General features: G+C 66.0%; 62 protein-coding genes, 4 tRNA genes and 1 pseudogene (1 of these 67 only partly in view). 42 read left to right on the forward strand and 25 right to left on the reverse strand.

Annotated elements, in window-relative coordinates; genetic code table 11:
* A partial coding sequence (locus AOM45_RS44880; protein ID WP_174517968.1) for a transposase occupies nt 1–665 on the reverse strand: 665 nt, incomplete at its 3' end.
* An 841-nt stretch (nt 666–1,506) separates the two neighbouring features.
* The gene (locus tag AOM45_RS50275; protein ID WP_162185772.1) at nt 1,507–2,112 is read right to left on the reverse strand and encodes a pentapeptide repeat-containing protein; all 606 of its coding nucleotides are present in this window, start codon (nt 2,110–2,112) and stop codon (nt 1,507–1,509) included.
* Nucleotides 2,113–2,324: 212 nt separating this feature from the next.
* Here AOM45_RS50275 and AOM45_RS50280 point away from each other — a divergent pair, with 212 nt between their 5' ends.
* Nucleotides 2,325–3,827, forward strand: coding sequence for a P-loop ATPase, Sll1717 family (locus AOM45_RS50280; protein WP_081902784.1), 1,503 nt, complete (start codon nt 2,325–2,327; stop codon nt 3,825–3,827).
* An 837-nt stretch (nt 3,828–4,664) separates the two neighbouring features.
* Here the strand turns inward: AOM45_RS50280 and AOM45_RS44885 are convergent.
* Complete coding sequence (locus tag AOM45_RS44885) at nt 4,665–5,042, reverse strand: MerR family transcriptional regulator (RefSeq protein WP_030473534.1); 378 nt, start codon at nt 5,040–5,042, stop codon at nt 4,665–4,667.
* A 529-nt stretch (nt 5,043–5,571) separates the two neighbouring features.
* Nucleotides 5,572–6,036, reverse strand: coding sequence for a GNAT family N-acetyltransferase (locus AOM45_RS44890; protein WP_051784742.1), 465 nt, complete (start codon nt 6,034–6,036; stop codon nt 5,572–5,574).
* Between AOM45_RS44890 and AOM45_RS44895 the strand changes: the two genes are divergently transcribed.
* The 4 genes and pseudogenes from AOM45_RS44895 (at nt 6,026) to AOM45_RS51550 (ending at nt 8,358) form a co-directional block, all read left to right on the forward strand.
* Nucleotides 6,026–6,406, forward strand: coding sequence for a beta/alpha barrel domain-containing protein (locus tag AOM45_RS44895; RefSeq protein WP_030473532.1), 381 nt, complete (start codon nt 6,026–6,028; stop codon nt 6,404–6,406). The genes AOM45_RS44890 and AOM45_RS44895 overlap by 11 nt on opposite strands.
* Before the next feature lie 11 nt (nt 6,407–6,417).
* Entirely contained in the window at nt 6,418–6,792 is a 375-nt protein-coding gene (locus AOM45_RS44900) for a hypothetical protein (RefSeq protein WP_030473531.1), read from the forward strand.
* 918 nt (nt 6,793–7,710) lie between these two features.
* Nucleotides 7,711–8,061, forward strand: a pseudogene (locus tag AOM45_RS54075) (transglycosylase SLT domain-containing protein); the annotation flags it as partial.
* 147 nt (nt 8,062–8,208) lie between these two features.
* Nucleotides 8,209–8,358 carry a hypothetical protein gene (locus AOM45_RS51550; protein WP_156094437.1) on the forward strand — a complete coding sequence of 50 codons (150 nt, stop codon included), beginning with the start codon at nt 8,209–8,211 and terminating at the stop codon, nt 8,356–8,358.
* 24 nt (nt 8,359–8,382) lie between these two features.
* Here AOM45_RS51550 and AOM45_RS44910 read toward each other — a convergent pair whose 3' ends face one another.
* A complete protein-coding gene (locus AOM45_RS44910) occupies nt 8,383–9,354 on the reverse strand; it encodes a LysR family transcriptional regulator (RefSeq protein WP_236704065.1) in 972 nt (323 codons plus the stop codon).
* 285 nt (nt 9,355–9,639) lie between these two features.
* Here AOM45_RS44910 and AOM45_RS44915 point away from each other — a divergent pair, with 285 nt between their 5' ends.
* Genes AOM45_RS44915 through htpX form a run of 4 tightly spaced genes read left to right on the forward strand, consistent with a single transcriptional unit; the run spans nt 9,640 to nt 11,925 of the window.
* The gene (locus tag AOM45_RS44915) at nt 9,640–10,065 is read left to right on the forward strand and encodes an NADH-quinone oxidoreductase subunit B (protein WP_030473528.1); all 426 of its coding nucleotides are present in this window, start codon (nt 9,640–9,642) and stop codon (nt 10,063–10,065) included.
* On the forward strand, nt 10,062–10,589 hold the full coding sequence (locus AOM45_RS44920) for an NADH-quinone oxidoreductase subunit C (protein ID WP_051784741.1): 528 nt from the start codon (nt 10,062–10,064) through the stop codon (nt 10,587–10,589). Before AOM45_RS44915 ends, AOM45_RS44920 begins: the two co-directional genes overlap by 4 nt.
* Nucleotides 10,586–11,038, forward strand: coding sequence for a 4Fe-4S binding protein (locus AOM45_RS44925; RefSeq protein WP_030473526.1), 453 nt, complete (start codon nt 10,586–10,588; stop codon nt 11,036–11,038). The genes AOM45_RS44920 and AOM45_RS44925 overlap by 4 nt, the downstream gene beginning before the upstream one ends.
* 17 nt (nt 11,039–11,055) lie before the next feature.
* Nucleotides 11,056–11,925: a zinc metalloprotease HtpX gene (gene htpX / locus AOM45_RS44930; protein ID WP_030473525.1), complete on the forward strand. Its 870-nt coding sequence runs from the start codon at nt 11,056–11,058 to the stop codon at nt 11,923–11,925.
* Here htpX and rfbA read toward each other — a convergent pair.
* Nucleotides 11,922–12,794 carry a glucose-1-phosphate thymidylyltransferase RfbA gene (gene rfbA / locus AOM45_RS44935; RefSeq protein WP_030473524.1) on the reverse strand — a complete coding sequence of 291 codons (873 nt, stop codon included), beginning with the start codon at nt 12,792–12,794 and terminating at the stop codon, nt 11,922–11,924. The two genes, htpX and rfbA, sit on opposite strands and share 4 nt — an antisense overlap.
* The gene (locus AOM45_RS44940; protein WP_030473523.1) at nt 12,791–13,282 is read right to left on the reverse strand and encodes a YajQ family cyclic di-GMP-binding protein; all 492 of its coding nucleotides are present in this window, start codon (nt 13,280–13,282) and stop codon (nt 12,791–12,793) included. The genes rfbA and AOM45_RS44940 overlap by 4 nt, the downstream gene beginning before the upstream one ends.
* A 119-nt stretch (nt 13,283–13,401) precedes the next feature.
* Here AOM45_RS44940 and AOM45_RS44945 point away from each other — a divergent pair.
* A tRNA-Tyr gene (locus AOM45_RS44945) sits at nt 13,402–13,482 on the forward strand.
* Between the two features lie 122 nt (nt 13,483–13,604).
* Here AOM45_RS44945 and AOM45_RS44950 read toward each other — a convergent pair.
* The 12 genes from AOM45_RS44950 to AOM45_RS45000 all read right to left on the reverse strand — a co-directional run bounded on the left by AOM45_RS44950 (nt 13,605) and on the right by AOM45_RS45000 (nt 23,202).
* Complete coding sequence (locus AOM45_RS44950) at nt 13,605–15,017, reverse strand: tyrosine-type recombinase/integrase (RefSeq protein ID WP_030473522.1); 1,413 nt, start codon at nt 15,015–15,017, stop codon at nt 13,605–13,607.
* Nucleotides 15,014–15,199, reverse strand: a complete 186-nt coding sequence (locus tag AOM45_RS44955; protein ID WP_030473521.1) for a helix-turn-helix transcriptional regulator — start codon at nt 15,197–15,199, stop codon at nt 15,014–15,016. The genes AOM45_RS44950 and AOM45_RS44955 overlap by 4 nt, the downstream gene beginning before the upstream one ends.
* Complete coding sequence (locus AOM45_RS44960) at nt 15,196–16,320, reverse strand: DUF3631 domain-containing protein (RefSeq protein WP_051784740.1); 1,125 nt, start codon at nt 16,318–16,320, stop codon at nt 15,196–15,198. Before AOM45_RS44960 ends, AOM45_RS44955 begins: the two co-directional genes overlap by 4 nt.
* A gap of 37 nt (nt 16,321–16,357) precedes the next feature.
* A complete protein-coding gene (locus AOM45_RS54080; protein WP_081902780.1) occupies nt 16,358–17,089 on the reverse strand; it encodes a DNA cytosine methyltransferase in 732 nt (243 codons plus the stop codon).
* Nucleotides 17,086–18,090, reverse strand: coding sequence for a bifunctional DNA primase/polymerase (locus AOM45_RS44965; protein ID WP_051784739.1), 1,005 nt, complete (start codon nt 18,088–18,090; stop codon nt 17,086–17,088). The genes AOM45_RS54080 and AOM45_RS44965 overlap by 4 nt, the downstream gene beginning before the upstream one ends.
* 297 nt (nt 18,091–18,387) lie before the next feature.
* Complete coding sequence (locus AOM45_RS44970) at nt 18,388–20,604, reverse strand: FtsK/SpoIIIE domain-containing protein (RefSeq protein WP_063757203.1); 2,217 nt, start codon at nt 20,602–20,604, stop codon at nt 18,388–18,390.
* Nucleotides 20,601–21,434, reverse strand: coding sequence for a hypothetical protein (locus AOM45_RS44975; protein ID WP_030473518.1), 834 nt, complete (start codon nt 21,432–21,434; stop codon nt 20,601–20,603). The genes AOM45_RS44970 and AOM45_RS44975 overlap by 4 nt, the downstream gene beginning before the upstream one ends.
* Nucleotides 21,431–21,754, reverse strand: coding sequence for a hypothetical protein (locus AOM45_RS44980; protein WP_035913814.1), 324 nt, complete (start codon nt 21,752–21,754; stop codon nt 21,431–21,433). The genes AOM45_RS44975 and AOM45_RS44980 overlap by 4 nt, the downstream gene beginning before the upstream one ends.
* Complete coding sequence (locus tag AOM45_RS44985) at nt 21,754–22,215, reverse strand: RapZ C-terminal domain-containing protein (protein ID WP_051784738.1); 462 nt, start codon at nt 22,213–22,215, stop codon at nt 21,754–21,756. Before AOM45_RS44985 ends, AOM45_RS44980 begins: the two co-directional genes overlap by 1 nt.
* 68 nt (nt 22,216–22,283) lie before the next feature.
* On the reverse strand, nt 22,284–22,712 hold the full coding sequence (locus tag AOM45_RS44990) for an RRQRL motif-containing zinc-binding protein (protein ID WP_211263008.1): 429 nt from the start codon (nt 22,710–22,712) through the stop codon (nt 22,284–22,286).
* Nucleotides 22,712–22,957, reverse strand: coding sequence for a hypothetical protein (locus AOM45_RS44995; RefSeq protein ID WP_030473515.1), 246 nt, complete (start codon nt 22,955–22,957; stop codon nt 22,712–22,714). The genes AOM45_RS44990 and AOM45_RS44995 overlap by 1 nt, the downstream gene beginning before the upstream one ends.
* Nucleotides 22,957–23,202 carry a hypothetical protein gene (locus AOM45_RS45000; RefSeq protein WP_030473514.1) on the reverse strand — a complete coding sequence of 82 codons (246 nt, stop codon included), beginning with the start codon at nt 23,200–23,202 and terminating at the stop codon, nt 22,957–22,959. The genes AOM45_RS44995 and AOM45_RS45000 overlap by 1 nt, the downstream gene beginning before the upstream one ends.
* Before the next feature lie 243 nt (nt 23,203–23,445).
* Between AOM45_RS45000 and AOM45_RS45005 the strand changes: the two genes are divergently transcribed.
* Together AOM45_RS45005 and AOM45_RS50295 are read left to right on the forward strand one after the other, a co-directional pair.
* Nucleotides 23,446–24,240 carry a GntR family transcriptional regulator gene (locus AOM45_RS45005; protein WP_236704067.1) on the forward strand — a complete coding sequence of 265 codons (795 nt, stop codon included), beginning with the start codon at nt 23,446–23,448 and terminating at the stop codon, nt 24,238–24,240.
* A gap of 24 nt (nt 24,241–24,264) precedes the next feature.
* Nucleotides 24,265–25,176, forward strand: coding sequence for an NAD(P)-dependent oxidoreductase (locus tag AOM45_RS50295; protein WP_236704068.1), 912 nt, complete (start codon nt 24,265–24,267; stop codon nt 25,174–25,176).
* Between the two features lie 401 nt (nt 25,177–25,577).
* Here the strand turns inward: AOM45_RS50295 and AOM45_RS51555 are convergent, their stop codons facing one another.
* Nucleotides 25,578–26,396, reverse strand: coding sequence for a hypothetical protein (locus tag AOM45_RS51555; RefSeq protein WP_156094436.1), 819 nt, complete (start codon nt 26,394–26,396; stop codon nt 25,578–25,580).
* A gap of 576 nt (nt 26,397–26,972) precedes the next feature.
* Between AOM45_RS51555 and AOM45_RS45010 the strand changes: the two genes are divergently transcribed.
* The 4 genes from AOM45_RS45010 (at nt 26,973) to AOM45_RS45025 (ending at nt 29,817) form a co-directional block, all read left to right on the forward strand.
* Nucleotides 26,973–27,761 (forward strand): toll/interleukin-1 receptor domain-containing protein, encoded by a 789-nt coding sequence (locus AOM45_RS45010; RefSeq protein ID WP_030473512.1) that lies wholly within the window; start codon nt 26,973–26,975, stop codon nt 27,759–27,761.
* A 51-nt stretch (nt 27,762–27,812) separates the two neighbouring features.
* Nucleotides 27,813–28,490, forward strand: coding sequence for a protein phosphatase 2C domain-containing protein (locus AOM45_RS45015; RefSeq protein WP_156094435.1), 678 nt, complete (start codon nt 27,813–27,815; stop codon nt 28,488–28,490).
* Complete coding sequence (locus AOM45_RS45020; protein ID WP_030473510.1) at nt 28,487–29,308, forward strand: hypothetical protein; 822 nt, start codon at nt 28,487–28,489, stop codon at nt 29,306–29,308. Before AOM45_RS45015 ends, AOM45_RS45020 begins: the two co-directional genes overlap by 4 nt.
* 83 nt (nt 29,309–29,391) lie before the next feature.
* Nucleotides 29,392–29,817 (forward strand): carboxymuconolactone decarboxylase family protein, encoded by a 426-nt coding sequence (locus AOM45_RS45025; RefSeq protein ID WP_030473509.1) that lies wholly within the window; start codon nt 29,392–29,394, stop codon nt 29,815–29,817.
* Between the two features lie 116 nt (nt 29,818–29,933).
* On the opposite strand, the gene AOM45_RS45030 is transcribed toward AOM45_RS45025, so the two are convergent.
* Nucleotides 29,934–30,143, reverse strand: a complete 210-nt coding sequence (locus AOM45_RS45030; protein WP_236704069.1) for a hypothetical protein — start codon at nt 30,141–30,143, stop codon at nt 29,934–29,936.
* Between the two features lie 165 nt (nt 30,144–30,308).
* Nucleotides 30,309–31,103, reverse strand: coding sequence for a GNAT family N-acetyltransferase (locus AOM45_RS45035; RefSeq protein ID WP_051784737.1), 795 nt, complete (start codon nt 31,101–31,103; stop codon nt 30,309–30,311).
* A gap of 31 nt (nt 31,104–31,134) precedes the next feature.
* Here AOM45_RS45035 and AOM45_RS45040 point away from each other — a divergent pair, with 31 nt between their 5' ends.
* From AOM45_RS45040 to rplA, 12 genes are all read left to right on the forward strand, one after another.
* Entirely contained in the window at nt 31,135–31,887 is a 753-nt protein-coding gene (locus AOM45_RS45040) for a PhzF family phenazine biosynthesis protein (protein ID WP_030473506.1), read from the forward strand.
* A 159-nt stretch (nt 31,888–32,046) separates the two neighbouring features.
* On the forward strand, nt 32,047–34,653 hold the full coding sequence (locus AOM45_RS45045) for a putative bifunctional diguanylate cyclase/phosphodiesterase (RefSeq protein WP_030473505.1): 2,607 nt from the start codon (nt 32,047–32,049) through the stop codon (nt 34,651–34,653).
* 74 nt (nt 34,654–34,727) lie between these two features.
* Nucleotides 34,728–34,803: transfer RNA gene (locus AOM45_RS45050), tRNA-Thr, on the forward strand.
* Between the two features lie 42 nt (nt 34,804–34,845).
* A tRNA-Met gene (locus AOM45_RS45055) sits at nt 34,846–34,918 on the forward strand.
* Between the two features lie 196 nt (nt 34,919–35,114).
* Entirely contained in the window at nt 35,115–35,279 is a 165-nt protein-coding gene (rpmG, locus tag AOM45_RS45060) for a 50S ribosomal protein L33 (RefSeq protein ID WP_015105301.1), read from the forward strand.
* Between the two features lie 91 nt (nt 35,280–35,370).
* A complete protein-coding gene (locus tag AOM45_RS45065) occupies nt 35,371–35,820 on the forward strand; it encodes a MaoC family dehydratase N-terminal domain-containing protein (RefSeq protein ID WP_030473504.1) in 450 nt (149 codons plus the stop codon).
* A complete protein-coding gene (locus AOM45_RS45070; RefSeq protein ID WP_030473503.1) occupies nt 35,817–36,224 on the forward strand; it encodes a MaoC/PaaZ C-terminal domain-containing protein in 408 nt (135 codons plus the stop codon). The genes AOM45_RS45065 and AOM45_RS45070 overlap by 4 nt, the downstream gene beginning before the upstream one ends.
* Before the next feature lie 236 nt (nt 36,225–36,460).
* Nucleotides 36,461–36,533: transfer RNA gene (locus AOM45_RS45075), tRNA-Trp, on the forward strand.
* 34 nt (nt 36,534–36,567) lie between these two features.
* Entirely contained in the window at nt 36,568–36,981 is a 414-nt protein-coding gene (gene secE, locus AOM45_RS45080) for a preprotein translocase subunit SecE (RefSeq protein ID WP_030473502.1), read from the forward strand.
* A gap of 40 nt (nt 36,982–37,021) precedes the next feature.
* On the forward strand, nt 37,022–37,807 hold the full coding sequence (gene nusG, locus AOM45_RS45085) for a transcription termination/antitermination protein NusG (protein WP_030473501.1): 786 nt from the start codon (nt 37,022–37,024) through the stop codon (nt 37,805–37,807).
* An 87-nt stretch (nt 37,808–37,894) separates the two neighbouring features.
* Nucleotides 37,895–38,329 carry a 50S ribosomal protein L11 gene (rplK, locus tag AOM45_RS45090; RefSeq protein ID WP_030473500.1) on the forward strand — a complete coding sequence of 145 codons (435 nt, stop codon included), beginning with the start codon at nt 37,895–37,897 and terminating at the stop codon, nt 38,327–38,329.
* Between the two features lie 79 nt (nt 38,330–38,408).
* On the forward strand, nt 38,409–39,119 hold the full coding sequence (gene rplA, locus AOM45_RS45095; protein WP_030473499.1) for a 50S ribosomal protein L1: 711 nt from the start codon (nt 38,409–38,411) through the stop codon (nt 39,117–39,119).
* A gap of 62 nt (nt 39,120–39,181) precedes the next feature.
* On the opposite strand, the gene AOM45_RS53615 is transcribed toward rplA, so the two are convergent.
* Genes AOM45_RS53615 through AOM45_RS45100 form a run of 3 tightly spaced genes read right to left on the reverse strand, consistent with a single transcriptional unit; the run spans nt 39,182 to nt 40,215 of the window.
* Complete coding sequence (locus AOM45_RS53615; RefSeq protein WP_269083679.1) at nt 39,182–39,307, reverse strand: hypothetical protein; 126 nt, start codon at nt 39,305–39,307, stop codon at nt 39,182–39,184.
* Nucleotides 39,308–39,336: 29 nt separating this feature from the next.
* Nucleotides 39,337–39,504: a hypothetical protein gene (locus AOM45_RS51565; protein ID WP_156094434.1), complete on the reverse strand. Its 168-nt coding sequence runs from the start codon at nt 39,502–39,504 to the stop codon at nt 39,337–39,339.
* A gap of 9 nt (nt 39,505–39,513) precedes the next feature.
* Nucleotides 39,514–40,215, reverse strand: a complete 702-nt coding sequence (locus tag AOM45_RS45100) for a hypothetical protein (protein WP_030473498.1) — start codon at nt 40,213–40,215, stop codon at nt 39,514–39,516.
* A gap of 245 nt (nt 40,216–40,460) precedes the next feature.
* Between AOM45_RS45100 and rplJ the strand changes: the two genes are divergently transcribed.
* From rplJ to rpoB, 14 genes are all read left to right on the forward strand, one after another.
* The gene (gene rplJ / locus AOM45_RS45105) at nt 40,461–41,015 is read left to right on the forward strand and encodes a 50S ribosomal protein L10 (RefSeq protein WP_030473497.1); all 555 of its coding nucleotides are present in this window, start codon (nt 40,461–40,463) and stop codon (nt 41,013–41,015) included.
* A gap of 56 nt (nt 41,016–41,071) precedes the next feature.
* Nucleotides 41,072–41,458, forward strand: coding sequence for a 50S ribosomal protein L7/L12 (gene rplL / locus AOM45_RS45110; RefSeq protein WP_030473496.1), 387 nt, complete (start codon nt 41,072–41,074; stop codon nt 41,456–41,458).
* A 351-nt stretch (nt 41,459–41,809) separates the two neighbouring features.
* Complete coding sequence (locus AOM45_RS45115; protein ID WP_030473495.1) at nt 41,810–42,877, forward strand: ABC transporter ATP-binding protein; 1,068 nt, start codon at nt 41,810–41,812, stop codon at nt 42,875–42,877.
* Nucleotides 42,874–43,659 (forward strand): MlaE family ABC transporter permease, encoded by a 786-nt coding sequence (locus AOM45_RS45120; protein ID WP_030473494.1) that lies wholly within the window; start codon nt 42,874–42,876, stop codon nt 43,657–43,659. The genes AOM45_RS45115 and AOM45_RS45120 overlap by 4 nt, the downstream gene beginning before the upstream one ends.
* Entirely contained in the window at nt 43,659–44,468 is an 810-nt protein-coding gene (locus tag AOM45_RS45125) for an MlaE family ABC transporter permease (protein ID WP_030473493.1), read from the forward strand. The genes AOM45_RS45120 and AOM45_RS45125 overlap by 1 nt, the downstream gene beginning before the upstream one ends.
* Complete coding sequence (locus AOM45_RS45130; RefSeq protein WP_030473492.1) at nt 44,465–45,781, forward strand: MCE family protein; 1,317 nt, start codon at nt 44,465–44,467, stop codon at nt 45,779–45,781. Before AOM45_RS45125 ends, AOM45_RS45130 begins: the two co-directional genes overlap by 4 nt.
* On the forward strand, nt 45,778–46,809 hold the full coding sequence (locus tag AOM45_RS45135; RefSeq protein ID WP_030473491.1) for an MCE family protein: 1,032 nt from the start codon (nt 45,778–45,780) through the stop codon (nt 46,807–46,809). The genes AOM45_RS45130 and AOM45_RS45135 overlap by 4 nt, the downstream gene beginning before the upstream one ends.
* Nucleotides 46,797–47,807 carry an MCE family protein gene (locus AOM45_RS45140; RefSeq protein WP_372497482.1) on the forward strand — a complete coding sequence of 337 codons (1,011 nt, stop codon included), beginning with the start codon at nt 46,797–46,799 and terminating at the stop codon, nt 47,805–47,807. Before AOM45_RS45135 ends, AOM45_RS45140 begins: the two co-directional genes overlap by 13 nt.
* The gene (locus AOM45_RS45145; RefSeq protein ID WP_030473489.1) at nt 47,804–48,970 is read left to right on the forward strand and encodes an MCE family protein; all 1,167 of its coding nucleotides are present in this window, start codon (nt 47,804–47,806) and stop codon (nt 48,968–48,970) included. The genes AOM45_RS45140 and AOM45_RS45145 overlap by 4 nt, the downstream gene beginning before the upstream one ends.
* Entirely contained in the window at nt 48,967–50,103 is a 1,137-nt protein-coding gene (locus tag AOM45_RS45150) for an MCE family protein (RefSeq protein WP_030473488.1), read from the forward strand. The genes AOM45_RS45145 and AOM45_RS45150 overlap by 4 nt, the downstream gene beginning before the upstream one ends.
* Nucleotides 50,100–51,329 (forward strand): MCE family protein, encoded by a 1,230-nt coding sequence (locus AOM45_RS45155; RefSeq protein ID WP_030473487.1) that lies wholly within the window; start codon nt 50,100–50,102, stop codon nt 51,327–51,329. Before AOM45_RS45150 ends, AOM45_RS45155 begins: the two co-directional genes overlap by 4 nt.
* Nucleotides 51,329–51,829, forward strand: a complete 501-nt coding sequence (locus tag AOM45_RS45160; RefSeq protein ID WP_030473486.1) for an Rv1363c family protein — start codon at nt 51,329–51,331, stop codon at nt 51,827–51,829. Before AOM45_RS45155 ends, AOM45_RS45160 begins: the two co-directional genes overlap by 1 nt.
* A gap of 29 nt (nt 51,830–51,858) precedes the next feature.
* Nucleotides 51,859–52,653 (forward strand): hypothetical protein, encoded by a 795-nt coding sequence (locus AOM45_RS48995; RefSeq protein WP_063757202.1) that lies wholly within the window; start codon nt 51,859–51,861, stop codon nt 52,651–52,653.
* Nucleotides 52,654–53,304: 651 nt separating this feature from the next.
* Nucleotides 53,305–55,413, forward strand: the 5' portion of a protein-coding gene (gene rpoB / locus AOM45_RS45170) for a DNA-directed RNA polymerase subunit beta (protein WP_030473484.1). The gene runs 1,377 nt beyond the window's last position; the window shows 2,109 of its 3,486 coding nt (coding positions 1–2,109); its start codon is at nt 53,305–53,307; its stop codon lies beyond the right edge, outside the window.

Here is a 55,413-nt window from a genome sequence, read left to right on the forward strand (position 1 = left end):
AACGGCAACTGCCGCAACGCATCCCGGGTCACCGCGATGTGGTCGGCGGCGGTGTTCGACCCGGCGTTGCCTGGCCGGAGCATGACCGCCAGTGGTTCGCCGGTGCCCTGCGCGCCGTGGTCGGCGAACGAGCACAGCGGGTGGAAACCGAAGCCACGCTTGAATGTCGGTGCCGCGTTCTGCTTGTCCGAGTGCGCGGTGACCAGTGTGGCGTCCAGATCGATGATCAGCGGATGGTCGGGGCTGATGTCGTGGTCCGGGGCGTGGGTGCCGGCCAGTGTCCACGCTCTGGCTCGTGCGGCGGCGCGGGCGGAGTCGATGACCGCGAGTGCCGCGTCCGCGTCCGCGGCAAGGGTGGTGATCAGCCGGGAGACCGTGGGGTCGGAGGCGACCAGGCCGAACACACCCGGTTCGGCCCGTAGCGTGGCGAGGTCGGCCAGGCAGTCTCCGCCCAGGGCCAGCGTGATCGCCAGATCGCACAGGATCTTGCCGGGATCATGGATCGCGTTCGGGTGTCTCCAAGGGGCTAGCGCCGCCGATAATGCCTGGTCCAAGCCGGTCTTGGTCGCCGTGTCGACCAGCAGTGTCGCGCCCGCGCAGGACACGATCCCGTTCGCAGTGGAGTCGACCATCAACGATGGGTAGGACCCGGTAGCCTTGCTCACCAGAAAGGTGCTCCTGAACTGGCACGGAAATGACCCTCGACAAGTCACATCCTTGCAGTTCAGAGCACCTTTCTCCGTGAGCGACACCGTCACGACGAATCGGCACGAAAGCAGCGGGCTAGTCATGCCCTCGGCAAGTTGGACCAAGGATGGTAGACGTCAGCCTGGACAGCAACGTTGTAAGCCGCGAGCTCGTCTGATCGACGCGTGAGTACGCATGCCTGGTCGGTTGGGCTGGCTACGGTGTACGAAGTTTCTTTTCTTCATCAAGGCGGCCCCCTCCGGGGGCCACTGGCCGTTGGCGCCCATCCGACGACGACAGGCCGGCACGCCTCTTCTATCCGCCGCGCCCAAGGCCGCCTCCGGCGTCCGAGCGCGGCGGGCGAGGCATGCGAGCCGGTCGCCGTCGTCGGAGAGGCACGGCCAGTGTCCCCCAGAGTGAACCGCGGTGAGCTCAGGACATGTCCTCGTCGAACGGGCAGGTCTCCGAAATTGTGCAGGAACATGCCAGCACATCGCGTTTGAGCGTGATCGGGGCACGAATCATCACCGCATGACCTTCCTCGGAAAACTCCATGTGTCATGGGCCGACCCTGCGCATGATCTTGCTAGGCGGTAGGTCCCCTTGACACGCGGTTGGGATGGACGACCTCAAAGTTCCGAGTTCAAGACAACCAACGGCAAGCATCCAGGTTAGACAGAGGGGAGCGCAAACCCGGTTCAAGGACCGATTCCCGGCCACGGAGAATTCTAGGTCGCAGGCCTGGTTGCGTTTTGACGTAATCTGCACACTTTGGGGTATGAAAAGTCCCCATCGAACTTGAGGTCGCAGGCATTCGAGTCAATATTGGCTGACCGGTAGACCGCGACAGCCTTGAGTATTCGCTTTCTTAAAGGAGCATTTCTCGATCACTGCCCCCCGGAAATCGGCGCCACTTAGGTCGGCGCCAGCAAATGACACCCTATTCAGCTTTGCTCCAGTAAAATCGACAAGTTGTAGATTTGCTGATTGAAAAGAAACTCTAGTCAGGTCTGCCATGCTGAAGTCGCCTTCGCGGATGCTTGCCTTGGCGAATGAGTTGCCTCTTAGTTGGATTTTTGCGAACCTTACACCTGTCATGTCAGCTGGGATTCGAGCGAGAAGACCTCTGGTCAGAACGTTGACGGCAGCGTGAATATCGGATGCGGAGTCTCCGGAATCCCGAATGCTTCCAGCGCGTACAAAAGCTGCCAGCACCTCTGCTACTGGCGAAATATCGCCTCGTAGGACCTTCGCTACCGATTCAAGCGCGTATACTCCGCCCACCCTGACTTCCAGCTTTTCGCTAGCCAACTGTTCAACGGCTTTTGCGTAGCGGTCTGCATGTGCTGACACTTTGTTTAGCGAGTACGTACGGGCCGCAAAGATGGCTCCAACCCCCGCGCCGATCCCAGCGATTGCAGCCACGATCGGCACTCTTGCATCGTTTAGAGCTTTTAGTTGTTCAACGTCCGACAGTCGACTCAGCCGAGACCCTGTCAAAAGCTCAGGAACTTTCCAAATTAGAATCAGAAGCGTCGCCAGTGAACCCAGAAAGAGCGCTCCTATTGCAATAGCTCTTAGTGTCGCCCGTAGATAATACATCGCAACCCCTTGCTGTCGGTCCAGTGGATGCTAAGATGTCCGAACCCAAACGATACACACCCGAGGAGCCGCAGGTGACACTTGGCTTTGGCGAGGAAGAGATCCAGAAACTCTTCGGGCATGAAGCAGCAGAAGATGAAGCCCCACAGCGGCTACGCGAATACTACTTCAAGTCAGCAACGTACGACCAGGTAGCAACTACTCTGCCGCTTCGCATCCTGGTGGGACATAAAGGAATCGGCAAGTCAGCCCTGTTTAGGGTAGCGGTCGCGGAAAACCGTGAGAAGGCAAAGCTGACAGTTGAGATCAAACCGGATGACGTCACTGACATAGCCAAGGGGGCAATCGACTTCCTTAGTGCGATTCGCGTTTGGAAGACCGGTCTACGTGAAGTGGTAGCCAAGCGCGCAGCGCAGGAACTAGGAATCCCTACTTCACGTGCTGTAACGGAAGTAAAAGCCGCTGAATCGATAGTGTCAGGTTTGCAGGCCGCGATCCGGATGAGTCCAGAACCTTCTGCTTCAAGTCAACGAGAGTTCTCGGCCGAGTTCTTGAAGTCTAGTCAACTGTCAGTTTTTATTGATGATCTAGACAGGGGCTGGGAGGGGAAGAAGGCGGACGTACATAGGATTTCTGCGTTGCTAAATGCGGTTCGGGATTTGGTGAATGAGGAACGTGACAAACTTCGATTTCGGATAAGTCTTCGCTCGGACGTCTACTTCCTTGTTCGCACGTCGGATGAGTCCACCGACAAGATCGAGGGGTCAGTAATTTGGCAGTCTTGGACTAACCACGAGATTTTTGCTCTGCTTGTCAAGCGTATCGAGACATTCTTTGGCAGGAATCCTGACTACGATAAGCTGCGGCAATCGAGTCAGCGTGAGCTTGCGCTTTCACTCCATCATGTAATGGATGAGATCTTTCGCGGAAAAGGTCATTGGCGAAACGCGCCCATTCATCGCGTCCTCATGTCCCTTATACGCAAGCGGCCACGAGACCTGGTGAAACTCTGCACGCTAGCCGCCAGGAAAGCGCACGCAAATAACCATAGCCGTATATACACTGGCGACTTTGAAGAAATCTTTGAGGAGTATTCCCAGGGCCGTATTCAGGATACGGTTAACGAATTTCGATCTGAGCTCCCCGACGTTAAGCGCCTAGTATTGAACATGCGCCCGACGGTGAAAGAAAAGACGGCCAGAGCCGGATTTGTGTATACTACCGCAGACCTATACAAGAAGCTAGAAAATATTCAAGAGCAAGGCAAGTTTACATTCAAGAGTGGAAGGGTTGCCACAACAAAGGAGCTTGCGAACTTTCTCTATCGGATTAACTTCTTGACCGGTCGGCGCGAGACTGCGACTGGGATCGTGCGTAAGTACTTTGAAGAACAGCGTTATCTTCAAGACGAGTTCGTAGACTTCGGATTTGATTGGGAAATACATCCCGCTTATAGGTGGGCATTGCAGCCAGAAGACTATGACTCCATTTTTGATCGACTTGAGTTGTCTTCGTTCGATCAGGAATGGCTTCAGTAGGTGTAGATCGAAGCATTGAATTCGGTTTTGGGCAGTTAGTCATCTCAATGTCGCTTGCGCGAAGGTTCTTAATCTGCAGAAGCGGTCTGAGGGAGCAAGCGCCGCCGATGGCGGCGCGTACTTCACGCTGACACCGCTGCAACTTCCCGTCCTGGCGCACTTGGCATCCGCTTCGCTGCGTTGGTCGACTGGGCGGCGCAGCGCGCCGACCAGGAGGCGCAAGCGAAGCGGAGCATGTAGATAAGTGAGACTGATGGTCCATGGCTCCGAACGAGCGCCAGGGTGATCACCATGACCGAGCTGGGCGCGGCGCTCGACTGCCGCGGCGGCTTCGCCGCCTTGCCGCCGGATCGACGGGTCGCCGAGGTGCAACCCAGGATATTCAGCGAGGCCGCATCGGTAAGGCTGAGATTGATGGAGACGCCATGGTCGGCGGCGGAGCGTGTTCAGTGGCAACATCAAACTCGACGCGGCGCGCATGGCATGACGTGCTTCTTCGGTGGCCTTGGATGTGGCCGGAAGGCTTCGCACTTCGGTACCACTCACCTTGTTGATGGCGTCGACCAGCCCACGCGCTTGCCCACGGAACATGCACGGAACAGAGCACGCCCGCAGAACTGCCGGCGTGGCCTTAGGCGCAGCTCACGGCCATGATCGGCCCATCTTCCAAGCTCCGCACGATGGAACTGCGCGGTTAGACCTCGCCCACGCAGTCACCTGATCTGCGCTGGTTGGAGACCCGAAACGGGGTCCTGACCAGCGCAGATCTGTTCTTGTCGCGATGTACGGATGGTCTCGCGTCACCACGAGCGCCGCGTGCGGTCCGGGATGTGGGGGTCACACGCCTTGCAACGGCGGGCTCGGCTCCTCAGGCGCCGGCGGGGGCGTCATCCTGGCGTTGAGTGCCCGGGCTTCCTGGAGTTGGTCTTCCAGCGTGACGATGCGGCAGGCGGCGTCGAGGCCGGTGCCCTGGTCGACCAAGGCGCGGACTCGGGCGGCCAGACGCAGTTGGAAGCGGCTGTAGCGACGGTGTCCACCGGCCGAACGTTGCGGCTCGATGAGTTTCGCCTCGTCCAGGCTGCGCAGGAAGTTCGCCGTGGTGTTGAGCAGTTCCGCGGCCCGGCCCATCGTGTAGGCGGGGTAGTGCTCGTCGTCGAACTTCTCGGCCGGGGTCTGCGGTTCGTTGTCCGCTGCTTCAGGACTAGCTGGGGTCATCGCGCCTCCGCATCACGAGGGGCCCCGGTGCCGTAGCACCGGGGCCCCAGGGTTGTTGGGTTTCACTTCCACCTAGCCGACCGTGAGATCGACTCTCTCTGTCCGCATGACCCCTGTCAGTAGCGGGCGAAGCGGGGATCGCTTGTGCGTAACCGAAGACCACCTTCCAATCTGATGGAACTGCGGTACCCGTTCGGCAGAGTTCAGCCGAAGGCGGGCGATCCGATGGTGTGCAACCCTTCCCTTCTCCTCTGATTACTACCTTTTCTCACGTGGCTGTCGGCGCCGGACCTCATGCACGTGCCGGCTTCACTTCCACCGACTGCCCTTGGTCACCTGCCAGAACCCCGTTCACTGATCGGCTCCGGCACATCTGACCGTCCTGCACTTGCTGATCGAGCTCGCGGGTAGTTCGTCATCTCCCGCGCCATGTTGTCTCTTGTCCAACAAGGAGAAGAGTACATCGGGGCGATGGAGAATGTCTACTATCGCCACCACAGATTTTCTGTCTCCTGCGACGTACCTGCACTCACTTGGCCTTGTCTGGCCCTCCGCTGTCCATGCCTCCGGACGGCGTGCGCACGTGCCGGTGGCCGCTGTCCGCGAACGCAGGGGGAGCGGCGGGCAGCAGGTCGCGCAGGAGGTAGCCGCACTTCTCCGCCACACGGCAGGAGGCCTGGTTGCCCCTCGCGTGCAGCAGCTCCAAGTGGGTCAGCTGGACCAGCTCCTGCGTCTCCAGCGCCCACCGCGACACGGTGTCCAGGGCACGGGCGGCGATGCCCTGACCGCGGGCCGCGGCGACGGTCCAGTAGCCGACATCCGCCACGCCGGCAGTCACCGCCTTCACCACCACGTGACCGATAGGCGGTCGGTCGTCCGCCACCACGGCGAAACTGAACCGCGTCGCAGAGGACCAGCCGGCTGCTTGGGTTTCGAGCCACTGCTCGACCTCGCCCTCGGCGTCTTCGCAGTAGCGTCGAAGCGTGCCCAACATCCTCGTGATCGGATTCGACCCCCACACCATCCCCGGCTTCGACCCCGCCCCCGTCGCCGCCGCCATCGAGCAGGGCAGCAAGCTGTTCGCCGAGCTCGGGCTCGCCGAGGACCTCTTCCTCATCGACTTCGCCGAGCTCGACGGTGGCCGCGCTCAGGCCAAGCTCGTCGAGAAGCTCGGAAGCACCACCTACGACGCGGTGGTCGTCGGTGGCGGCATCCGCAAGGGGCCGGGGCTGCTCGAGCTCTTCCAGGCCGTGGTCAACCTCGTGCACTGGCACCAGCCGGATGCGGCGATCGCGTTCAACGACAGCGCCGGCGACAGTCCGGACTGGGTGCTCAAGGCTCTCGAGCAGAAGCGGAGTCGCTAGCGTCGGAGGACGTGACCAACGTTCTTCTCATCGGCTTCGCCCCTGACACCATCCCCGGCTTCGAGCCCGGCGCCGTCGCCGCGAGTCTCGACGAGGGCAGCAGGCGGTTCGCGGAGCTGGGGCTCACCGAGGACCAGTGCCTGATCGACTTCGGTGACCTCGAGGCCGCGCACGCCACGATCGTCGAGCACCTGGGGAAGAAGCAGTACGACTGCGTGGTGGTTGGTGGTGGCATTCGGAAGAGCGCTCTGGAGCTCTTCCAGGCCGTGGTCAACCTCGTGCACTGGCATCAGCCGCGGGCGGCGATCGCGTTCAACAGCGGGCCGGCCGACAGCGCGGACTGGGCGCTCAGGGCGCTGGAGCAGTACACCCACAACATCGGGTGAACCGTCGGCCCCCGCCCTCCGTACCTCTCATCAGAACAGCACAAAACGCTGTCCAGCGATCAAGTCCGCGCAGGTCAGCACTCCGCCCTCGAACCCACTACCAAGCGTGACGGCATCACTCGATCGCGTGGTCGTTGAACTAACCCATAACGAGAGCTGGGCTCACACCGAACTAACAGACAGCTTCGCCAGTTCGTCAGGAGGCAACGATGAACTTATGCATGGAGCAATCGGCTCGTTGACTGTCTGTCAGCAACGGATAGCCCAATCACTCGGAAACGTGACGAGAGTCACCCAACGGGCGCTCAAGCTTGCCTGCGCTCGTGACGCGAGGTTACGTTCTCGCCCGCCGATAACGGTTTGGTCACCGGCAGGACACAGGAACCGCAGCATCTAGGGTCCAAAGTCCGGCCCGGAATCCCCCGCCGAGCAAGTCCGGTGGCCAAGCTCCCCGACGCAGGAGGCTCCCCCTTGGCCCGGCACAGCAAGGCCGATGGCCGAACCGTGTACACGGTCGTGCCCAGACCAGAAGTGAAACCCGGCTCGCATCGGGCCGAGGACGACAAGGTTCCGCTCGCTCACCGCGTGAGCGCCATCGTCGTCGCAGCAGGTGTCGCCGCCGGCACCGCCGCCATCGCCAACGCCGCCACCAGCGGTTCTTCCACGGAACTCGCGGCGGGCGCGGCTGAGCTGGGGGCTCTCCCCGACCAGCAGGCCACCAAGACGATCCAGACGATCCACGACGTGAACCCCGGCAATCAGGTCGGTCGTCTCCTGCAGTTCCAGCAGATGTACGCCATGCAGACGTTCGAGCAGGCGACCAAGGTCGCCGCGGACGCCCACGCCCAGCGCGAGGCCGCCGCCAAGGCCGAGGCCGAGCGTCAGGCGGAGATGCGCAAGCCCGCCAAGCAGCGCGAGATCGAAGGCTGGATCAAGGAAGCCATCAAGGTCCTGCAGGCCAATGGCACCAACATCGACAACAACAGCGTCGACGAGATCTACACGATCATCATCAAGGAGTCGAACGGCAACCCGAACGCCGTCAACAACTGGGACTCCAACGCGCTGCGCGGCACGCCGTCCAAGGGCCTCATGCAGTGCATCGACCCGACGTTCCGCGCCTACAAGCTGCCCGGCTACGACAACATCCTCGCGCCGGTCGACAACATCATCGCCGGTGTCCGCTACACGTACGCGCGCTACGGCGGCTTCCAGAACCACCCCGGGTTGGTCAGCATGAACCTGGGCGGCGGGTACCGGGGGTACTAAAGACGCCAGTTTCGCCGTGTCGGGGTGCGTGAAACCCATCGGCGGGCGATGCTGTCAAACAGGTTCACCCACAAGCATGGCGGCCCTAGCGGGCACACGCCCGGTAGTGCTCCCATCGAAGCGATCCCCGAACGCAGGGAGTGGCCGATGAACGAGCAACAGGCACGCGACGACGAGCTGGCGAAGATCCGCTCGGAGGCGACGAACTGGCTGGCCAAGATGGCCAAAGCCCAACAGCGCCCCAAAGTCGAGCAGCGGAGGCCTGAGCACGACGCCATGACACCCGCGAAGAAGTAGAAGGAAACAGCAGAGGCGCCCCGGCTACGGCCGGGGCGCTTCTGCTTTGAAGGCCGACCACAGCAGGTTCAGCGGGTGATCCGCCGGATGCTTCGCCAGCTCGTCCGTTCGGGCGAAAACGCCCACAAGCCGCTCCAGTGAGTCATCTGAGAGCTCCACGACGCGAAGCCCTCCGCCTTCCCGAAGCTCGTTGTTCGACGCCACCACGCCCAAACCAGACGTCACGATCATGGCTCCCTGGACGAGGTTCGAGCGCAGCAGCGAGATGCCGTACTGGATCTCGTCGATCTCGGCCGCGATGTCGAGGTCCTGCCGGTAGTCGGGCCCGAACCACCCCCGCAGGAACTCCGCGATCAGCCCCGCCCCCGGCACGACCAACGGGACCGACCTCAACTGAGGTACCCGCACCCGGTCGCCGACAACCGTCGACGGCAGATTCGTCAGCAACGCGAGGCCGCCGCGTCGCCACTCGATCACGTCGAACTCGGGGCGTTCCCAGCCGGCACCGGCCTTGGTCACGACGCTGCCGCACACGAGGTCGACCTCCTGCGTCTCCAGCTTCGCCCAGATGTCCTTGGTGCGGATGTGCACGACCTTGAGGTCCACGTCGCGCTCGCGGAACTCGTCCGAGACGTGGTGCCACGCCTTCGCGAGCGTGTCGAGCATGTATCGCGTGGTGCCGACGGTGACGGTCGTGCCGAGCTTGCGGCGGCACTCGTGAATTCCGTCGAGCCACTCCGCGAGCGTCTCCCGCGCCAATTCGACGAGTGACTCACCAGTCGGCGTGAACAGCACGTCCTTTCCGCGTCCCTGCTTCACCACGAGCGGTTCACCGCACAGTTGCCGGAAGTTCCTGTTCAACGTGTCGAGCTGCTTCTGAACGCTCGACTGCTCTCGTCCCAACGCCCGAGCCGCTCGTAGGGCCGAACGGGTCTCGTGCACCGTCAACAGCGTCCTGAGCTGGTCCAATGTGGTATCCAGGAGTGCACCGGGCATGTTCAGCAGGCGATGCAGTGAAGTGCTGGTGGGGAGCACCAACTGGGACGAGCCGGACATCGGAACCCTCTCTGGTGTTCTACCGATCAGTTGAACTGAACTTGACCGCAGTTCGCCGACAAATTATCTGGAGATCTTGTCCGCAAATCCCTGGACTCTTATCGGCGGGTGTACAAAACTATCCGCGGCGACCACGCGTGGGAGCCGATTCCGGGGGGAATCATTGGGGGGTGGGGGTCCGCCAGGCGCAAGCCGGTGGGCCCCCAAGTATTACCCTCGCTGGTTGTGACCGTTTCCGCTCGCCCGGACGGTGTCGTCCTCAACTGGGGCACCACCTACCGGGTCACCGTCCTCGAACTCGGGCTCGCCTGCTGCGGAGTCGAAGTGATGGCCGCTCTCGACCGCCTTCCCGACCTCGGCGTCACGCCCGTCGACGGCGCGGGCGAGGCACACGTTCTCGTCGTCTCCGGCACCGTCACGGACGTCATGTTGCCCGCTGTGCTCCGCAGTTACGAGGCCATGGCCGAACCCCGTTACGTGATCTCCGTGGGCGCCTGCAGCAACACCGGTGGCCCGTACTGGGATTCCTACAGCGTCACCAAGGGCATCGACCAGGCGTTGCCGGTCCACGTCGCCGTTCCTGGCTGCCCGCCGCGGCCGGAAGCGCTGCTCGAAGGCCTCAAGGCGCTGCACCGGCTGGTGAACTCATGACCGCGAAGACCGCCTTCGGCCAGACGGTCCACCACGTCGAGCTCGCGGACTGGCTCGGTACCGCCACGCACCACCACGCCGAGGGCTGCGTGATGTTCGACTGGCTCGGCGTCGAGGACGCCGGCAGGCCGGGTGCCGCCGGGCAGCGTCACGCCGTGTTCCTGCACGTCATCGATCCGCGCACGCGCGAGGGCGTGATGCTGCGGACCGAGCTCGGCGAGACCGACTCCCTGCCGAGCGTCGCGCACCTCTGGAAGGGCGCGCGCTGGCACGAACGCGAGGCCGCGGAGATGTTCGGCATCGCGGTCGGCAACGAGCCGGAGCACCTGCTGCTGCCGGACAGCTTCGAGGGCCACCCGCTGCGCAAGGACTTCGTGCTGGCCTCCCGCGTCGTGCGCCCGTGGCCCGGCCGGTTGGAGCCGGGTGAGGACAACACGAGCGCCCCGAGCCGCCGCCGCACCGCCCCGCCTGGTGTACCGGACCCGTCGTGGGGCCCGCGCCGTGAAGAGGAGAGCACGTCATGACCAGCCTTCCGCCGCGCACGAGGGGCGTCATCGCGCTGTTGGAGGCCAACTGCACGGTCTGCATGATCTGCGCGCGCGAGTGTCCTGACTGGTGCATCCACATCACGAGCCACACCGAGGTCGAACAGCAGCCGGGCAGCGCCAGGCCGCGCAGCCGCAACGTGCTCGACCGGTTCGCGATCGACTACGGCCAATGTCTGTACTGCGGCATCTGCGTCGAGGTCTGCCCGTTCGACGCCCTGCACTGGGCACCGGAGTTCGGCTATCCGGGAACGGGTTCGGTCGAGGGCGACGGCGCCGTCGCGGAGCTGGTCCACGAACGGGACGTGCTGGCCACGTGGGTCGAGAAGGTGCCGCCGCCACCACCGCTCGACCCCGCTGCCGAGGCCGCGCCGGAAACGGCGACAGGAACCGGCAGGAGGCCTGGTTCGTTGAGAGGTAGGACGTAAAACCCGGAGGCGGAACCGTGCACAAGCACTTCAACGGGTTGAAGACGGCCGCGTTGCTCGGTGGGATGAGCGCGCTGATCGTGGTGATCAGCGGGCTGTTCGGCCGGACGGCGCTGGTCATCGGCCTGCTGTTGGCCTTGGGCGTGAACGCCTACGCGTACTTCAACTCCGACAAGCTCGCCCTGCGCGCGATGCGGGCAGTGCCTGTGTCGCAGGTGGAGCAACCAGTGCTCTACGCGATGGTGCGGGAGCTGTCGCAGAAGGCGCGCCAGCCCATGCCCAGGCTCTACCTGAGCCCGACCATCGCACCGAACGCGTTCGCGACGGGCCGCAACCCGCGCAACGCGGCCGTGTGCTGCACCACGGGCATCCTGGACCTGCTCGACGAACGCGAGCTGCGCGCCGTGCTCGGCCACGAGCTCGCACACGTCTACAACCGCGACATCCTGATCAGCTGCGTGGCCGGTGCGCTGGCCGGCGTGATCACGATGCTCGCGAACCTCGCCCTGCTCGCCGGCATCTTCGGAGGCGGCGACGGTGACGACGACGGCCCCGGCCCGCTCGGCCTGCTGCTGATCGCGCTGCTCGGCCCGATCGCGGCCACCGTGGTGCGCCTGGCCGTGAGCCGTTCGCGCGAGTTCCAGGCCGACCAGTCCGGTGCCGAGCTCACCGGCGACCCGCTCGCGCTGGCGAGTGCGTTGCGCAAGATCGAGCTGGGGACGCGAGCGGCGCCGCTCGCACCGGAGCCGGAGGTGGTGTCGCAGAGCCACCTGATGATCGCGAACCCGTTCCGCTCGGGGGAACAGTTCGCGAAGTGGTTCTCGACCCACCCGCCGATCGCCGACCGCGTCCGCAGGCTCGAGGAGATGGCGCGCAGGGCCCGTTAACGGCCTGCCTGCGCCACCGCCATGAGGTACTCGCCGTACCCGGACTTGCCGAGCTTCTCGCCGAGCGCGTAGCACTCCTGCGCGGAGATGAAGCCCATGCGCAGCGCGATCTCCTCGGGACAAGCGATGCGCACGCCGGTCCGGTGCTCCAGCACCTGCACGAACTGCCCGGCCTCGAGCAGCGAGTCGTGCGTGCCGGTGTCGAGCCACGCGAACCCGCGGCTCAGGTCCACCAGCTGAGCGCGACCCTCGCGCAGGTAGTGCAGGTTGACGTCGGTGATCTCCAGCTCGCCGCGCGGTGACGGCTTGAGGTTCTTGGAGATCTCCACCACACCGTTGTCGTAGAAGTAGAGCCCGGTGATCGCCCGGTTCGACTTCGGCTCCTTCGGCTTCTCCTCGATCGAGAGCAGCTTCCCGGTCGAGTCGACCTCGCCCACGCCGTACCGCTCGGGGTCCTTCACCTGGTACCCGAACAGCACGCAACCGTCCAAAGAGGACGCGTGGTGCTGCAACGTGCTCGAGAAGCCCTGGCCGTAGAAGATGTTGTCGCCCAGCACCAGCGCCACGTCGTCGCCACCGACGAAGTCAGCGCCGATGACGAACGCCTCCGCGAGCCCGTTCGGCGCGGCCTGCTCGGCGTACGAGAAGCTCATGCCCCACTGGGAACCGTCCCCCAGCAGCCGCCGGAACAGCGGTAAGTCCGTCGGCGTGGAGATGATCAGCACTTCCCGGATGCCGGCCAGCATGAGCACCGACAGCGGGTAGTAGATCATCGGCTTGTCGTAGACCGGCAGCAGCTGCTTGGAGACGGCCTGCGTGATCGGGTGCAGGCGCGTCCCGCTGCCACCGGCGAGGACGATGCCCTTCACCGGTAGTTGGTGAACTGGAGGGCGATGCCGAAGTCAGAGCCCTTCAGCAGGGCGATGACGTCCTGCAGGTGGTCCTTCTTCTTGCCGGACACCCGCAGCTGGTCGCCCTGGATCTGCGCCTGAACGCCCTTGGGCGCCTCGTCGCGGATCTTCTTGGCGATCTCCTTGGCCTTCTCCGACGAGATGCCCTGCACGAGATTTCCCGTGACCTTGAACACCTTTCCGGACACCGCGGGCTCGCCCACCTCGAACGCCTTCATCGAGATGTTCCGCTTGACCAGCTTCTCCTGGAAGACGTCGATCGCAGCCTTGCAGCGCTCCTCGGTCTCGGAGGTGAAGGTGATCGCCTCCTCGCCGGCCCAGGCCACGGTGGTGTTGGTCCCCCGGAAGTCGAAGCGCGTGCTCAGCTCCTTGGCCGCCTGGTTGAGCGCGTTGTCGACCTCCTGCCGGTCCACCTTGCTCACCACGTCGAACGACGGGTCCGCCACGACTTCACTCCTCAACGATCTCGGGGTCACAGCCTGCGTCGATGCTACTGGGGGACCCCGATTTGGGGCCTCCCGAAGGGGTTATGTATTGTTCTGCCCGCACCGTTACGACGGTGTGGGGCGGGTTGCCCGAGCGGCCAATGGGAGCGGACTGTAAATCCGTCGCGAAAGCTACAGAGGTTCGAATCCTCTACCCGCCACAACAGCGCAAATGGGCCTGTGACCAGCGAGAACTGGTCACAGGCCCATTGTCGTGTTGTCCGGTTGTGTACGACTCGAACCGGCGTTCTCCGAGTGGCTGTACCGAGGACGTACCGAAGTTTTAGGCGGCGACCGGGCCGCCTAGCGCTGCCTGGACGCGCTGCCGGGCCGTCTCCTCTCCTCCGTCAATGCACTTGGCGTACGTGCGCAGCAGCACGTTCAGGCTGTGCCCTGCCCATGCGGCCACCCGAGGTGCCTCAACACCAGCGTTCAGCCACATGGACACGCAGGCGTGGCGCAGGTCATACGGCCGCTTGGCGAGCGGCGACGCGGCCACCGCCGGCGTGAACGCAGCTTCACGCGCGAGTGCCCACGTGCGGCCGTAGGTCGAGCTGCCGATACGTCCGCCGCGTTCAGCGACGAACAGACGGCCACCTGGTGCTGTGCCGAACTCGTCGAGGTGTGCGTGCAGGATGAGCGCCAGTTCGGGCGAGCAGGGCACAGGACGGCCCTCGGTGTCCTCACGGTGCTTCAGCCCGCGTTCCTCGTCGCGCTCTCCGCTATCCGTCCACTCAGGACCAACCTCGGGCGCGGCCTTGTCGAGGTGGATCTCTCCCCACTCACGCACTTCCCAGCAGCTACGCGCCTGGTTCCACTCGCGTGGTGGCAACGCCAGGTGGTCACGCCGGACGTTGCTCACTTCCTCGGGTCGCAGGCCTGCGAAGTACATCAGCGCGAAGAACGCGACCAGCTTGCGGCCAGTGCGCCCGCCGTTCGGTACCTCGCGCAGGACGGTGCGGAACTGGATCGGGTTGGCAACCGATCGCCGGTCCACCTGGTGAACCACGGTCTTGCGCTTCTTCAACTTCACCTCAGTCAATGGGTTCTCGGTGAGTGCCTTCTTTTCGACGGCGTAGTCGAGCGCGTTGCTGAACGTCGTGCGACGCAGCCGAATCGTGTCCGGCGCGGCGCGCTTGCCGTCGAGCTTCTTCTCATACTGCGTGGTGACCTGCCGCAGAACGTCCGGCTTAGCGAGGTCTGAAACTGGCCGCGTGTTCCGCGACAGCCACTCCAACGCCGCTGCGATGTCACTTGGCTGCGTCACCGAGCGCTGATTGGTGTTGAGTGCGATACGGAGAGCCTTCCGCAGCACCGGGTGTTCTGGCCTGCCTCGATCGGTCGTGAGCATGGCTTCCGTTATCGGCGCCAAGGCGTCGGCGATGGACTTGCGGTGCGTCGGCGCAGCGTCCGGCCACTTCATGTCGACGAACGAGCACACGAGTTCGAACCACGACATGGCCGTTATGTCTTTGCGGAGCATGGAGACCGGTAGGCCGGTCTCCACACAGAACGCCTCACCCTTGTTGGCAGCCGTCAGCAGTTCAGCCCGAACGCTACTGGCGAGCGCGTCGGTCTTGAACGGCTTCTTGAACCGTTGGCCTGCCACTGACCACTGAACCCAATGAGTGGTCGTACGCTTGCCCTTGTACACGTCGATCACGTAGATGCGTACGTCATAGCTTGTCGTCGTCACGCTGCCACCTCGCAAGAGCCGTACCAGGATTCGATGTCCGTGCGGTTGAACCGCAATTGGCCGTTCGGCAACTTGGCGTGACGCGGTGCGAGACCCTTTGCCAACCACTCGTACAGGGTCGAGCGCGACACCTTGAACTCTTTGCAGAACTCGGCAACCGTCAGCAATTCGCGTCGGCTCATGGCTGTTCCCCCTCCGAGTTCCCGTTTGCCTTCTCCTCGGGCAGGTAGCGCGCCCATGCGTCGCCCAGCCCGTGAGCGCCGTCGATCACGTAGCCCTTGAACGTCTTGCCACCGCTCTTGTAGGCGGTGACCTTGACGCCGTAGGCGCTGAGTTCCATTGCCAATTGACGTGCGTTGATGGGCCTGCCGTAGAAGTCGCCCCAGGGCGCTTCCTCCATGCTGTGCAGGACGGCGAGGATTTCCACGGTGCTCATGCGGGTCACGCCACGGTCGGCGAACACCGTGCGGAGGTCGGAGAGCAGCCGGATTCGGTCTGACGTCGGGTTGGTCTGTGCCGCGGTGACAAAGTGCAGGCACGCGGCGCGGGCGGTTTCCGGCCAGTGCCCGCCGGCGAAATCGGCGATTGCCAGCAGCGGTTCCCAGATTTCCGCGGCACGGTCGGTGACGCCCTCGGGCATGTCCGGGTAGGCCGCGCCGACGCGTTCGCCCACCACTTCCATCCACGTGGCGAGTGCCTCGCGAACCGGTGCGGACTGTTCCTCCACCTTCCGTTCGCGGAACGCCTCGACTCGTTCGTCGGGACGTCGCCGGCGCATGTGGATGGTGATGGCGCGGGTGGTGATGGTGTCAGGCATGTTCCCGGCGATGCCTGCCAACGCGGCAGGGGCGTACACCGGGAACCGCTCGATCACCATGTTCCCCGCGTCGCCCTTGCAACGCGCCACGGTCGCGGAGCGCTTGTAACCGGCGTTGACCAGCGCGCGGAGGTCCTCGTTACCGCCGCCCTTGTTGTCGAAAATGGCGTCGACCTCGTCGAACAGGATGGTGAGCGGTCCGGCGCCGACCATGCGGAACAACGCGGCCGGGGTGGCGGAGAACGTCATCTCCGGCGTGCGGACCAGGTGACGGGCGACCTCCAGAACGCGGGTCTTGCCCGAGCCGGGTTCCGCGCTGGACAACACGACGCGCGGGGTGATGTAGAAGTGTTCGGCTGCCCAGGTGTGGGCGTACCAGAGCGCGAGCATGGGGGCGCAGTGCTCGTCGGGGAAGGCGTTGAACCGCGACAGGAACGCCTGGACGTCGTCGAGGATCTGCGCACCGTTGAGCGTGGTGGCGTTCATCCGGAGGTCTCCTGACTGTTCGTGTGTGACTGGGGCGTCATGCCGCGTTCCTGGCGTCATCGGCGGCGGTGAGGATGAGTCGTCCGATGTGCTCTGAGACAGCAGGGACAACCGCGTTGCCGAGGGCGTGGATGTCGTCTCGCACCAGCCGACGGGGAACCCCATCAGCCATTCGAGCCAGCGGGGGTTCGGCCGGCCAACGCCGCCGTACATCCGCCTTAGCTGGTTGCAGATCGACTCGCCCTCGCGGCCCGTGTAGCCCTTGAAGTCCCGCGCCACCGGGGTGCGCCACGATGAACAGTCGGCGTCGTCGGTGTGAGGCACCCAGGGCGCACGCTGAGACAACTGACCATTCGACAGCGAACCCGAGGTCGGAAAGGTCGCTGAGGATGATCGAAAAAGCGTGAGTGTCCCTAAGGAGCGCGGGGACGTTCTCGGCGATGACGTATCGAGGTCGAACAGCGTCGATGACGTCTCGCATCCAGGGCCATCCCCATCGTTCGTCCGCGATGCCGCGTCGCTGTCCGGCGATGGAGAACGGCTGGCAAGGGAAGCCACCGCAGACGGCGTCGACTCGGGGGCGTGGCTGTGACTGCCACCAGGCGGGCGCGGTGCGGACGTCGTCATGGCGGTCAACCTCCGGCCAGTGGCGAGCGAGTACGGAGCGGGCGAACGGGTTGATCTCGACCTGGCCCACGACGGTCATCCCGGCGCGTTCGAGCCCCAGTTCGAGACCGCCGATTCCGGCGAACAGCGACAGGACGTTCATGCCGCGCCTCGCACGTCAAACATGGGCGTGGCGGTCTGCGCGGGGCGTTCGGTGCCGGGCATCTGGCGCGGTCGTGCGGTGCCCTCGGTGATGCCGTTGCGGATGCTGCGTCGCACCTTGCCCTCGGTGCAGTCGCACTCCCCGTTGATCAGGGGCGTGGCGGCTGCCATGAGGTGGGCTTCTGCTGTAGCCGGAGGGAGAACGCCGGCGCCGACGAGTTGCCCGAGGGCGATGCCCGCGACGAACGCGGCCCTGTCGTGACCGCCTGAGACGGCCGTAGAGAGCTTGCGGCACTCCCCGTCGACTGCGGCGGTGACGTAGCGGGGCAAACACTGTGAGGGCACCACAACGGGCGCTGAGACGGCCGTACGCGGCCTAGGAGTGAGGCAGTAGACCAACCACACCGGGAGATCGAGCGGAGAGCGGTCCTCGGTGAGGCTGTACTCGCCGTCCGGAGTGATCGAACCGGGGCCGACGACGTAGCCGCCGTGCGCGCGGGTGTCGACCTTCCACCCGAGGCCGTTGCCGTGCTCGCCCTCGGTGTTGCGCAGCTCCACAGTGGACGGCTCACGGAAGTACAGATGCGTCCCACCACGGGCGGTGCGGACGGTCCTGGTCTCCCATGGGACGTCTTCACGCGCCTCCGCGCAGACGGCGGCGAACACGTCGTGACCGTCGCGAATCCCCTCCCGGCTCCAGCGTGGCGGAGGGACGTCGTCGGGTGACTTGCGGGTGTCGAGGTCGATCACGACCAGGCCGCTCGGTCCGGTGGCGATGCCGATGTTGAACGGCCCGGCAGACCAGCACCGCTCGATCACCTTCGGGTCGGTGGTGGCGCGCTGCTCCCAGCCGAGGTGGCCGTTGCGGCACGCTTCGGTCCTAGGGCACCGTTCCGCGCTGTGCAGAGCGGGGCGCTTGGTGCGGGGGCGGAGCGGGAAGACGTAGAAGCCCATCTCTGCTGCGGAGAGTGCGTGCGTCAGCAGTGTGTTCTGTTCGGACATGATCAGGATCTCCTCGTGCTACCTCCGCCCTGCCGCCGCGAACCGTTCACACTGTGTGACCGCGTTGAGGCATGAGGGTGCCGTCACGGTGACCCGTGGTGGGTGCCGCGCAGGCAGGGAGGGAGGTGGATGAGTGGCCCGAAGGGCCTCGATCTGGGTGTTTCTGCTGGTCGGACGACCGGCCGGTGGTCGCGTCCCTGACGGTGATTGCTGCTGGTCAGGGGAGGGACTTGCGGTCAGGGACCCGTCAGGGACAACTCCCTGACATCCCGGCGGGTCCCTGACCCGATCCCTTCGCTACGCGCCGTCGTCCGCGTCGTCATCGTCGTCCGCGAACCGGTCACGCTCAGTGAGTGCCTTGGTGACGTCGTCGGCGCGCACGACCTTCACGCCGTCCGACTTCACGACCTCCACGTCGTGGTCGCCGAGAGCGGCCTTGAGGTCAGCGAACGTCCAGCCCTCGTAGGTGGCGGCGTCCTTCTCTGCGAGCCGGGACAGCACCGTCTGCGTGCGCACACGCTTGTCAGCACCGAGCACCGCGGCGATGTCCGCCAGGTGATCGACCACCACGGGCGTGCTCTCCACTTCGGCCGTCGGCGTGACGGTGCGACCGGACTCCTCCATCAGCGCCATGGCGCGGGCGATGACCGGGGACACCATGTCCAGCCCGTCCTCGAACGGCACGTAGAAGCTGCGCACCAGCTCGAACACGTTGTCGTTGATGCCGACCGCGACACACGTGCCACGGTCCACTTTGGTCCGCAGGTCGGTGGCACGGATGCCCGCCTTGTACTTGCCAGCGCCCAACAGGCCGTCGTTGGCCACGTGGTCGGCGACGGAGAACGCGATGCCGGTGGACACGTTGCGGGTGACCTCGCGTGGGATCGACTCCTTGGTGGGCGACTGGGTGGCCAGCACGAGCACGATGCCGTACTTGCGTCCGCGCTTGATCAGCCGCACCGCCAGTTCGGCGGCTTCCTTGCCGTACTTGGGGTGCATGAACAGCTCGTGCACCTCGTCGATCCAGCAGCACAGCAGGTGCAAGCCGAGGGCGCGCTTGTCGGCGAGCTTGCGGGAGGTCTTGGGCGGGCGGCCCGGCTGCTCACCGAGCACCTTGCCCCGGCGCTCCATCTCGGCCAGCAGGTCCCGCAGGGCCTGCAAAGCGGACTCCGCGACGGAGTCGTCCATGCCCATCGCGTAGCGCGCCAGACGTGGCCGGAACGGCTCGAAGTCGGGCGACTCACCCATGACGTACACCCAGTGCTCGGTGGACGGGTCGAGGCAGGCACCCAGCAGCAGCGTCCGCATGGCCGCGGACTTGCCCTGACCAGGGCGTCCGCCGATGAGCCAGTTCGACTCGAACAGCATCGCGTTGATGACCGCGCCACGCTGCGTCAGCCCGAACGGCACACCCTCGAACACGTCCACCTGGCCGTCATGCTGCAACGGCCACTCACCCGCGCCACCACCGAGCTTGCCCTTGTCGGCCACCCACAGATCGAGGATGCCGGACTCATCGCCCTCAGTCGGCCACGTCTCCAACGCCGCACGCCCGAGGTTCGCTGCGAGCTTCTTCCGTTGCGCCGCCACCATGTCCGCCGTGACACCCATCGGCAGGCGAACCTGTGCGTAGGTGCCGTCACCGTCCACACGGGCCGGAACCGAGTACACCAACTGGCCACCGTTCTTGAAGAACTTGTCCAGCGGCGCGACACCGAGGTTGGCCAGCGCGGTGGAGATCATGCGCTCGTCCACCCACGAGTCCGCGTCGTCGCGGTCCGGGCGCACGAGGAACCCGGCACCGGGAGCCTTGTCGCGGCCCTCCCAGATGGCGGCGAGCAGGATGCCGAGCGGAGAGAACCAGAGCATCCACTTGAGCACCGCCCGCACGATGTCCAGCACCCCGTACACGGTGGAGAGCCAGTTCCACATCTGGTCGCGCTCGAACGCATGGTCCACCACGACCAGGAACAGCACGCCGGCGGCGATGATCGCCATGACCTTGAGCGCGGACCGCAGCTTCGCCCACCGGGCCGCGGCGTCCGCCCGCAACGTCTCCTGAGCGAACCGCCGCGCCTCAGGGTCGTTGGCGAGCCTGGCGTTGCGGGCGTCGGCCCTCAGGTCGCCGTGCGTCGCCCACGTCCAGGCCTTGGCCGTCCAGCGCCCGAGTCCACGGATGGCGAACCACGTCAGCCGTGCCGAGTCCCGCGGGGACTTGCGCACCCGGTAGGCCACGACCGACCGGACCCGCACGCTGATGTCCGACTCCCGCAGGATGCGAACGGCCACGTCAGCCGTGCCGCGAACCCGGTCCGCCACCATGCGCCGGTCGAGCTCCGCGCTCTCCGCGTCGGTGACGATCTCGCCGTCGAACACCTTCGGCTCGACCTCGGTACCTGGTCGGATCGGGACCACCTTGGCCACGGTCTCGGGCCCGCTGATGGTCTCGGTCATCTCGCTCACCTCCTGGTCGGACTCGGTGTTCTCGTGCGGGTTCGTGGTCGAGGTGCTCATGCCCGCACCTCCGTCCGGGCGTCGTGCAGCAGGTGGGTCAGGGCTGCGGCGCTACCGAGCACGACCACCAGCAGGACCGACACGAACGTGGTGATCCACCACGGCGCGACCGTCATGCCGGAGGCCTTCATCAGGTGGTAGGCCACCTGCCCCAGGGCACCGAGCACGAGCGACCCGATAGCCGACCACTTGGCGAAGGCGCGGGCACCGGAGGCGATGAGCGCGCCGGACAGCCACACCCGCAGCGCGTACGCGGCGTAGGCCTCGACACCGAGCGGGAGTGTGATGGCGGAGTTGATGACGAAGTTGTCCGCGATGCCGGGCAGCAGCCGCACCGGACCGAACCCGGTCATCTCACCGAGACCGACCCAACCACCCCAGATCGAGACGAACGCACCGAGGGCGATCACCCACAACGGCCACGACCGCACCGGCTTCGCCGCAGGCACTGCCTCGACGGACACGGCGGGCACGACCTCGACCGCCGGCGACGTCGGGGCGTCCACCGTCACGTCGGTCCGCTCGTGCTCGACCTCGACGGTGGGGAGTTCCGTCGTGTCCTGGACGGCCTCGACGACGGCGGGTTGGGGCACCTCGGGTGCGTTCTTGGTCGCGGGCACCGAGTGCAGGAGGCGGACCGGCGCGGGTGCCGCCGTCGCCGGGACCAGGCCCTCACCCTCGACCATGGCCAGCGCGTCAGACGCCTTCTTCGCGCCCACGCCGCATTCCCGCATGATGCGGTTGCGGGCGGGGAGCTTGCCCTCCGTCGCGACGATGGCCTGAACCTTGGTCACGACGTCTTCCAACTTCGTCGGGTATGCGCTGGTCATCGCCGTGCCCCCTTGACGTGTGCGTGCTCGGTCGTGGTGACGGTGAGAGCCCGCACGATCAGTGCGGCGGTGACGAACGCGGGCACGGCCAGAGCAGCCGCAGTCACCCGCCAGTCAGCGGAGTTCGCGAGGATCAGCCACTGTCCGCCGCCGATCACCGTCGTAGTGATGAGCGTGCGGACGGTGTTGCCGCCCATCCGGTGCACCTGGCGCGCCTTGTGTGCGGCCTTGACGCCACCGCGGACGGCGACGATGACCAGCAGCACGCACAGCCCGAGCGCGATCAGCATCCAGGGCTGGATCTTGTCGGCGAAGTTCATCACGCACAGCCCGTCGACTCGTCGCCGATCACGCGGGGCAGGTGGACGTGCAGGTGCCGCACGGTCACGTTGAATTCCATCGTCCGCAGGTCCGCCGCGGCGACCTCGGCCAGCGCGACGGAGCGGTGACGACCGCCGGCGCATCCGAACGCGATGACGCAACGGTGTCCGTGCGGGAAGGCGAGAACGAAGCCGAGCGCGAGGTCGATCGTCTCCGGCGCGCCCCAGGTGTCGAGTACGACGCGGCGCACGTCGTCGTCGCGGCCGTCGCAGTCGAGCAACCCGGTGTCGCGCACTGCGGCGGGGTCGCTGAGGTAGCGGCGCACGTCGAACGTGAGGTCTGCCTGCGGCGCGGGGCCGTGCAGGTAGCCGAACGAGATGACCTCGACGTCACCCGCGATACCGGGGGCGTGTTGAGGGGGAGTGGTGGTGTCGGACATGCTGATGGTCTCCTGACTCATCTGATGGGTGTGGGAGACCCGAATCGGCAGACGTTCTTGGTCGGATGGGCTGCCGGTTCGGGGCGAAGCTAAGCGGCCTGCTGGCCCTGGTCCTCGGTGTCCTCAAAGCACTTCCAGCACTGACGCGTGCTGGTCGGGAGGACGTAGAGCGGGTCCTTGCCGCAGCTGCGGCAGATACGGCGGGCGAGGTTGGCCTTGGCCAGCGCGGTGTGTTTCGCCGGCGTCATCGGCCGGACCGGCGCGGCGTTCGCGATCAGGTACAGCGACGCGAACCAGGTCTTGCCCGACTCGTTGTGCCGCCCGTACAGCACCGCCACCGGGTCCTGTCCGTTGGGACGCAAGTCCATCGCCCGCAACTGCCGGTAGGTGGCGAGCTTGTCGCGCGGGGCGCACCCGAAGGACAGCAACGGCAATCCGTCGTGCACGCCACGCGTCCACTGAGGACCGGCCGCCCATGGGACCTGGGTGAACACCCAGGGGAACGTCTTGGCGCCCATCAGAAGCCCCGATCACGCTGCACGGTCAGGCGGGTGTCCGGCGTGAAGAACGTCCGCTCATCGATCACAGGTGGCGTGGCGTCGGTCCAGCAGACGATGTAGTCGAGCACCGTGCCGCTCTGGTGCTCCTGGTTCGTCCACCGCTTGTTCACACGAAGGACCGTGCGGCCGTCGATGATGTCGCCTTCCTTCACCAGCGACACCGGCATGTTGTTGAGCTGGACCAAACGCGGCTGCTCGCTCATTACGCCGCCTCCGTCCCGCTCGGAACGGCCGCGCTGTGCAGGCGGAGGACGGTCACCGTGCCGCCCAACGTGCGCTTGACGATGCGACGGTCCCGCTGCGTACGGGCCGTGCCGTCCAGCAACGCGGACGTCGCGACGAACGGCAGCTCCGCCAACTCGTCCTCAACGTCCGAGATCAGTGCGTCGATCGACGCTTCGTTCAACCCATCCGGGCTGTAGTTGCCCTGGTCTTCCATGGTGCGCATCGATGTTCCTCCCGTGTGGTCGCCGCCACATCTGGCGACAGGGAGGACGCTAACAGTTGTTATGTGAGCAGGTCAACTGTTTGGTGGTGATTTGCCCGGAAAACGTCTGTTACCAGCGCAAACGCTGGTCAGCTTACTGTTTGGCGGCTGGTATGCTCCGACCTAACAGCAGTCCAGGCGGTCGGAGGTTGCATGTCAGGCGAGGGTCCTCGTGTCGCGCGAGCTGAGGCTGGCTACCAGCAGGTGGCGCGCAACATCCGCAACCAGATCGCGGCTGGTCTGTTGCGCGACGGGCAGGCGCTGCCATCCACGCGTGCCCTCGGGAAGGAGTGGGGCGTCAGCGTCTTCACGATCAATAAGGCGATGGAGCTTCTGATAGAAGAGGGCCTGGTTATCAGTAAGGAGCGCTCTGGTCGCGTCGTGAACGCGCCAGACCAGGTGTATCGCACCGAGATGCGCACGGTGGCGCCACATGTCCTTCTTATTGGCGGTTATGCGGGCAGTGGAAAGACTGAGCTGGGTAGGATTCTTGCCCGCGCTACCGGTTGGCCAATGCTGGACAAAGACACGCTCACTCGCCCTGTCGTTGAGGCTGCGCTTGAGATACTGGGGCTCTCGCCGAATGATCGAGAGTCGGAGACCTATCTGTCAAAGGTGCGTCCTCGGGAGTATGAAGCCCTCATCAATGCAATGACTGAGAATGTTCAGTGTGGGAGCAGCGCGATCGTTACTGCACCGTTCATCAAAGAGTTCAAAGATACGGCGTGGCTGAACCGCATCGCGGCCAGCTGTGCTGACATGAACGCCACGATGACTGTTGTGTGGGTGTATTGCGACCCTGCGACTATGCACAGCTACATTCGGCACCGTGGCGCGGCCAGGGATGCGTCCAAGATTGAGAACTGGGCTGACTATCTAGATGTCATTGACGTCGACTTCCGGCCGCCAATGCCGCACAAGGTCATCGATAACAGCGCGTCCGGCGTTCCGCTGCAAACGCAAGCGCGGGACTTGATTGCGCAATTGGCGGGAGAGTAATCCGTGGCTGTGTCTAGAATTCTCGTGAGCAACGAGGAAGACGACAGGAGTGGTTACGAGTACCTGGATGCCGTACCTGGGCTAGAACTCGTCGAATACGATCCTAATGACCTCGCCCTGGACGATTTGCAGCGTTCAGTTCAACTGCTCATGCCGCCATACCGGGGGAGTCACCGACCCCTCGGCTTGGTTGAGGTGCTGCCAAACCTGCGGATGGTGCAGCTTCTCTCGGCAGGCGTAGATGAGTGGAGGCCTCGCGTGCCTAAGCACGTGATGGTGGCTAGCGCGCGCGGCGCGCATGCGGGTCCGGTTTCTGAGTGGGTGCTGTCGGCAATTTTGACGCAGTTGCGCCAATGGCCTGCGCTGGTCAGGTTTCAGGACCAACACACGTGGGCCCACCGCAAGTTCGACGCTGACACGCTCGCTGGCAAGCGCGTTCTCATTGTCGGTGCGGGAAGCATTGGAATGGCAGTTGCGCGAAAACTTGACGCTTTTGGGGCTGAACCGACGCTGGTCGCTAGCTCCGCGCGAAACGGTGTGCATGGACCCGACGAACTGCCGCAACTGATTCCGGGCCACGCCGTCGTAGTTGTTACTACACCTCTTACGGAGACGACGGCAGGCCTTGTGGATGCCAGGTTCCTTGCTGCTATGGACGACGGCGCGCTGCTGGTAAACGCTGGTCGTGGTCAAGTCGTCGACACGGACGCGCTGGTCCTCGAACTACGGAGCGGCCGTCTCCGTGCGGCTCTCGACGTGACCGATCCTGAACCCTTGCCTCCTGAGCATCCAATGTGGGATTGCGCCGGAGCGATTGTCAGTCCGCATGCTGCTCGTACCGTTCCCGGAACCAATCGGCTTTGCTACCGGGTAGCGGCGGATCAGATCGCAACGTTCCTGTCGGGCGGCACGCCGTCGAACGTGGCCTACCTCTAGGACGGCTGTAGCCGGGAGGGGGTTCCTGGAACATCGGTAACTGCGGTAACTGCGGTAACCGTGCAGGTCAAACGGTTACCGCAGAGGGGGCGGTTACCGATCGCGATGGTAACCCGAGTGTCTTGCCGCCGAACACCGTTGTTGGTTCACCCCCTCCCGGCTTCAGCATCTGTGCCCTCGGAGGCCGTGAGGTGGTGAGGGGCGTTACCGTTCCGATCGGTAACCGCACCTCTATCGGTAACCGTCTGACCTGCATGGTTACCGCAGTTACCGCAGTTACCGCAGTTACCGACGTCTGAGACGCAGGGGACGGCTACAGCAGTACCGAGCTCGGCCGATGGGAGTCCTGCGGCTGTCATTCGACGGCTCGGTTTATCGGAGGGGCACGTTGAGGCTGGTTGCTAGCGCCGCCGTTTCGGTTTCACTGCTTGGGTCGCTATTTCATCGGTCAGACTGCCTTTTAGGAATTCCTTAGTAGTTAGCCCCAGGTCGATTCCCGACAGGATGTGTGAAACTTCTGGTGCTGGCTCTCCATCCGTGGCGCCATATCGTTTGATGGATATATCAAGTCCTGAAGGCGGCATAAAGACGACGGTCGAGGATGGGCTAATGGTGTGTGCTAGGTCATGTACCGACTCTGCGGCGCGCTTGTTTGTTTCTGCGAGGATCTTCATGAGGCTGCTCGGATTCCGAAGTGTCTTTTTGCTTAGCGCGTCGAGTCTCTTGCGGTCTTCTGGTCGGATCGCGTATTCGCCAGAGCCTTTAATCGTCAAATCTGAGCCGCAGACCTCAAAGGCGTCAAGGTGAAATTCTGTCAGGATGGTCTTCTTTGCTGATGGCGACGCTGACTGCTCATTCGTGATTGTGGCCGCCCATGGTCTTCCGTGTACGAACGCGCCTATGGTGAAGTAGTGCGGTACATCGTGTCTTTGGGATTCTCGGCCAAGCTCTCTGCTGGCCTGTTCTCGTAGGTCTAAAAGGGTTTCGCCTACCGTCCGGATCTTGCCTCTTAGTACATCCCGCATCCACTCGGATACGTCTGAGTATCCAGCTCTGCCGAGTCCTGTGTATGAAATGAGGGCTGATCCGTCGGGACAACTCACGATCACGTATTTAGTGCTGGCGTCAGTGTCTCGTTTGCCGCCCGGTTTCAAAGTGAGCCGGTGGTCGGAGCACGACATGATTCCCCAAGTTGCCGCGATCATCATTATCAGCGTCATGAGCTACCTGCTTCGGTAGACGGCGTGGCTGCCCTCAGTGTGCATCCGTATCCAACTTCCGCGCAGCGGCAGCCTGACGGATGTCATCCTCGGTGGATTAAGGGCAGGCGCCACCTGTAGTTGCATCGGCGATGGGCTTGTGACGCTCTGGAATCAGGGCGATGCGCAGAGGCGCTGACATGGGGCGCTCTCTCGGGTTCCGACTGTGCTGCGTACCGGGGACGTACCGAAGTGGCGCACAGTGTAGGTTGTGCCGCAGGTCAGGGCGGGTGCTCACGCGAGTCTGTAAATCCGTCGCGAAAGCTACAGAGGTTCGAATCCTCTACCCGCCACAGCAGGACAGAAGGCCCTGTGACCAGGTGACTGGTCACAGGGCCTTTGTAGTGTCGGCAGGTCGGGCGTGACTCGAACCGGGCCTGCGCGCCGGCCGTGCCCGACGCGGACACCCGAGCGAGCCGCGGTCGCCAGGTCGAGCGGGTCCCGTGTCCGTCGCGAATCGTGGACTGTGGACGCATTGCCGAAATCGTCGTTACGATTCCCGGGACCGAACCTGATGTTCGACGATCGGCGACATTGGTGGACGTGTTCATCTCCTACTGCCGGCGTGATGTCGATGCCGCGCGGCAAATGGCGAACTTGCTCCTCGGGGCCGGGTACAACGTCTGGGTCGACTGGGAACTGCGGGCCGGGCAGACCTGGAAGGCGATGATCCGGGAGAAGATCGAGAACAGCGACCGGTTCGTTTGCGTCGTGACTCCGGAGATGCTCGATTCTCCGTGGTGCACGTGGGAGTTGTCCGTCGCGACTCGGATGGGCAAGCCGGTCGTGCCGGTGCTCGTCCGCGTCGGTGGGCGGGAGCACGCCGTGCTGCGGACCATCCAGTTCGCCGACTTCACCGGCGGGGCCACGGACGCGGCGGTGGCCTCACTGCTCGAGGGGATGGCCGCGGCGGTGTCGAGCGTGCCGGACCCCGGGCTGCCGATCGAGCCTCCGGAGAGTGAGCTCCACCAACCGTATTATCGCCGGCATTTCAGCGACGCCATCATTTCGCAGCAGTTCGACCTGCGTGCCACGGGTGAGCTCATTCTCGAAAAGCGGAGTGCTTCCCGGCTCGTTCTGGGTTTCGTCCAGGTCGGCGGGCGGGTCACGCTCACCGATCAGAGGTTGCTCTTCGAGGCCCATTCCTTCAACTTCAAGGCCGAACGCGTGGAAATCGGCCTCGCGGACGTCCTGCGCGTCGATTCGTTCACGATCGGTGTTCTTCCGCCTGGCTTCACTGTGCACACCAGGTCCGGCCGGAAGTTCAGGTTCGTCAGCTACGGCAGAAACGACCTAGTCGAGGCGATAGATCGATATCGCCCATGACGGCGTCGGCGCGTGTAGGTTGTCGTCGCCAATCCAGCAGGGGGGATCCACGTGCGTACGCAGATGGCCACGGAGGCCGGTAGGACGACGGCGCCGAGCGAGGACCGTGCCGTGGTCGGGCCGAACCTGCTCGCCGTGCTCGACGGCGTCACGGCCAAGCCGGAGAACGGGTGCGAGCACGGGGTCGGGTGGTTCGCCGACCAGCTCTCCGCGGAGATCCTGCGGGTCGCGCACCTCGGGCCCGCCGAGGCGCTCAAGGAGGCCATCGCGCAGGCCGCGGCGCTGCACGACGGCACGTGCGACCTCGACCACCCCGACTCGCCCAGCGTGGCGATCGCGATGGTGCAGATCAAGGACGACGTGCTGCGGTACCTGGTGCTGGGTGACGCCACGGTCGTCGTCGACACCAAGCGGGAACTGCACGTCGTGAGCGACACGCAGACCAAGCGCACGGCCGGTGCGAAGGCCGCTGACGTCGAGCACGCGCTCACCGGCGAGGTGCCGATCCAGGACGTGCGCCGCCTCGCGATCCTCTCCGACGGCGCCGCGCGTGCGGTGGACCTGTTCAACCTCTTCGACTGGCCCAAGGCTCTCGAACTGATGGCGGCGAACGGGCCGGACGACCTCATCCGCAAGATGCGCGCGGTCGAGAAGGAAGACGCCAAGGCCGTCGACTGGCCGCGCAAGAAGATCTCCGACGACGCGACCGTCGTGTACCTCGACCGGTGACGACGCTCTCGGCGCTGGACGACGTGCTGCGCGACGCCGCGAGCGTCCGGGTCTCCGAGATCGAGTGGTACGGCGAGATCGTCGTCGACCTGACGGAGCCGGGCGAACTCGACCGGCTGCGGGCGGCCCTGGCGGTCGCCGACTTGCCGGGTTACGTGTGCGCGTGCCGCGGACAGGTCCGGTTCGAGTTCTTCGACGCACGGGGCGAACGTCTCACCGTCGTCGTCATGCACCACGGGATCTCGCTCGCCTGGCAGTGGCTCAGCGGCCACGGGGAGCTCGCGGACGGCGGGAAGTTGTTGCGCTGGCTGGGAGATCACGGCCTGCCCGGTCCGTTGCTCAGCAGCGCCGAACGGCCGGAACGGCTGGCCTGGATCGCCGCGATGCCGCCCGCGCTGGAGGAGATGGCCGGCGATCTGGTCGGCCACTGGCCGATGGCCGCCGACTCCAAGCACGTGGCCGAGGCGCGCAAACGCATGCGGATCGTCGATCCCGTGACGGGAGTGCTGCAACTGCTGGCCTGGTGTGCGTCTGGGATGGGCAACGGGACGAAGTCCCCGCCGTACGAGGACGTTCCGGGCCTGGTCCTGCGTGACACGCCGATCGCGGAGATCGTCGAAGCGCTCCAGGACCCCCAGGCCGACGAACGTCACGACGTCGGCGCGGCCAGAATCCTGTTGGTGGACAAGGGCAGGGTCAGGCAACGGATGGACGTGGCCTCGCTGCCCGGTCCGCTCCGGGTCCGCGTGCGGGAAGCCGCCGCGGCGCGCGGGTACGACCTGCCGCGGTGGGCGGAGATCCTGCTGTCCAAGGCCTAGAAAAATCTTCGAAGAACCTGTCACACATCCGTCGCGCCTCGGGTCAACAGGGCAGAAGACGACGAAGACAGGGAGACACGAAGATGAGGATCGCCAACCCGATGATGACCGTGCCCGGCGCGATGCAGGCGCTCCTGGGACTGTCCGAGGCGGCGGAGAAGACCGGGCTGGACAAGAACTTCCTGGAGCTGGTCTACCTGAGGGTCAGCATCATCAACAGCTGTGGGGTCTGCATCGACTACCACAGCAAGCTGCTGCGCAAGGCGGGCGAGACGGACGAGCGGGTCTACTCCGTGGCCGGTTGGCGGGACGTGCCGTACTACACGGACGCGGAGAAGGCGGCGTTCGCGCTCGCCGAGGAGATGACCAGCGTGCACGTCAGTGACGACGTGTGGAACGAGGCGGCGAAGCACTGGAGCGAGGCCCAGCTCGGCGGGCTCACGATCGCGATCTCCGCGATCAACGTGTGGAACCGGCTCAACGTCGCCACGCAGCAGAAGGTGGCCTGAGTTCGAAGAAGTCGAGGCCGGCGCGCAAGAGCTTCCTCTCTCTTGCGTGCCGGCCTCAGCGCGCAGCATACCCCATGTCGAACAGATGTTCGATCATTGGGCGATCAACACGCCGATCAACTCGCGGCGAGCGCCGCCCGGCCGTCGTCGGTCAGCTCCGCGCCGACGCGATGGCCGAAGCTCGTCGGCTGCATGGGGCGCAGCAGTCCCGCGTGCACGAGATCGTGCGTCGCCATCTGGTCGCAGCAGGGCAGTCCGTCGACGTACAGCTCGGGCTCCGTGCCGCCGGTGACCTCGGCACGGCCTGCCGCGACAGCCCGCAGCATCGCCCTCGCTCTTCCGCTGAGTTCCATCTCGACCCCCCAGGTGTGGTGTCCGAATCCGCTATCCCCTTTGTCGAAATAGAGGCCGGATTCGTTCCACAAGTACGGGCTCGTTCGGGTTCTTCGCTTGTGTGAACGGGTAGATCATGTCTCACTACGCCGTTCGGGTCACGAAGACACGCCGGGGGACGTGCGCAAAGCCGGTCGGCGGGCCCACGTCGTCCAGCGCGGGCGATACCCCTGCGAGTACCAGAACGGCGTCGACCGCGGGTTCGGCAGGGCGTGGTGGAGCAGCGTCGACGCCACCCCCGAGCGGTCCAGCACGTCGTGCACGTGCGCCACGAGCGCGCTGCCCGCGCCGGTGCCGCGGGAGTCCGGCCGTACGCCGAGGTGTCCGAAGTAGGCGAACGGGCGCGCCTCTGTGAAGCGCTCCATCCACAGCGCGTGCGACGGCATGTCGACGTAGGCCATGCCGACGGGCGTGTCACCGCGGACGGCCAGCCACATCGCCTCGTGGTCGCGGTCGAGCACCTCGGCGTACGTCGACCTGAGGTGCTCCTCGCTGTTCGGGCGTTCGGTGACCATGCCGAACGCCGCGTCGTACCTGATCGTGTGCATGTTCAGCTCGACCGCGACGTCCAGGTCGGCGTGCGTCGCGGGGCGGATGCGGACGTCGGACGGCCGGGGCGGTGCGGACCGTCCGGCCAGGCGTTCGGCGATCACCGTGAGCGGGGCGAAGCCGTGGTGGATCAACGGCAGCGCGTTGGTGGTCTCGTGGCTCGGCACCGTCACGATCGCCGCGGTGTCCGTGTCGTCCAGGCCGGTGAGGCGGTGCTCCCACTCGTCGAGCAACGCGGGCAGGTCCCAGCCCGGTTGCCAGGTCAGGCTGTGGACGCGCAGTGGGCTCCACGTCGGTAGAAGGGAATCCGGATCCGTCTCGCGGTACGAGAAAATCTCCGTCACGACCTCATCTGAGCATGGCAGGGTCGCGCGTGTGGAGATCTTCGTCGTGGACGCGTTCACCGACCGGCCCTTCGCGGGCAACCCCGCCGGCGTCGTGCTCCTCGCCGAGCCGCGCGACGACGACTGGATGCAGCGGGTCGCCGCCGAGTTGAAGCACGAGGGAACGGCCTTCGTCACCTCGGACAACGAGCTCCGGTGGTTCTCGCCGACGCGCGAGCTCGAACTCTGCGGGCACGCCACGCTCGCCGCCGCGCACGTCCTCGGCGGCGAGCAGAAGTTCACCACGCGTAGTGGCGTCCTCACGTGCGTCAACGACGACGGATGGGTCCGGATGGACTTCCCGGCGGACCCGTCAGAATTGACTGACCCGCCAATCGGACTAGCAGCAGCGCTGCCACATGCGACGATCAAGTTCGTGGCGCGTGGGCGCTTCGACTACCTGATCGAGTTGGGGAGCGCCGCGGAAGTCCGTTCCTTGCGACCTGACGTCCAAGGACTGGCACAGATTTCGTCACGGGGAGTAATCGTGACGGCTGCTGGCGACGGTGAAGCAGACGTCGTGAGTCGCTGTTTTTATCCGGCCGTCGGCATCCCGGAGGACTCCGTCACCGGTTCGGCCCACTGCACGCTGGCGTCCTATTGGGTGCCTCGGCTCCAGCGCGCTGACCTGCTGGCGGAGCAGGCGTCGCCGCGGGGAGGGTTCGTGCGGGCGACCCTCGCACAAGATCGCGTACTGCTCTCCGGGCAGGCCGTGACGGTGCTCCGGGGGCGCCTGAACGTCTAATCACGTCTGGGTGAATCGACGTCACTACGGGTGCTCGACCTGCCATTTCGTCCCCCGAGCGGGGTACATTGGTGCCCCTGGAGGGGTCCTGATCGCCAAGTGCGGGACCCCTCAGTCACGCCTAGAGGTCCCCCCACCCCAGGCCGACGAGGAGGCTGGATGTCCGACCGAGCGTCGGCCCCCGTGTCGGACTCGGCCGCCTGGTCGGCCAAGTCGACCAACCGCGCGTTCAGCGCGTTCGCCGTCACCCTCCTGGTGGCCGGCGTCGTCTGCGCGGGCATGGTCGCGGCCTGGCTGCCGGAGAAGGAGACCACCTCCCTCTTCTGGATCGGCCCCCTTCTCGTCGTCGGCTTCCTGCTGGCAGAACAGCTCGCGATCAACGTCGACGTCCGCAGCGGCGTCGCGTGGACGATCTCCTTCACCGAGATCCCGCTGGTCCTGGGCTTGTTGGTGGCCCCGTTCGAGGTCGTGCTCGCCGCGCACGTGGTCGCGGGCGTGGGCACGTTGCTCGGCAGGCGGATCCTCGACCGCGCCGTGTACAACGCGGGCCTCATGTTCATGGAGATCTCGGTCGCTTTCGCCGCCGCCGAGGCCGTGAACCGGATGATCGGCGAGGGCGGACCGTTCTGGGCGGGTGCGTTCGTCGGCACCATCACCGTGCCGCTGCTCGCGAGCGTGCTGGGCCTCTGCGCGTTGCGGCTCATGGGCAAGTCGATGCGCGTCGGCAACAGCCTCCGTCTCGTGCTCCAGACGCTGGTCGTGGCGCTGCTGAACACCTCGGCCGGTCTCGTCGGCTTCCAGATCGTCTCCACCACGAAGTGGGGCGGCCTGCTGATCGCCCTGGTGCTCGCGGGCATCGTGGCCACCTACCTCGCCTACTCGGGACTGCTGCGGGAACAGCGCGACCTCGAGGCGCTGAGCGAGGTCAGCCTCCGCGTCGCGAGGTCGGGACAGCACGGCACCGGCCCTCGTCAGCCCGACGACGACCTCGCCACCGGCGTCGAAGAGGACGAGTGGCAGCTCATCGCGGAACGCATCCGCGAGCAGCTCAACGCCAACCGGGTCGTGCTGCGCCTGCGCACCGACCCCCAGGAAGCCATGATCACCCTCGTCGCCGGAGAACCGCTGCCCGAGGAGATGACCGCGACGGACCCGCGGGCCGTGCGCGAGGACCCGATTCTGCAGCTGCCCGGCACGCACGTCCGCTACTACCGCGTGGCCGACGCGACCGAGGACGTCAGCGAGGCCCTGCTGCGCCGCGACGCGCAGGAGGCGCTGGTCGTCCCGTTGCGCGGCGCGACCCAGCTGCTCGGCGCGGTCGAGGCGCACGACCGGCTGTCCCGCTGGCGCGGTTTCGGCAAGGCGGACATCCAACTGCTGCGGACGCTGGCCTCGCACCTCGCGACGGCCGTGGACAACCGCCGTCTGCTGGCCCGCCTGCGCCACGACGCCTACCACGACCCGCTGACCGGCCTGCTGAACCGGCCGGGCTTCCGCGAGGCGTGCGCGGAGCCGTTGCGCGACTCGAGCCGGGGAGTGGTGCTGCGGATCGACCTCGACATCCTGTCGACGGTGTCCGACGCGCTGGGCCAGGCGTGGGGAAACCGGATGGTCGTCGCGGCCGGACGCCGGCTCCGCGACGCGCTGGGCGCCGACGTTCCGCTGGCCCGTCTGGAGGGTGGCGCGTTCGCCGCCTTCCTCGACGACTCGCGTTCGGTCGCGGCGCACGAGATCGCGGAACGCCTGCGCGCCGGGCTCTCCGTGCCGTACCCCGTCGACCGGCTCACGGTCGAGGCCTCCGCGGTCGTCGGGTACGCGTCCAAAGCGGACTCCGAGACCGAGGACCCGGACCCCGACGCGTTGCTGCAGCGGGCGGACGTCGCCGTGCGCGCGACGTCGGAGGGCACACCGGTGAAGGCCTACGCGCCTTCGATGGGCCAGATCTTCCTGCGCCGCTTCCAGCTCGTGACGCAGTTCCGCCAGGCCGTCGAGACCGGGCAGATCTCGGTGCACTACCAGCCGAAGGTCGCCCTGCCCTCACGCCAGGTCGTGGGCGCGGAAGCGTTGGTGCGCTGGACACATCCGGAGTTCGGCCGCGTCGATCCGGACGAGTTCGTGCCGGCCGTCGAGGCCACCGGTCTCGTGGACGTGCTGACGGACTTCGTGATGGACCGCGCGCTGGAACGCGTGCGCCGCTGGCTCGACCGCGGGCTGCGGATGTCGATCGCGGTGAACCTGTCCGTGCGGACGCTGGGCGACGAGGACTTCCCGAACCGCGTGGAAGCCGCTCTGGCGCGCCACGACGTGCCCTCGGGGCTGCTGACCTTCGAGCTCACCGAGTCGGGCGTCATGGCCGATCCCGAGCGCGCTCTGCCGGTGCTGCGGCGCCTGCACGCGATCGGTGTCGTGCTGGCGGTCGACGACTTCGGCACGGGCTACTCGTCACTCGCGTACCTGCGGCAGCTGCCCGTGGACGAGGTGAAGATCGACAAGTCGTTCGTGCTCGGGATGGGCACGGATCTCGGCGACATGGCCGTGGTGCGGTCGATCGTGGAGCTCGGGCACTCGCTCGGTCTCGTGGTCGTGGCCGAGGGCGTGGAGGACGACGCGGCTCGCGACCAGCTGGTCGGGATGGGCTGCGACGTCGCTCAGGGCTACCTGATCTCCAGGCCGCTCTCCGAAGATCGCTTCGAAGCCTGGCTGCGCGCACGAACCGTGCAGGTCAGGGGTGCTCGCGATGAGACGGTGCTCACCTTGGTGCACTAGAGGCACCCCCGGATTTCGTTCTTGGTGGACGGGTGTTGTAGAGTTCTCCTCGCTCGGCAAGAACGAAAGAGCAAGCCCCTTTAGCTCAGTCGGCAGAGCGTCTCCATGGTAAGGAGAAGGTCTACGGTTCGATTCCGTAAAGGGGCTCCACTACTGGCCGCAGTGCTGAGCGCTGCGGCTGTAGTTGTGTAAAGCGGTGTAGCTCAGTTGGTAGAGCAAGCGGCTCATAATCGCTGTGTCGCCGGTTCAAGTCCGGCCACCGCTACGTGAGTGGGTGGGGTGTGTCCGCGGAGAGCGCGGACCTTCCTCACTCCGCCATGATTTTGGGGGCCAAGCCCCCAAGCCCCCGGTGCGTAGGTTGACCGGGAAGTCATGCCAGGGCCGGACAAGGCCCGACCCCGCCAGGCGGTAAGCCCGTACTGGGGCCCCGGGGACCATGTGCTCTCAGGAAGGCAAGGACCGTGGCTGCAACCGACGTACGCCCGAAGATCACCCTCGCGTGCGAGGAGTGCAAGCACCGGAACTACATCACCAGGAAGAACCGGCGCAACGACCCGGACCGCCTGGAGATCAAGAAGTTCTGCCCGAACTGCAAGACGCACCGCGCGCACAAGGAAACCCGCTGAGCGCGTAGCGAATCTTCGCCGAAGCCCGTCCCGCAACTGGGGCGGGCTTCGTCGTTTCTGCGGTGTCCTCGAAGCCCTATAGGCTGCTCAGGTGCCACTCGACCCCAGCTTCATCGGACGTAGTTATCCGCCGTCGCAGCCGTACGACGTGAGCCGCGAGAAGATCCGCGAGTTCGCCGACGCCATCGGCGCGACCAGCCCGGCCTACCGCGACGCCGAAGCCGCGAAGGCGTTGGGGCACAGGGACGTCATCGCCCCGCCGACGTTCGCGATCGTGGTGTCGATGAAGACCAACGAGACGGTCATGTTCGACCCCGAGCTGAAGCTCGACTACAGCCGTGTCGTGCACGGCGACCAGAGCTTCACGCACCACCGGCCCATCACCGCGGGCGACCAGCTCGTCAGCGTGGCGCACATCGACGCCGTCACGTCCCGCATGGGCAACGACATGATCACCGTGCGGACCGAGATCAGCACGGTCGACGGCGAGCTCGTCACCACCGCCAAGTCGATGCTCGTCGTGAGGGGAGAGGACGCATGACCGTCGAGGTTGGCACCGAGCTGCCCGGCATCTCCGTTCGCCTCAAGCGCGACGACCTGGTGCGCTACGCGGGTGCCTCGCTGGACTTCAACCCCATCCACTGGAACGAGAAGACGGCGAAGGACGTCGGCCTGCCGGACGTCATCGCGCACGGCATGCTGACCATGGCCGTGGCCTCGCGGATCGTCGCGGAGTGGATCGGCGACCCCGGTGCGATCGTCGAGTACGGCTGCCGGTTCGGCCGGCCGGTCGTGGTGCCCAACGACGACGAGGGCGCGCTGGTCGAGGTGACCGCGAAGGTCACCAAAGACTTCGAAGACGGAACTGTGAAGGTCAACATCAACGCGGCTTTTGACGGCAAGTCGGTGTTGACGGGCGCCTTCGCTCGCGTGCGCGTCGGCTGATCATGTGATCAAGAACACCGCCGGGCGGTGGGGTCCGGTGGTGTTTGCCGTGCTCACGAGAGGTTCGGCGGTCGGCGGCGCCTCAGTTGCACGACCCTGATTCGTGTTCTCGGTTCCCGTGTGGGTAGGCTGTGCGACAGGCCGCTCGACAGATGCTTGGGCGGTCTGGTTGGAATGGACGGGACAGCCTCCCGTACACTTCCTGCGTGGCCAGGGGATCTCTCGTGAGATCCCGAAGGGGTGTAGCTCAACTGGCAGAGCAGCGGTCTCCAAAACCGCAGGTTGCAGGTTCAAGTCCTGTCGCCCCTGCTGTCGAAGCGTCATGGGTGGAGTGGAGGACGGCATGAGCGAGGGCCGCGAGCAGGACCAGCCGGAGGAGCGCGAAGGCGCTGTCCGGCCGTCCACTGCTGCGGCGCGGCGTGAACGTCGTGCCTCCTCTCGCCCGGCCGCCCGCAAGGACGGCAGCAGCGCTGAGTCGAAGAAGAGCGTCGTCAAGTCCGACGAGTCGGACGAGGACGCGAAGAAGGGTCGCCCGACTAAGGCCCGTGACGGACAGGAGAAGCGTCCCTCGCTGATCGGGCGGTTCTTCCGCTACATCCGCGAGGTCATCGGCGAACTCCGCAAGGTGATCTGGCCGACGCGCAAGCAGCTCGTCACCTACACCGGCGTCGTGCTGGTGTTCGTGGTCTTCATGGTTGCGCTGGTGTGGGCTCTCGACCTCGGCTTCGGCGCGGCTGTTTTCGAGTTGTTCGGCTGAGCCGGACAGCTGCCGCTGCAATCAGGAAGCGAGATCCACAGTGACCTCCGATAACGGCGTCGACGCCCAGGAGCTGACCGACCTCACCGACGACGAGGTGTCCGAGGACGCCGCGGTCGACGAGACGGTCGAGTCGGAGGCCACCGAGGACGCTGCCGTCGAGGCCGACGAGGACGTCGACGTTCTCGCCATCGACGAGACCCCGATCGACGAAGAGATCGCCGACCCCGCCGAAGAGCTGCGTCAGGCCCTGCGCCACGCGCCCGGCGACTGGTACGTCGTGCACTCGTACGCCGGTTACGAGAACAAGGTCAAGGCGAACCTCGAGACTCGTATTCACACGCTCGACATGGAGGACTACATCTTCCAGGTCGAGGTGCCGACCGAAGAGGTCACCGAGATCAAGAACGGCCAGCGCAAGCTGGTGCAGCGCAAGGTGCTGCCCGGCTACATCCTGGTCCGCATGGAGCTCACCGACGCGTCCTGGAGCGCCGTCCGCAACACGCCGGGCGTGACCGGGTTCGTCGGAGCCACCTCGAAGCCCTCGCCGCTCACCATCGACGAGGTGCTGAAGTTCCTGCTCCCGCAGGGTGAGCAGAAGCCCGCCGAGGGCAAGAAGGCCGCCTCTACCGCTGCTCCGAAGCCGACCATCGAGGTCGACTTCGAGGTCGGCGAGTCGGTCACCGTCATGGACGGACCGTTCGCCACGCTGCCCGCGACGATCAGCGAGGTCAACGCGGACGGCCAGAAGCTGAAGGTCCTGGTGTCGATCTTCGGCCGGGAGACGCCGGTCGAGCTGTCGTTCAGCCAGGTCTCCAAGATCTGAGCGGTTTCCCCGCGAGGGGAGACCGATCGGCCACGCTGCGGCTGGCAGGGCCGCGCGCGGACACCGCAATAACAGGAAGTACGGACAATGCCACCCAAGAAGAAGAAGCTGTCAGCGATCATCAAGCTGCAGATCAAGGCTGGTGCCGCGAACCCGGCGCCGCCCGTTGGTCCCGCGCTTGGTCAGCACGGCGTCAACATCATGGAGTTCTGCAAGGCCTACAACGCCGCGACCGAGTCGCAGCGCGGTCAGGTCGTGCCGGTTGAGATCTCCGTGTACGAAGACCGCTCGTTCGACTTCAAGCTGAAGACCCCGCCGGCCGCGCGACTCATCCTCGCCGCCGCTGGTGTTGAGAAGGGCTCCGGCGAGCCGCACCGCGTCAAGGTCGCCAAGGTGACCATGGAGCAGGTCCGCCAGATCGCCCAGACCAAGATGGTCGACCTGAACGCGAACGACATCGACCAGGCCGCGAAGATCATCGCCGGCACCGCCCGTTCCATGGGCATCACGGTCGAAGGCTGACCAAGACCTTTCACGCAAGCGTGGGAGAGCCGAGCGCGGCTCATTCACCACGAACTGATCCACGGTAAGGACAGAAGTTATGAAGCGCAGCAAGGCCTACAAGGCCGCCGCCGAGCTGGTGGACCGGGAGCGGCTGTACTCGCCGCTGGAGGCCGCCAAGCTCGCCAAGGAAACGTCCAAGGTGAAGCTGGACTCGACCGTCGAGGTCGCGATTCGCCTCGGCGTCGACCCTCGCAAGGCCGACCAGATGGTCCGCGGCACCGTGAACCTGCCGCACGGTACGGGCAAGACCGCCCGCGTGATCGTCTTCGCAACCGGTGACAAGGCCGCCGAGGCCGAGGCCGCCGGTGCGGACGCCGTTGGCTCCGAGGACCTGATCGAGCGCATCCAGGGTGGCTGGCTCGACTTCGACGCCGCGATCGCGACCCCCGACCAGATGGCGAAGGTCGGCCGCATCGCCCGCATCCTGGGCCCGCGTGGCCTGATGCCGAACCCCAAGACCGGCACCGTGACCCCCGAGGTCGCCAAGGCCGTCAACGACATCAAGGGCGGAAAGATCAACTTCCGCGTTGACAAGCAGGCCAACCTGCACTTCGTCATCGGCAAGGTGTCGTTCGACCCCGAGAAGCTGGTCGAGAACTACGCGGCCGCGCTGGACGAGGTGCTCCGCGCCAAGCCGTCCGCGGCCAAGGGCCGGTACGTCAAGAAGGTCACCGTCTCCACGACGATGGGCCCCGGCATCCCGGTCGACCCGAACCGCACCCGCAACATGCTGGTGGACGAGGCCTGAGCCTCGCGGTTCTAGATCGCCTGAGAGAGGCCCCCGGTTCGCCGGGGGCCTTTCGCTTTGTGTCACAAGGGTTTGCGCGCTGCCAGCAGGAACACCAGCGGTGCGGCTGTGCACGGCCTCTCGATCTCGAAACCGGCCAGGCGCGCCAGACGAGCGAGCTGGCGTCCGATGGTGGCGCTGCGGACCATCGGCGACGACCAGCGAATCCCAGTCGGGTTCACCGATGCGCAGCTGGCCGCCCGGCTTGGGCGCGCGTCGGCAGCGCGTGGCCGTCACCGAGGTGGATCTCGACGTGCGGGTGGTCGTGGAACCTGGAGTTCGCGGCGGCGACGGTGTCCATGTACGCGACCTTGTCGGGGCTCGGCACCCCCAGTGCATTTGCCATGCACCCGAATCAACCACAGGTGCTGGGCGACCAGTCGGTGATGACCCAGCCCGAGCCGACCTTCTCCACCACGAACGACCCCAGGCGCGGACCGCCCTCGACGGTCAGGGCGCACGAGTCGATGGTGACCTTGGTCGTGGTCGGCGTCTTGAGCATGTCCGGCGGGAACATGACCTGCTGGTACTTGTCGACGCTGGTCACCTGGGTCTTCAGGGACTTCACGGCGGCAGGGCAATCGCTTGCGCCGTAGGCGTTGGCGAACTTCTGACGCGTGTCGTCGCGGAGGAAGAGCGTGCAGGCGCGGGTCGTGTCGGCGAACGAGACGTGCTTGTAGAACATGCCCACGGTGCCCTGGAGGCCGGCGGGGGCGGAGAGGCCCTGGGCCGGTCCGGTCACGCCGCCGCTGTCCTGGGCGATGTCGCCAGGGTCGTCCACGCCGAAGAAGTGGTTGTAGGCCCACACCACGGAGATGACGACCAGGAGCAGGAAGAGCGCGCGCCAGAAGATGCGGCTGCCGAGCACGACGAGCCACCAGCGCTTGCCGCCTGACTGCTGGGGCGGCTGGGGCGCCTGGCCCGTCGCCTCCTGGTAGCGCTGGAACTCCTGGAAGCGCTGGAACTCCTGGAACTGCCGCAGCTGCTCCGGATCCATCGGCGGGGCGGGCGGCTGCGGCTGGCGGGGCGCGAGGTCCTTGCCGGGCTCGTCGGTCACACGTCACATCATGCCGATTTGGATCGGCGGACACGACTCGCGTAGTCTCTTCCGTGGTTCTACCGAAGACCGCTGGTTTTCTCCGCGAGGAGAACGAAGGCCCCGTTGCAACACGGGCGGCCCGCGCAGGGAGGACGAGGCTAGCTCTTGCAACGCCCCGTGCTGCTTGTGCGCGTGGGCGTTTCTGTTGTTTCGGGACCTTCTCGAAAGCTGGTGGTCTAACCCAGCCCAGAGAGGAGGCGATCATGGCGAAGCCCAGCAAGGTTACGGCGGTCGCTGAGCTCGCGGACCAGTTCCGCAGCAGCTCGGCAGCGGTTGTCACCGAGTACCGTGGCCTCTCCATGGCGCAGCTCACCACGCTGCGTCGCGCTCTCGGCGCGGGCACCAAGTACACCGTCGCGAAGAACACGCTGGTCAAGCTGGCCGCCGCGGACGCCGGCATCGAGGGCCTCGAGGCCCTTCTCGCCGGCCCGACCGCCATCGCGTTCGTCGAGGGCGAGCCCGTCGACGCCGCCAAGGCGATCCGCGACTTCGCGAAGGACAACAAGGCCCTGGTCATCAAGGGCGGCTACATGGATGGCCGCCCGCTCTCGGTCGACGAGGTCACCGCTATCGCGGACCTCGAGAGCCGTGAGGTGCTGCTCGCGAAGCTCGCGGGCGCGATGAAGGGCAACCTGGCCAAGGCCGCGGGTCTGTTCAACGCCCCGGCTTCCCAGGTCGCTCGCCTGGCTGCTGCCCTGCAGGAGAAGAAGGGCTCTGCGGCTCCCGCCGCCGAGGCCGACGCTCCCGCCGAAAGCTGATCACCCGAAGACACACCCGACGCTTTCGCGCGGGAGATTAGAAAGGACCGCCGATCATGGCGAAGCTCAGCACCGAAGAGCTGCTCGACGCGTTCAAGGAGATGACCCTCCTCGAGCTGTCGGACTTCGTGAAGCAGTTCGAGACGACCTTCGAGGTCACCGCCGCGGCGCCGGTCGCCGTCGCTGCCGCCGGCCCGGCCGGCCCGGCTGCCCCCGCCGAGGAGGAGAAGGACGAGTTCACCGTCGTCCTCGAGTCCGCCGGTGACAAGAAGATCCAGGTCATCAAGGTCGTCCGCGAGGTCGTCTCGGGCCTGGGCCTGAAGGAGGCCAAGGAGCTGGTCGAGTCCGCTCCGAAGCCGCTCCTGGAGAACGTGGCGAAGGACGTCGCCGACGCCGCCAAGGAGAAGCTCGAGGCTGCGGGCGCCAAGATCACCCTCAAGTGATCTGAGCCCCTCCGGGGGCTCGCGCTCTGCCTCGCAGTGCCTGAAACGGGCGTGCACCTTTCAACGGGGGTGCACGCCCGTTTTGCATATCTGCTGCCGGGTGTGCCGCACATCACCCACACGTGTTTGCGAGCCTCACGCGGGGACCCCACGTACTGCATATGCGTACGCAGGGTCCCCGCGTGACGTCTGGAACGGGTGGATGTGGCTGGTTTGGGGGTGTACGAACCGGCGGCGTTATCGGAACGCAACCGGCGTTAGGCCAACTGGTGAGTAACCTGCCGCGAACGAACTCGTTGCCCAGGTATGACGCCGGACACCGCGGCGTCTTGGGCGTGTGCGGAGGTGCGGATGGGCGTCGAGGTGGTCGTCGAGGGTCTGACCAAGTCCTTCGGCAAGCAGACCATCTGGCAGGACGTGACGCTCACGTTGCCGCCCGGTGAGGTCAGCGTGATGCTCGGGCCATCGGGTACCGGCAAGAGCGTGTTCCTGAAGTCGCTGGTGGGGCTGCTCAAGCCGGAAAAAGGCAAGATCGTCATCAACGGGACGGATCTCGTGCGGTGCTCCGAGCACAAGCTCTACGAGATTCGGAAGATGTTCGGCGTGCTGTTCCAGGACGGTGCGTTGTTCGGGTCGATGAACCTGTACGACAACATCGCCTTTCCGTTGCGCGAGCACACCCGCAAGAGCGAGGCCGAGGTCAGGCGCATCGTCCTCGAGAAGATGGAGATGGTCGGTCTCGTCGGGGCTGAGAAGAAGCTTCCCGGTGAGATCTCCGGCGGTATGCGCAAGCGGGCCGGTTTGGCTCGGGCGCTCGTTCTCGACCCCGAGATCATTTTGTGCGACGAGCCGGACTCCGGGCTCGATCCGGTGCGCACGGCTTATCTGAGCCAGTTGCTCATCGATCTCAACGCGCAGATCGACGCGACGATTCTCATCGTCACGCACAACATCAACATTGCCCGGACCGTACCGGACAACCTCGGCATGTTGTTCCGGCGGGAGCTCGTCATGTTCGGGCCCCGCGAGGTGCTGCTGACCAGTGACGAACCCGTTGTCGAGCAGTTCCTCAACGGGCGGCGGCTCGGGCCCATCGGCATGTCCGAGGAGAAGGACCAGGCCACGATGGCCGCCGAGCAGGCTCATGCGGACGCCGGGCACTCGGACGGGTCACCGGACGAGGACATGCGCGGGGTTGTGCCGCAGTTGGAGCCGACGCCCGGCCTGCCGTACCGGGACGCTGTCCGGCGGCGCAAGGACCGGGTCATGTCGATCATTCACCAGCTGCCGCACGAGGCTCAGCAGGGGATCATCGCCAGCCTGACGCCGGAGGAGCAGGCGCGGTACGGCGTGCACGCCGGGGCTCCCGTTCACGCACCCTCGCCCAGCCCCTGGCCTCGCCACGGCGGTGTGCTGTGACTGCTCAGACGACTTTCCCCGGCGCCGGGGCGCTGCGGGAGACCGGGAAGCTGTGCCAGCTCGGCATCGACGTCGTGCGGACGTCGTTCCGCCGGCCGTTCCAGCTGCGGGAGTTCATCCAGCAGAGCTGGTTCATCGTCAGCGTCACGGTGCTGCCGACGGCCCTCGTCAGCATCCCGTTCGGCGCGGTCATCGCGTTGCAGCTCGGGTCCCTCACGCGGCAGATCGGTGCGCAGTCGTTCACCGGTGCGGCCAGCGTGCTCGCGATCATCCAGCAGGCCAGTCCGATCGTGACGGCGCTGCTCATCGCGGGTGCTGGTGGCTCGGCGATCTGTGCGGACCTCGGGTCGCGCAAGATCCGCGAAGAGATCGACGCGATGGAAGTGCTCGGTGTGAGCCCGATCCACCGGCTGGTCGTGCCTCGGGTGCTGGCCGCGATGCTCGTGTCCGTGCTGCTCAACGGCATGGTCAGCGTCGTCGGCGTGCTCGGTGGCTACTTCTTCAACGTGATCATGCAGGACGGCACGCCGGGTGCGTACCTCGCGAGCTTCAGCGCGCTGGCGCAGCTGCCCGACCTCTGGATCAGCGAGATCAAGGCGCTGATCTTCGGGTTCATCGCGGGCATCGTGGCCGCGTACCGGGGGCTCAACCCGGCCGGTGGGCCGAAGGGCGTGGGTGACGCGGTGAACCAGGCCGTGGTCATCACGTTCCTGCTGCTGTTCTTCGTCAACTTCGTCCTCACCACGATCTACCTGCAGGTCGTGCCCGCGAAGGGGAGCTGATGGCGAACAAGGCGTTGTCCACTCTGGACGGGTTCGGCGACCAGCTGTCGTTTTACATCAAGGCGCTGGCGTGGACCCCTCGCGCGATCAAGCGGTACTCCAAGGAGACGATGCGGCTGCTGGCCGAGGTCAGCTTCGGCAGCGGCGCGCTCGCGGTCATCGGCGGCACGATCGGCGTGATGGTGGGACTGAGCGTCTTCACCGGCACGGTCGTCGGCCTGCAGGGCTTCACGGCCCTGAACCAGATCGGCACGAGCGCGTTCGCCGGCTTCGTGAGCGCCTACTTCAACACCCGTGAGATCGCGCCGTTGGTGGCCGGCCTCGCTTTGAGCGCCACGGTCGGGTCCGGCTTCACGGCTCAGCTCGGCGCCATGCGGATCTCCGAGGAGATCGACGCGCTCGAGGTCATGGGCATCCCCAGCCTGCCGTTCCTCGTCACCACGCGGATCATCGCCGGGTTCGTCGCGATCATCCCGCTGTACGTGATCGGCCTGCTGACCAGCTATCTCGCGGCCCGGACGATCACCGTCGAGTTCTACGGGCAGTCGGCAGGCACGTACGACCACTACTTCAACCTGTTCCTACCGCCGATCGACGTGCTCTGGTCGTTCGGCAAGGTGCTGGTCTTCGCGGTCGTGATCATCATGACCCACTGCTACTACGGCTACCGCGCGTCCGGTGGTCCGGCGGGCGTCGGTGTGGCGGTCGGCCGCGCGGTGCGGACCGCGATCGTCACGACGGCGCTGCTCGACTTCTTCCTGAGCCTCGCGATCTGGGGTGCGACGACGACGGTGAGGATCGCGGGATGAGGAAACGCGTGCTGGGCATCGCCTTTCTTCTCGCGATCGCCATGTTCCTGTCGCTCACGGTGGCGCTGTACAAGGACGCCTTCAGCGACTACGTGAAGGTCACGCTCAAGACCGACCACATCGGCAACCAGCTGCAGACCGCGAGCGACGTCAAGGTGCGCGGCCTGATCGTCGGCTCGGTGAAGGCCATCCGCACCAGCGGTGACGGCGCCGAGCTGGAGCTGGCCCTGCTGCCGGACAAGGTCTCGCAGATCCCGTCCAACGTCAGCGCGCGCCTGCTGCCCAAGACGTTGTTCGGCGAGCGGTACGTGAACCTCGTGTTGCCGCAGCAGAAGAGCGCGGCCATCAAAGAGGGTGCGGTCATCGAGCAGGACCGGACCAGCAGCGCGATCGAGCTCGAACGCGTGCTGGACAACCTGATGCCCGTGCTCCAGTCGATCCAGCCGGAGAAGCTCGCGACCACGCTGACCGCGTTGTCGCAGGCGCTCGACGGCCGCGGCAAGCCCCTCGGTCAGACGCTGGTGTCGCTCGACCAGTACCTCGGTGAGCTCAACCCGCAGCTCCCGGCGTTGAAGGAGAACATCTCCAAGCTCGCGGACGTCTCGAACGTCTACGCCGACGCCGCACCGGACCTGTTGCAGGCGCTCAACGACATGACCACGACGACCAAGACCGTCGTCGAGCAGCGGGACAACCTGCTCGCGCTGTACGGGTCGCTGACCACGACGTCGCAGGACCTCACGAGCTTCGTCACGGTCAACAAGAACAACATCATCGGCCTCGCCGACACCAGCCGGCCGACGCTCGAGTTGCTCGCCAAGTACGCGCCCGAGTACCCGTGCCTGCTCAAGGGTCTCGCGGAGTTCGAGCCGGTCATCAGCAAGGCGTTCGGCGAGGGCACCAACGAGCCCGGCCTGCACATCACGCTGGAGATCACGCAGAACCGCGGCAAGTACAAGCCGAACCTCGACGAGCCCGAGTACAGGGACAAGCGCGGTCCTCGCTGCTACGACATCGTGCCGAGGCCGAACCCGTTCCCGCAGTACCCGCCGGAGGGCCCGGTGCAGGACGGTTCCAGCTCGCCGCCGCCCGCACGCGTCGCGAACGACGGGATCCTGCCGCCCGCCAACGCCGGCAACACCTCGACGTCGTCCGCGCAGGACGTGCTGCGGCTCGCGAACTCGCCGGAGGAGGCCAGGTTGATCGCGGCCCTCTTCGGCCCGCGGATCGGCGTCGACCCGCAGGACATGCCCGGCTGGTCGAGCCTGCTGCTCGGACCGCTCGTGCGCGGAACGGAGGTGACCGTCAAGTGAAGGGACTGCTCGCCCCGCTGCTCAAGCTGATCACCTTCGCGGTGGTCACGATCCTCGCCACGACGCTGCTCGCGGTGACCATCGCCAACGTGAACCTGGCCGGTGCCACCGACTACAAGGCCCAGTTCACCGACGTCACCGCGTTGAACGAGGGTGACGACGTCCGCATCGCCGGCGTCCGCGTCGGGCAGGTCGACTCGATCAAGGTCGTGGACCGCAAGACCGCGGAGGTCGCGTTCTCGATCAACGGCGAACGCAAGCTGCCCGGCTCGGTGACCGCGACGATCAAGTACCGCAACCTGGTGGGACAGCGGTACATCGCGCTGGAGTCCGGCACCGGTGACACCCAGGCCGTGCTGCCAGAGGGCGGCACGATCCCGTTGGAGCGCACCAAGCCCGCGCTGGACCTGACGGTGTTGTTCAACGGCTTCAAGCCGCTGTTCCAGGCGCTGTCGCCGGACGACGTGAACAAGCTGTCGTTCGAGATCATCCAGGTGCTGCAGGGAGAAGGCAGCACGATCGACAGCCTGCTGGAGCACACGGCGTCGCTGACCAGCACGCTGGCGAGCAAGGACAAGGTGATCGGCGAGGTCGTCGACAACCTCAACACCGCGCTCGACACTGTGAACTCGCGCGACGAGGACTTCAACAACCTCGTGATCACGTTGCAGACGCTGGTGTCCGGGCTCGCGCAGGACCGCAAGCCGATCGGTGACGCGATCACCGCGCTCGGCGACCTGACGAACGCCACCTCGGGTCTGCTGGAGCAGGGCCGGGAGCCGTTGAAGAACGACATCGCCCAGCTCGGGCTGGTCTCGAAGACGTTGGGCGACAACGAGGTGCTCGTCGACCGGATGTTGCAGCGGCTGCCGAACAAGCTGGAGACGATCACGCGGACCGCGACCTACGGCTCGTGGTTCAACTTCTTCCTGTGCGAGGCCGGCGGCCAGGTCGCCGTGCCGCCGGTCATCAACAACCCGATTCCGATCACGGCGCTGCCGGTGACACAACAGAGGTGCCGCCGATGAAGGAGCGCAACCCGATCAGGACCGGCGCGATCAGCCTGACGTTGATCGCCCTGCTGCTGCTCGCCGCCTTCTACTCCGACGACCTGCCGATCGTCGGCGGCGGCACGAGCTACGCCGCGGACTTCAGCGAGGCCGCGGGGCTGGTGCCGGGCAACGAGGTCCGCGTCGCCGGCGTGAAGGTCGGCAAGGTCACCAAGGTCAAGCTGAACGGCGACCGGGTGCGGGTGACGTTCAAGGTCAAGGACGCCTGGGTGGGCGACCGCACGACCGCGATGATCCGCATCAAGACGTTGCTGGGCCAGAAGTTCCTGGCGCTCGACCCGCAGGGCAGCGCGCCGCTCTCGCCGGGCAACCCGATCCCGAAGGAACGCACGCTCGCGCCGTACGACGTGAACGAGGCGTTCAACGGGCTCGCGACGACCGTCGGCCAGATCGACACCAAGCAGCTCGCGGACAGCTTCACGGTGCTGTCGGACACCTTCAAGAACTCGCCGGAGCACGTCCGCGGCGCGCTGGACGGCCTGTCCGCGCTGTCGAAGACGATCTCCTCGCGCGACGAGCAGCTCGCGAAGCTCCTGGACAACACCAGGCAGCTGACCAAGACGCTCGCCGACCGCAACGCGGAGTTCGAGAAGCTGCTCTCGGACGGCAACCTGCTGCTCGGTGAGCTGCGCAAGCGCCGTGAGGCGATCAGCGCGCTGCTGACCGGCACCCGCGACCTGTCCCGTCAGCTCAGAGGTCTGGTGCAGGACAACCAGAACCAGCTCAAGCCCGCGCTGGAGCAGCTCGGCAGGGTCACCACGATCCTGCAGCGCAACCAGGACAACCTCGACCGCAGCCTCGCGCTGATGGCACCGTTCTACCGGGTGTTCGCGAACACCCTGGGCAACGGCCGTTGGTTCGACACCTACATCTGCGGTCTGCTGCCGCCTTCGGTGAACCTCGGCGTCGTCGGGTTCAACGAGGAAGGCTGCCTGCCTCCGGGGGTGCAGCGATGACCACCGCTGTCAACACGAAGACTGGCCGTTTCATCGCGATCGCGTGCGTGCTCGCGCTGGTCGTGACCGCTGCCCTGTGGTGGGTGTTCGCCGGGATGAACGGCCGCAAGGTCACCGCCCACTTCGCGGCGGCCGTCGGCGTCTACCCCGGTGGTGACGTGCGGGTGCTCGGTGTGAAGGTCGGCACCATCGACGAGGTCACACCCGAGGGCAAGACGGTCAAGGTCGTCTTCACCCTCGACCGCGACGTCCGGATCCCCGAGAACGCGCAGGCCGTCGTGGTCTCGCCGAGCGTGGTCAGCGACCGGTACGTGCAGCTCGCGCCCGCCTACACCGGCGGGCCGACGATGGGCGACAACGCCGTGATCCCGCGCGAGCGCACCGCGACGCCGGTCGAGCTGGACGAGCTCTACCAGTCGCTGGACAAGCTCACGACCGCGCTGGGACCCAACGGGGCGAACGCCGACGGCGCGTTGGCGGACCTGCTCAACGCCGCGGCCAAGAACCTCGACGGCAACGGTCAGGCGCTCAACGACACGTTGAAGAACCTCGGCCAGGCCACGCGCACGCTGTCGGGGTCCAAAGAGGACCTGTTCGCCACCGTCGACAACCTGCAGAAGTTCACCGCGATGCTCGCGGCCAACGACAGCCAGGTGCGGGACTTCAACAAGCAGCTCGCGGACGTGTCGAAGATGCTCGCCGACGAACGCGGCGACCTCGGTGCCGCGCTGAACGAGCTGGCGACCGCGCTGGGCCAGGTGCAGGGCTTCATCAAGGACAACCGCGAGGTGCTGAAGTCCAATGTGGACAAGCTCGCCTCGATCACGCAGGTGCTGGTGAACCAGCGCGCCGCGCTCGCGGAGACGCTCGACGTCGCCCCGCTCGCCTTGGGCAACCTGCAGAACTCCTACAACGCGGCGTCCGGCACGCTCGACACCCGCGCGAACATCAACGAGCTGAACCAGCCGCCGATCGTGCTGATCTGCAAGCTGGTCCAGCAGGCGACGCCGAACAACGTGCCGCAGGTGCTCGCGCAGACGTGCAAGCAGCTGGAGCCGATCCTGTCCGGCGCGGTGCCGCTGCCCACTCCGGCTCAGGCGATCTCCGACCTGAACGCGGGCAAGCTGCCGCTGCCCCTGCCCGTTGCGGGGGTGCCGCGGTGAAGAAGCTCGCGATCGTGTTGTCGGCCCTGGTGCTGGCTGGTTGTGGCTCGGGCGGGTTCGACGGCGTCTACAACATGCCGTTGCCGGGTGGTGCGGACGTCGGTGATCACCCGTACCGGGTCAAGGCGCAGTTCAAGGACGTCCTGGACCTCGTGCCGCAGGCCGGCGTGAAGGTCAACGACGTGCCGGTCGGGCGCGTGGAGAAGATCGACCTCGCCGGTGACGGCTGGACGGCCGAGGTGACCATGCTGGTCAACGGTGACGTGCAGCTGCCGGCGAACGCGTTCGCGAACCTGCGCCAGTCCGCGTTGCTCGGCGAGAAGTTCGTCGAGCTCGGGAAGCCCAAGGACGCCGCGGGCAAACTGGCCGACAACGCCGTGATCCCGTTGGCGAAGACGAACCGCAACCCCGAGGTCGAAGAGGTCTTCGGCGCGTTGTCGATGTTGCTCAACGGCGGTGGTGTCGCGCAGCTGCAGAACATCACCAAGGAGCTCAACGCGGCGTTGGAGGGCAACGAGCAGCAGGTGCGTTCGTTGCTGGGCAACCTGAACACGTTCGTCGGGGAGCTCGACAAGCACAAGGCGGAGATCGTCCGCGCGCTGGACTCGCTGAACCGGCTCGCCGGCACGCTGGCCCAGCAGCGCGAGAAGATCGCGGTCGCGCTGACGGACCTGGAACCCGGTCTGAAGGTGCTGGCCGAGCAGCGGACGCAGCTCGTGACGTTGCTGCAGTCGTTGAACAAGCTTTCCGACGTCGCGGTGGACACGGTGAACAAGAGCCGTGACGACATCGTCGCGGACCTGAAGGCGTTGCAGCCGACGCTGACCAAGCTCGCCGAGTCGGGGCAGAACCTGCCGAAGTCGCTCGAGCTGCTGCTGACCTACCCGTTCCCGGACGAGGCGGTCGACGGCATCAAGGGCGACTACACGAACCTCTACGCCGACCTGGACCTCAACCTCGGCACGATCCTGGACAACCTCGGACGGTCGCGGCAGTCCCCGCTCGACGGGCTGGTCCCGTCGCAGGGCACGCCGTTGCCGTTGCCGAACATCCCGCTGCCGGGCCTGAACCAGGGCAGCGGGTCCGGGCTGGGCGACCTGCTCGGTGGCCTGCTGGGAGGTGGTCGCAAGTGATCACGCGGGGGACCAAGCTCAAGATCGGCGCGTTCGTGCTGGTCGCGTTGCTGGGCATCTCGTACGTCAGCGCGACGTACGTGGGTCTGTTCAAGTCGTCGTCGACGGTCGTGACGATGCAGCTCGCCGACTCCGGTGGCATCTTCACCAACGCCGAGGTCACGTACCGCGGCGTCACGATTGGCCGGGTCGGGCAGCTGCGCCTGACCTCGGACGGCATCGAGGCCGACCTGGAGCTCGACTCGGACGCACCGCGCGTGCCGGCCGCGACCGAGGCCGTGGTGGCGAACCGGTCGGCCGTCGGTGAGCAGTACGTGGACCTGCGGCCGAAGAGCGACTCCGGGCCCTACCTGGAGGCCGGGTCGGTCATCCCGCGGTCTGCCACGAAGACGCCTCCGCCGGTGGACGGCCTGCTGTCGAACCTGGACGCGTTCGCGTCGTCCGTGCCGACGGACTCGCTGAAGACGGTCGTCGACGAGTTGCACGACGCGTTCAACGGCACCGGTGGCGACCTCCAGGTGCTGATCGACAACACCGCGGCGTTCACGGCGGCGGCTCGCGAGCACCTGCCGCAGACCACGCAGCTGTTGAAGGACGGCAAGATCGTGCTGTCCACGCAGGCCGCTTCCGGTGGTGCCATCCGGTCGTTCAGCGGTGACCTGCGGTTGATCGCGGAGCAGCTGAAAGCCTCCGACGGCGACCTGCGGCGGCTGATCGTGGCCGTGCCGCCCGCCTCGGAGCAGGTCTCGGCGTTGCTGAAGGAGAGCGGGCCCAACCTCGGGGTGGTCTTCGCGAACCTGCTGACCACGTCGAACATCCTCGTGACCAGGCGCGACGGCCTGGAGCAGATCGCCGTGACGTACCCGATCGCCGTCGGTGGCGGCTTCAGCGTGGCGCCAGGAGACGGGACGGCCCACTTCGGGCTCGCGCTGAACGTCTTCGACCCGATGCCGTGCACGGTCGGCTACGAGGGCACGACCATCCGTCAGGGCAATGACACGTCCGCGGCGCCGTTGAACACACAGGCGTACTGCGCTCTCGCGCGCGGGTCGGCGACATCGGTGCGAGGCTCGCAGAATGCGCCGTACGGTGGAACGCCGACGACGCCGGTCGGCAACGCGACGACGCAGCCGGGCCAGGAGCCGGCCGGCCAGCAGACAGCCCCGGAGCTGCCGTTGCTGACGTCGCTGGGCCAGCTGCTCGGTTTGCCGGAAGGGAAGAAGTAGTGCGGATCTTCACGGTGGTCGCCGTGGTGCTGGCGGTGCTGACGTTCGGGTACGCCGCGTACTTCGGCGTGGCCTGGTACTCGGCGTCGCACTCGTCGGAGTCGCAGTTCGCCGCCACGCGCGACGATGCCCTGCGCTCCGGCCAGGTCGGCATCGCGAACTTCCTGACGCTCGACTACAAGAAGGTGGACGAGGACCTCCAGCGCTGGCTGAACTCGTCCACCGGCGAGCTGCGCGCGGAGATCGACAAGGACAAGGACTCGCGCAAGAAGCAGCTGGTCGACGCCAAGTCCGTGACGACGTCCAAGGTCCTCGACTCGGCCATCACCGAGCTCGACGACCGGGCGGGCAGCGCGTCGATGATCGCCGTCGTCGAGAGCACCGTGACGCCCGCCGACGGCAAGCAGGTCACCAAGATCAACCGGTACCTGACCAAGCTCACCCGCACCGAGGACGGCTGGAAGCTGAGCCAGCTGGGCCCGCTGCGGGCGGGCGTCTGATCCGGCCAGAGTTGATTGGACGAGTGCAAGTGCCTCCATCCCGCCGCCGCCCCATCCCGACGCCCCCGACCGGAGGCCGCCCGAAGGTCGCCGGTCTGCACCGCCGCGCCTCCGACGCGGCCGCCGCTCCCGAGGTCGTGGAGGAGGAGCAGGAGGAGCTCAAGGCGCCGACGGCGGTCGAGTGGACGCCGCCTGCGACGAAGGAGTCGACCGAGGAGTTCGCCGAGAAGAAGGCCCGGTTCGCCGCCGACGCGGAGAAGACCGAGTCCGAGGCCCCGTCGGCGCTCGCAGGGCAGCCCGGCTGGATGCTGCCCGCGGCCCTGCTCCTGGTGGCGGTCCTGCTGGGTGGCCTGGGCACGTTCTTCCTGGTCAAGTCCCGCGCAGTGTCCTACGACGCCGCCTTGGTCGACGCCGCGGCCACGTCTGCGGTCAACGGCCAGGTCCGCGAGGCCGTGGAGAAGTCGTTCTCGTACAACTTCGCCGACGTCGAGTCGACGGAGAAGGCGGCTCGCGAACTGCTCACGGGCAAGGCCCTGTGCCAGTACAACGCCGTGTTCGGCCCCGTGAAGGAAGTCGCGCCGCAGCAGAAGCTGGTCGTGACGGTTCGTGTCGTCTCATCTGCCGTGTCGTCCCTGAAGGGCGACCACGCGACCGTGCTGGTCTTCGCCGACCAGGTCACCACCCGCACTACCGACAACCAGTCGGGCGGCGGCACCGCGATGCTCCGCGTGAGCGCGGTCGACACCGGTGGCCGGTGGAAGATCGACAACATGGAGATGTTCGGCGCGACGGCCGAACAGACCCAGCAACTCCAGACCTGCTGAAGGTGACGCGGGGGCCCCGCGTCACCTTCCGGGGAACGCAGGGCCCCCGCGTGCTGCCTGTCCGGCGGCACGCGGGGCCCCCGCGTGCGCTCCTGGAGTACGAAAGCTCCCCGCGTACTCTCGCGGCTGCTCCGGCAGGCCCTACCCCGGCCCGGTCGTTTGGCCCGGGCCGGTGTCCGCCCGGCCAACGCCGTGCCCTAAGATCAACTCCGCTGTGAGGGGCCCCGGAAGTACCCGGAAAGCACTGAAAACACCCCCTCCGCCAGCCCCGACACGCGTGATCTCAGTCACACAAATCTCGTGGCGCTCTGTAAGTTCACTTGAAGCCGCCAACTTCCAACCAAATCGGCCGCACACGTGTTTGTGCAGGTCAAATGGGTGACAGTCGGTGAACCTCGCTCCATCCAGAGGGTGGATCGGCGCGCAACATCTTGACTGCACGCTCATGCAGGGTCACTCTGTCGGTGAGCAAGAGGAGGGTCCTTCCAGGTGCCTCTCGACAGTCGCCGTGCGCGTGGCTAGACTGCCCCTTTGCGCTGCCCATTTTCCGCTTGCCCTTCGCCGAGAGCGTGGATTAGTCGGGCATCGCCGCACCCTTGACAGCCGTGCTAGTTCGCTCTAGCCAGCTACCTGTCCCTGGAAGGACGCATCTTGGCGATCTCTCGCGCGACCAAGGCCACTGCTGCGACCAACTCCACGTCGGGGATCCCTGGAGCGCCGAAGCGCGTCTCGTTCGCAAAGATTCACGAGCCGCTCTCGACGCCCAACCTGCTCGACCTGCAGATCCAGTCGTTCGAATGGCTCACCGGCGACGAGGCGTGGTTCCAGCGTCGCGTCGACGCTGGCGACGAGACCCCGACGGGCGGCCTCGAAGAGGTCCTCAACGAGATCTCGCCGATCGAAGACTTCTCCGGCTCCATGTCACTGTCCTTCTCCGACCCGCGCTTCGACGAGGTCAAGGCCTCGACCGAGGAGTGCAAGGACAAGGACATGACGTACGCGGCACCGCTGTTCGTCACGGCGGAGTTCACCAACCACACCACTGGCGAGATCAAGAGCCAGACGGTGTTCATGGGTGACTTCCCGATGATGACGAACAAGGGCACGTTCATCATCAACGGCACCGAGCGCGTGGTTGTCTCCCAGCTCGTGCGTTCGCCCGGTGTCTACTACGACACCGCGGTCGACAAGACGACGGACAAGGACGTCTTCAGCGTCAAGATCATCCCGTCCCGGGGTGCCTGGCTGGAGTTCGACGTCGACAAGCGCGACACCGTTGGTGTCCGCATCGACCGCAAGCGTCGCCAGCCGGTGACGGTGCTGCTGAAGGCTCTGGGCTGGAGCACCGAGCAGATCCGCGAGCGGTTCGCGTTCAGCGAGACGTTGCTGACCACGCTCGAGAAGGACCACACCGCGGGTACCGACGAGGCGTTGCTCGACATCTACCGCAAGCTGCGTCCGGGCGAGCCGCCCACGAAGGAGTCCGCGCAGGCCCTGCTGGAGAACCTGTTCTTCAAGGACAAGCGCTACGACCTGGCGAAGGTTGGCCGCTACAAGGTCAACAAGAAGCTGGGCCTGGACACCGACATCAACACCGGCGTGCTGACCGAGGACGACATCGTCACGACGATCGAGTACCTCGTCCGCCTGCACGCGGGTGAGACGCAGATGGACGCCGCCAACGGCACCGACGTCCCCGTCGAGGTCGACGACATCGACCACTTCGGCAACCGTCGCCTGCGCACGGTCGGCGAGCTGATCCAGAACCAGATCCGCGTCGGCCTGTCCCGCATGGAGCGCGTCGTCCGCGAGCGCATGACCACGCAGGACGTCGAGGCGATCACGCCGCAGACCCTGATCAACATCCGTCCCGTCGTGGCGGCGATCAAGGAGTTCTTCGGCACCTCGCAGCTCTCGCAGTTCATGGACCAGACCAACCCGCTCGCGGGTCTGACCCACAAGCGCCGCCTGTCGGCGCTGGGTCCCGGTGGTCTGTCCCGTGAGCGGGCCGGCATGGAGGTCCGCGACGTCCACCCGTCGCACTACGGCCGCATGTGCCCGATCGAGACGCCGGAAGGCCCGAACATCGGTCTGATCGGTTCGCTCTCGAGCTACGCGCGGGTCAACCCGTTCGGCTTCATCGAGACGCCGTACCGCAAGGTCACCGAGGGCCGGGTCACCGACCAGATCGACTACCTGACCGCGGACGAGGAAGACCGCTTCGTCAAGGCGCAGGCGAACTCGCCGACCGACGACGAGGGCAACTTCACCGACGACCGCGTTCTTGTTCGCAAGAAGGGCGGCGAGGTCGAGTTCATCGACCCGATGGACGTCGACTACATGGACGTCTCGCCGCGCCAGATGGTGTCGGCCGCGACCGCCATGATCCCGTTCCTCGAGCACGACGACGCGAACCGCGCCCTGATGGGTGCGAACATGCAGCGTCAGGCCGTGCCGCTGCTCCGCTCCGAGTCGCCGCTGGTCGGCACCGGCATGGAGCTGCGTGCCGCGGTCGACGCCGGTGACGTCGTCGTCGCGAAGAAGACCGGTGTGGTCGAGGAGGTCTCCGCCGACTACATCACCGTCATGGCCGACGACGGTGCGCGCAACACCTACGCGCTGCACAAGTTCCGTCGCTCGAACCAGGGCACCTGCATCAACCAGAAGCCCATCGTCAACGAGGGCGACCGGGTGCAGGAGGGCCAGGTCCTGGCCGACGGGCCGTGCACCGAGAACGGTGAGATGGCGCTCGGCAAGAAC

Origin of the sequence: Lentzea aerocolonigenes, from assembly GCF_000974445.1 — a bacterium.
GTDB classification, from domain to species: domain Bacteria; phylum Actinomycetota; class Actinomycetes; order Mycobacteriales; family Pseudonocardiaceae; genus Lentzea; species Lentzea aerocolonigenes.

Coding starts and splice junctions, on each gene's coding strand:
- AOM45_RS50280 (WP_081902784.1), top strand. CDS start 2,325: ATGTCCGAACCCAAACGATACACACCCGAGGAGCCGCAGGTGACACTT.
- AOM45_RS44885 (WP_030473534.1), bottom strand. CDS start 5,042: ATGACCCCAGCTAGTCCTGAAGCAGCGGACAACGAACCGCAGACCCCG.
- AOM45_RS44890 (WP_051784742.1), bottom strand. CDS start 6,036: ATGTTGGGCACGCTTCGACGCTACTGCGAAGACGCCGAGGGCGAGGTC.
- AOM45_RS51550 (WP_156094437.1), top strand. CDS start 8,209: ATGAACGAGCAACAGGCACGCGACGACGAGCTGGCGAAGATCCGCTCG.
- AOM45_RS44910 (WP_236704065.1), bottom strand. CDS start 9,354: ATGCCCGGTGCACTCCTGGATACCACATTGGACCAGCTCAGGACGCTG.
- AOM45_RS44920 (WP_051784741.1), top strand. CDS start 10,062: ATGACCGCGAAGACCGCCTTCGGCCAGACGGTCCACCACGTCGAGCTC.
- AOM45_RS44925 (WP_030473526.1), top strand. CDS start 10,586: ATGACCAGCCTTCCGCCGCGCACGAGGGGCGTCATCGCGCTGTTGGAG.
- AOM45_RS44955 (WP_030473521.1), bottom strand. CDS start 15,199: ATGAGCCGACGCGAATTGCTGACGGTTGCCGAGTTCTGCAAAGAGTTC.
- AOM45_RS44960 (WP_051784740.1), bottom strand. CDS start 16,320: ATGAACGCCACCACGCTCAACGGTGCGCAGATCCTCGACGACGTCCAG.
- AOM45_RS54080 (WP_081902780.1), bottom strand. CDS start 17,089: ATGAACGTCCTGTCGCTGTTCGCCGGAATCGGCGGTCTCGAACTGGGG.
- AOM45_RS44965 (WP_051784739.1), bottom strand. CDS start 18,090: ATGTCCGAACAGAACACACTGCTGACGCACGCACTCTCCGCAGCAGAG.
- AOM45_RS44970 (WP_063757203.1), bottom strand. CDS start 20,604: ATGAGCACCTCGACCACGAACCCGCACGAGAACACCGAGTCCGACCAG.
- AOM45_RS44975 (WP_030473518.1), bottom strand. CDS start 21,434: ATGACCAGCGCATACCCGACGAAGTTGGAAGACGTCGTGACCAAGGTT.
- AOM45_RS44980 (WP_035913814.1), bottom strand. CDS start 21,754: ATGAACTTCGCCGACAAGATCCAGCCCTGGATGCTGATCGCGCTCGGG.
- AOM45_RS44985 (WP_051784738.1), bottom strand. CDS start 22,215: ATGAGTCAGGAGACCATCAGCATGTCCGACACCACCACTCCCCCTCAA.
- AOM45_RS44990 (WP_211263008.1), bottom strand. CDS start 22,712: ATGGGCGCCAAGACGTTCCCCTGGGTGTTCACCCAGGTCCCATGGGCG.
- AOM45_RS44995 (WP_030473515.1), bottom strand. CDS start 22,957: ATGAGCGAGCAGCCGCGTTTGGTCCAGCTCAACAACATGCCGGTGTCG.
- AOM45_RS45000 (WP_030473514.1), bottom strand. CDS start 23,202: ATGCGCACCATGGAAGACCAGGGCAACTACAGCCCGGATGGGTTGAAC.
- AOM45_RS51555 (WP_156094436.1), bottom strand. CDS start 26,396: ATGACGCTGATAATGATGATCGCGGCAACTTGGGGAATCATGTCGTGC.
- AOM45_RS45025 (WP_030473509.1), top strand. CDS start 29,392: ATGAGGATCGCCAACCCGATGATGACCGTGCCCGGCGCGATGCAGGCG.
- AOM45_RS45030 (WP_236704069.1), bottom strand. CDS start 30,143: ATGCTGCGGGCTGTCGCGGCAGGCCGTGCCGAGGTCACCGGCGGCACG.
- AOM45_RS45045 (WP_030473505.1), top strand. CDS start 32,047: ATGTCCGACCGAGCGTCGGCCCCCGTGTCGGACTCGGCCGCCTGGTCG.
- AOM45_RS45070 (WP_030473503.1), top strand. CDS start 35,817: ATGACCGTCGAGGTTGGCACCGAGCTGCCCGGCATCTCCGTTCGCCTC.
- secE (WP_030473502.1), top strand. CDS start 36,568: ATGAGCGAGGGCCGCGAGCAGGACCAGCCGGAGGAGCGCGAAGGCGCT.
- rplK (WP_030473500.1), top strand. CDS start 37,895: ATGCCACCCAAGAAGAAGAAGCTGTCAGCGATCATCAAGCTGCAGATC.
- rplA (WP_030473499.1), top strand. CDS start 38,409: ATGAAGCGCAGCAAGGCCTACAAGGCCGCCGCCGAGCTGGTGGACCGG.
- AOM45_RS53615 (WP_269083679.1), bottom strand. CDS start 39,307: ATGGTCCGCAGCGCCACCATCGGACGCCAGCTCGCTCGTCTGGCGCGC.
- AOM45_RS51565 (WP_156094434.1), bottom strand. CDS start 39,504: ATGGCAAATGCACTGGGGGTGCCGAGCCCCGACAAGGTCGCGTACATG.
- rplJ (WP_030473497.1), top strand. CDS start 40,461: ATGGCGAAGCCCAGCAAGGTTACGGCGGTCGCTGAGCTCGCGGACCAG.
- rplL (WP_030473496.1), top strand. CDS start 41,072: ATGGCGAAGCTCAGCACCGAAGAGCTGCTCGACGCGTTCAAGGAGATG.
- AOM45_RS45115 (WP_030473495.1), top strand. CDS start 41,810: ATGGGCGTCGAGGTGGTCGTCGAGGGTCTGACCAAGTCCTTCGGCAAG.
- AOM45_RS45125 (WP_030473493.1), top strand. CDS start 43,659: ATGGCGAACAAGGCGTTGTCCACTCTGGACGGGTTCGGCGACCAGCTG.
- AOM45_RS45130 (WP_030473492.1), top strand. CDS start 44,465: ATGAGGAAACGCGTGCTGGGCATCGCCTTTCTTCTCGCGATCGCCATG.
- AOM45_RS45145 (WP_030473489.1), top strand. CDS start 47,804: ATGACCACCGCTGTCAACACGAAGACTGGCCGTTTCATCGCGATCGCG.